A 55,593-nucleotide genomic window follows, 5' to 3' on the forward strand; every position below is an offset into this window, starting at 1 on the left:
TTTTATAATCCCCCCCCCCCCCCGGGGGGTGTTTGCGGCCCCCCCCCCCCCCCCCCCCCCCCCCCCCGGGGGGGGCGCGGCCCCCCCCCCCCCCCCCCCCCGCTCCTACGAAAGGCCGTAGGTCTTCACGATAGGAATCCCTCCCAATAAAAAACCCCGCCGAAGCGGGGTTTTTTGTTGCCTGTCGACCTTAGCCGGCGATGGCTACCAGGCCGCTGTGCTGGAGGAGGTCCAGCAGCGGTTGCGGGTAGACGCCGAGGAAGAAGGCGAGCAGGGCGATGGCTACCAGCATGATGCCGCCGGCGCGCTGGGCCCAGTCCAGGGGGGCGTCGTGACGCTTCATGTTCGGCTCGACCAGGAACATGGTCACCATGACGCGCAGGTAGTAGAACAGGCCGATGGCGCTGCCCAGTACCAGGGCGCCGACCAGCCACCAGTGCTGGGATTCGACGCCGGTGGCGACGATGTAGAACTTGCCGATGAAGCCGGCGGTCAGCGGGATGCCGGCCAGGGACAGCATCATCACGGTCATCACGGCGGTCAGCACCGGACGGCGCCAGAACAGGCCGCGGTACTCGAACAGTGCGTCGGCGTCGCGGCCGCTGTAGGGGGTGGACATCAGGGTGACCACGCCGAAGGCGCCCAGGGTGGTGACGACGTAGGTGGTCAGGTACACGCCGACCGCTTCCACGGCCAGACCCTTGCTCGCCACCAGGGCGATCAGCAGGTAGCCGAAGTGGGCGATGGACGAGTAGCCCAGCAGGCGCTTGATGTTGCTCTGGGTCAGCGCCAGCAGGTTACCGATCAGGATCGAGGCGATGGCGATAACCGCGATGGCGTCATGCAGCAGGCCGTTGTTCAGGGCCGCCGGAGCGATCTGGAACAGACGCAGCAGCACGGCGAACACGGCGACCTTGGCGGTGGTGGCCAGGAAGGTGGCGACTGGGGCCGGGGCGCCTTCGTAGACGTCCGGGGTCCACAGGTGGAACGGCGCCAGGGACAGCTTGAAGCCCAGGCCGACGACCATCATGCCGACGCCGATGGCCAGCAGCGGGCCGTGGCTGGTGCCTTCGGCCAGGGACGCGCCGATGGCGGCGAAGCCCAGGTTGCCGGACTCGGCGTAGAGCAGGGCCATGCCGAACAGCAGGAACGCGGAGCCGGCGGCGGACAGTACGGTGTACTTGATGCCCGCTTCCAGGGTGCGCTTGTTGAAGAAGGCGTAGGCCACCATGCCGTAGACCGGCACCGACAGCAGTTCCAGGCCGATGAACAGGCCGGCCAGGTTCTGCGCGCTGACCAGCACCAGGCCGCCCGCGGTGGACAGCAGCAGGAGCAGGTACAGCTCCTCGCGGTTGCCCGGGAAGCTTTCCAGGTAGGCATGGGCGAGGGTGGTGCAGGCCAGGGCGCCGATCAGGACCAGCGCCATGTAGAAGCAGGCGAAGTTGTCGATCACCAGCAGCGGGGTGACTTCGATCGGGGTGACTTTCAGCACCGGGATGATCGACAGCAGGGCCAGGTTCAGACCGATCACCGAGAGGGTGGCGGCCATCGAGTGGTTACGCTTCCAGGCTACCGCGAGCATCACCACCACCAGGGTGGCGCTGGTGATGAGCAGTGGCAGGAGCGCGATGAAGTGTTGAATCGTGAAGGTCATGTCGCGCTTACCGTGCTGCCAGGGTGGAGAGGGCGGAGCCCAGCCATTGCTGGACGCCGTGCATGGTTGCCGCGGAGGTATCGAGGACCGGCTGCGGGTAGACGCCGAGCACGATCAGCAGCACCGCCAGGCCGAGCACCATGAGCAGTTCGCGGGCGTTCAGGCCGGCGATCGCGGTGTCGGACTTGGCCGGGCCGAAGTACGCGCGGTGGATCATGATCAGCGAGTAGACCGAGCCGAACACCAGGCCGAAGGTGGCGATCACGGTGATCACCGGGACGACCTTGAAGCTGCCCAGCAGGATCAGGAATTCGCCGACGAAGTTGCCGGTGCCCGGCAGGCCCAGCGATGCGGTGGCGAAGAACAGCGCCACGGCCGGCAGGTACGGAATGCGCGACCACAGGCCGCCCATCTTGCGCATGTCACGGGTATGCAGGCGCTCGTACAGCTGGCCACAGAGGATGAACAGCGCGGCGGCGGAGAGGCCGTGGGCGATCATCTGCACGACCACGCCCTGCAGCGCCTGAGGGCTGCCGGAGTAGATGCCGATCATCACGAAGCCCATGTGCGACACGGAGGAGTAGGCCACCAGGCGCTTGATGTCGGTCTGCGCGAACGACAGGAAGGCGCCGTAGAAGATGCCGATCAGACCCAGGGTCATGGCAATCGGGGCGAACTCGGCCGAGGCGTTGGGGAACAGCGGCAGGGCGAAGCGGATCAGGCCGTAGGCGGCGGTCTTCAGCAGGATGCCGGCCAGGTCCACGGAACCGGCGGTCGGCGCCTGGGCGTGGGCGTCCGGCAGCCAGGAGTGCACCGGCACGACCGGCATCTTCACCGCGAAGGCGACGAAGAAGCCGAGCATCAGCAGCCATTCGGTGTGCGGCGGCAGCTGGGTCTTCAGCAGGTCGGCGTAGTTGAAGGTGAGCACGCCGGTGCTGTTGTAGTGCACGAACACCAGGCCCAGGATCGCCACCAGCATCACCAGGCCGCTGGCCTGGGTGAAGATGAAGAACTTGGTGGCGGCATAGATGCGGGTCTTCTTCCCGTCGTCCGAGCTATGACCCCAGAGCGCGATGAGGAAGTACATCGGCACCAGCATCATTTCCCAGAAGAAGAAGAACAGGAACAGGTCGACGGCGAGGAACACGCCGATCACACCGCCCAGGATCCACAGCAGGTTCAGGTGGAAGAAACCGATGCGACGCTGGATCTCGTTCCACGAGCAGAGAACGGACAGTACGCCGAGCAGGCCGGTCAGCGCGACCATCAGCAGGGACAGACCGTCCATCGCCAGGTGCACGCTGATGCCGAAGCGCGAGATCCAGGGTACCTGGAACTGCAGGGTCCACTGCGGCTCGCCACCCGGCGCCGGGGCCAGCTGGAAGTCACCGGTGTGCCACACCCACAGGCTCAGGGCCAGGGTGAGGACCATCGATCCCAGGGCGACCCAGCGGGGCAGGGTCTTGCTGGTGTACTCGGCGATCCAGCAAAGGAAACCGCCGATGAAGGGGATCAGGATTAGCCAGGGCAGAATCATGTCGGGCTCAATCTCTTTCGTGAATTCATTAAGCCAGCAGCAGCGCGCCGAGGAGCAGCGCGGCGCCGCCCACCAGGGAAGCGGCGTACCAACGCAGGCGGCCGTTCTCGGTGAGGCTGAGGAGTTTGTGACCACCGCGGGCGGTGAGCGGGACCAGGACCAGGGTCTTGTCGATCGGGTCCGCGGCCAGCAGGCGGCAGATCAGCAGGTAGGGTTTCACGAACAGCTTGTCGTACAGCCAGTCGAAGCCCCAGGCGTGGTACCACCAGGTGCCGAAGAAGCGGCCCGGCGCGCTCTGGGCGACGGCGCTGACGAAGCGGCGCTTGCCGAGGAACAGCAGGCCCGCCAGCAGGATACCGGCGATGGCGATGGCGCCCGAGGCGATCTCCAGGCTGTGCTTGGCTTCACCACCGGCGTGACCGGCGCTTTCCGGCAGGACGCCGGCCAGCGGCGGAGTGATCAGCGCGCCGATGAAGGTGGAGAGCACGATCAGCACGCCCAGCGGCAGCCAGTGGCTGATGCCATGGCCGGCGTGGGCTTCGGTCTTCGCTTCGCCGTGGAAGGCGATGAAGATCAGGCGGAAGGTGTACAGCGAGGTCATGAACGCACCGACGAGCCCTGCAATCAGCAGGTTCGGGTGACCGCTGGCGAAGGCTTCCCAGAGGATCTCGTCCTTGGAGTAGAAGCCGGCCGTCAGGAAGGGCAGGGCGGACAGCGCTGCACCACCGACCACGAAGCTTGCGTAGGCCAGCGGCAGTTTCTTCCACAGGCCGCCCATCTTGAAGATGTTCTGCTCATGGTGGCAGGCGACGATCACCGCACCCGAAGCAAGGAACAGCAGGGCCTTGAAGAAGGCGTGGGTCATCAGGTGGAAGATCGCCCCACCCCAGGCGCCGACGCCCAGGGCCAGGAACATGTAGCCGATCTGGCTCATGGTCGAGTAGGCGAGGATGCGCTTGATGTCGGTCTGTACCAGCGCGGCGAAGCCGGCCAGCACCAGGGTCACGGCGCCGATGATGCCGACCAGCTCGAGGACGTTCGGAGCCAGCTCGAACAGGCCGTGGCAGCGGGCGATCAGGTAGACGCCCGCGGTCACCATGGTGGCGGCGTGGATCAGCGCAGAGACCGGAGTCGGGCCGGCCATCGCGTCGGCCAGCCAGGTCTGCAGCGGCAGCTGGGCGGACTTGCCCACGGCGCCGCCGAGCAACATCAGGGTCGCCAGGTTGATCCACAGGTCGCCCTTGGCGAAGTGCTGCGGAGCCAGGACCAGCAGTTCCTGGATGTTCAGCGTGCCCAGGTGCTGGAACAGGATGAACATGCCGATGGCGAAGAACACGTCACCCACGCGGGTCACGATGAAGGCCTTGAGCGCCGCGTTGCCGTTCGGTACGTGGTTGTAATAGAAACCGATCAGCAGGTAGGAGCACAGGCCCACACCTTCCCAGCCGAAGTACATGAACAGCAGGTTATCGCCCAGCACCAGGAACAGCATGCTGGCGATGAACAGGTTGGTGTACGCGAAGAAACGCGAGTAGCCGGTTTCACCGCGCATGTACCAGGAGGCGAACAGGTGGATCAGGAAGCCGACGCCGGTGACCACGCCGAGCATGGTGACCGACAGGCCGTCCAGGTACAGGGTGAAGTTGGTCTTGAAGTCGCCAACGCTCATCCATTGCCACAGCACCAGGTTGTAGGCACCACCTTCGGGCGGGTTGCTGTGGAAGCTCCAGATCGCCCAGAAGGCGGAGAGGGCCGCCAGGCCCACGGAGCCGACACCTACCAGTGCCGAGAGATTTTCCGACCACTTGCCGCGGGAGAACGAGAGCAGCAGGAAGCCGACCAGGGGGAACAGGAAAGTAAGGGGCAGCAGGTTCATCCGCGCATCTCGCTGGCAGCGTCGATATCGAGGGTATGGAAGCGGCGATACAGCTGGAGCAGGATCGCCAGGCCGATGCTGGCCTCGGCCGCAGCCAGGCTGAGCACCAGGATGAACATCACCTGGCCGTCAGGCTGGCCCCAGCGGGCGCCACCGACCACGAAGGCCAGCGCGGCGGCGTTCATCATCACTTCCAGGCTCATCAGTACGAACAGGATGTTGCGTCGTACCATCAGGCCCACCAGGCCGAAGCAGAACAGCACACCGGCGAGCGCCAGTCCGTGTTCGAGAGGGATTGCATTCATGGTGTTAGTCCTTCGCTTCGTGGCGGCCGAGGTGGTAGGCGGCGACCAGGGCCGCCAGCAGCAGCATCGAGGCCAGTTCGACGACCAGCAGGTACGGGCCGAACAGGCTGATGCCCACGGCCTTGGCGTCCACGGTGGTGTGGCCGATGCCGATGCCGCTCGGCGTGCGCGAGAGCATCCACAGCAGTTCGACCAGCAGCACGGCAGCCAGCGCGCCGGGGCCGATCCAGACGCCGGGCTTGAGCCACTTGCGCTCCTGCTCGGCAATCGCCGGGCCGAGGTTGAGCATCATCACCACGAAGACGAACAGCACCATGATCGCGCCGGCATAGACGATGATTTCCAGGGCACCGGCGAACGGAGCGCCGAGGCTGAAGAAGGTCATCGATACCGCGAGCAGCGAAATGATGAGGTAGAGCAGGGCATGCACCGGGTTGCTGTTGGTGATGACCCGGAAGGTTGCCAGCACGGCGACGCCGGCGGCGAAGTAGAAAGCGAATTCCACGCGACGTCTCCTTACGGCAGCAGGCTCTTGACGTTGATCGGTTCGGCCTCGTTCTGCGCGGCGCCCTTCGGCTTGCCGGCGATGGCCATGCCGGCAACGCGGTAGAAGTTGTAGTCCGGGTTCTTGCCGGGGCCGGAGATCAGCAGGTCTTCCTTCTCGTAGACCAGGTCCTGGCGCTTGAACTCGCCCATCTCGAAATCCGGGGTCAGCTGGATCGCGGTGGTCGGGCAGGCTTCTTCGCACAGGCCGCAGAAGATGCAGCGGGAGAAGTTGATGCGGAAGAATTCCGGATACCAGCGACCGTCGTCGGTCTCGGCCTTCTGCAGGGAAATGCAGCCGACCGGGCAGGCCACGGCGCACAGGTTGCACGCTACGCAGCGCTCCTCGCCGTCGGGATCGCGGGTGAGCACGATGCGGCCGCGGTAGCGCGGCGGCAGGTACACGGCCTCTTCCGGGTATTGCAGAGTGTCACGCTTGCGGAAGGCGTGACCGAAGATCATCACCAGGCTGCGCAGCTGGGTGTAGGTGCCGTGCACCACGTCGAAAATGTACTTGATCATGGTCCTACTCCTTACTGGCTGGCCAGCACGACAGCGCCGGTCACCAGCAGGTTGATCAGGGTCAGCGGGAGGCAGAACTTCCAGCTGAAGGCCATCACCTGGTCATAGCGCGGGCGTGGGATGGAGGCCCGCAGCAAAATGAACATCATGATGAAGAAGCCGGTTTTCAGGGCGAACCAGATGAACGGGATCTGCGGCAGGATGCCGAAGGGACCGTGCCAGCCGCCGAAGAACAGGGTCGCCAGCAGCGCGGACACCAGCACGATGCCGATGTACTCGCCGACGAAGAACATGCCCCATTTCATGCCGGCGTACTCGATGTGGTAACCATCGGCCAGTTCCTGCTCGGCCTCGGGCTGGTCGAACGGGTGACGGTGGGTCACGGCGACGCCGGCGACGAAGAAGGTCATGAAACCGAAGAACTGCGGGATGATGAACCACACGTGCTCGGCCTGGTAATCGACGATGTCGCGCAGGCTGAACGAGCCGACCTGGGCCACGATGCCCATCAGCGACAGGGCCAGGAACACCTCGTAGGAGATGGTCTGGGCCGAGGCGCGCAGGCTGCCGAGGAGGGCGAACTTGTTGTTGCTCGACCAGCCGGCGAACAGCACCGCGTACACGGTCAGGCCGGCCATGGCGAAGAAGAACAGGATGCCGATGTTCAGGTCCGCCACGCCCCAGGTCGGGGTGATCGGGATGACAGCGAAGGCCACCAGCAGCGCACCCATGGCGATCATGGGGGCGAGGGTGAAGATCATCTTGTCGGCGAAAGGCGGGGTCCAGTCTTCCTTGAAGAACATCTTCAGCATGTCGGCGCCGAGCTGGAAGGCACCGAAGGGGCCGACCCGGTTCGGACCGTAGCGGTCCTGCCAGAGGCCGAGCAGACGACGCTCGACCCAGCTGAGCAGCGCGCCGCAGACGACCACGGCGAGCAGGATGACGATGGCCTTGATGACCTCGATCAGGATGTCGACGATGGCAGGTGTCAGCCAACTCATTGCGCAGCCTCCTGCAGACCTTCAGCGACAGCGCCGATGACGCCGGCGGGGATGCCTTGCAGACCGACCGGCAGTGCGACCAGGCCGGCGCCGAGCTCTTCGCTCACGCGCAGCGGCAGGCGCAGTTCATGGCCCTTGACGGTCAGGCGGATGATCGCGCCTTCGTTGACGCCCAGACGGTCCGCCTCGGCTTTTGCCAGGGTGACGTAGGTCTGCGGGATGCGCTCCTGCACCGGGGCGGCTTTCGAGGAATTCTCCTCGCTGCCGAACAGGTGATAGAAGGGCACCACCTTGAACTGGCTGGCGGCGGTGTGGAACGGCGCGGGAATTTCGCTGAACCACAGGGCTTCGCCCTTGGCCTCGATCAGGCGAACGCCCGGATCGCCAGCGCGCAGGTGGCCGCCGACTTCGTCCTGGAACTTGTTCCAGGCCTGCGGCGAGTTCCAGCCCGGGGACCAGGCGAACGGAATCTGCTGACGCGGTTCGGCGCTGCCGGCGTAGCCTTCCATGGAGAAGGCGAACGCCGAGTCGATATCCTGCGGCTGACGCGGCTCGCTGACATTGATGTTGGCGCGCATGGCGGTACGGCCGGAATAGCGGTGCGGCTCGCGCGCCAGCTTCAGGCCCTTGATGCGGAACGCAGCGTTCGGCGCGGCTTCGCGGATGCCGGCCAGTTGCGGCTTGGCGGCGATGACGGCGTCGATCACGTGGTCCAGCTGGGTCCAGTCGACACGCTTGCCTTCGAGGGTGCTGTGCAGGGCGTGCAGCCAGCGCCAGCCTTCGCGGACGAGATTGTCGGCGTTGTAGTAGGTCGGATCGAAGACCTGGAAGAAGCGCTGGGCGCGGCCTTCCTGGCTGACCAGGGTGCCATCGCCTTCGGCGAAGCTCGCGGCCGGCAGTAGCACGGTGGCCTTGGCGGTGGTGGCGGTCTGCTGGTGATCGGCGACTACGACGATCTTCGCGGCGGCCAGGGCAGCATCGACAGCGGCAGCGTCGGCGCGGCGGTACAGGTCGTTCTCCAGGATCACCACGGCATCGGCGGCGCCGGAGGTCAGTTGCTCCAGCGCTTTCTCGACGGACTCACCGCCGAAGAGGGCCAGGCCCAGGCTGTTGGCTTCCGGAACCACCAGGCTCAGGGAGCCGTTCTTCTCGCGGTTCTTCAGCGCGCTGGCGATGTTGGCGGCGGCTTCGATCAGGGCGTTGCTGCCCAGCGAGGTGCCGGAGATGACCAGCGGACGCTTGGCGGCGACCAGGGCATCGGCGATGCGCTGGGCCAGGGCGGCTGCGTCGGCGTCGAGGCCGGCCACGGCCGGGGCGCTCGAATCGATGGCGTGGGCCACGGCGAAGCCCAGGCGCGCCAGGTCTTCGGTAGCGGCGTGCACGCACTCGGCGGCAACGTCGTCCAGGCGGGTCTCATCGAGGCTGGCGATGAACAGCGGGTTCATCTCGTGCTGGGCGATGGTCTTCACCGCGGCATCGAGCCACGGCTGGATCTTCATCGCGGCGGCCATGTCCTCGCCCTTGCCTTTCACCGACTGGCGCAGGGCCAGGGCGATACGGGCAGCGGTCTGGGTCAGGTCTTCGCCGAGCACGAATACGGCGTCGTGGTCTTCGATGTCACGGATGGTCGGCACCGGCAGCGGGCCGTCCTGCATGACTTTCAGAACCAGCTGCAGGCGCTGCAGTTCGTCAGCGGAGATGCCGCTGTAGAAGTTCTGCGCGCCGACCAGTGCAGAGAGCGCGTAGTTGCTTTCCAGGCTGGCGCGCGGCGAACCGATGCCGATGACCTTGCGGCCCTTGAGCAGGGCGGCGGTCTGGTCCAGCGCGCCGTCCAGCGAAAGCTTCTGCTTGCTCAGCACAAGTTGCGGCTGGCGCGGGCGGTCTTCGCGGTTGACGTAGCCGTAGCCAAAGCGGCCGCGGTCGCACAGGAAGTAGTGGTTCACCGAGCCGTTGTAGCGGTTCTCGATGCGGCGGATTTCACCGTAACGCTCGCCGGGGCTGATGTTGCAGCCGCTGGAGCAGCCATGGCAGATGCTCGGGGCGAACTGCATGTCCCACTTGCGGTTGTAGCGCTCGGAGTGGGTCTTGTCGGTGAACACGCCGGTCGGGCAGACCTCGGTCAGGTTGCCGGAGAATTCGCTCTCCAGCACACCGTCCTCGATCCGGCCGAAGTAGACGTTGTCGTGCGCGCCATAGACGCCCAGGTCGGTGCCGCCGGCATAGTCCTTGTAGTAACGGACGCAGCGGTAGCAGGCGATGCAGCGGTTCATCTCGTGGGCGATGAACGGGCCGAGCTCCTGGTTCTGGTGGGTGCGCTTGGTGAAGCGGTACCGGCGCTGGTTGTGGCCGGTCATCACCGTCATGTCCTGCAGGTGGCAATGACCGCCTTCCTCGCAGACCGGGCAGTCGTGCGGGTGGTTGGTCATCAGCCATTCGACGACGCTGGCGCGGAACTGCTTGGCCTCTTCGTCCTCGATGGAAATCCAGGTGTTGTCGGTGGCAGGAGTCATGCAGGACATGACGAGGCGACCGCGTTTGTCGTTCTCGTCGGTGTACTGCTTGACCGCGCACTGGCGGCAGGCGCCGACGCTACCGAGCGCCGGGTGCCAGCAGAAGTAGGGGATGTCGAGACCGAGGGAGAGGCAGGCCTGCAACAGGTTGTCCGCTCCGTCGACTTCTAACGTCTTGCCGTCTACGTGGATCGTGGCCATGGGTCTAAGTCTTCGTTGGCCCGTTGTCAGCGGGCGTGGCTAATAGAAATCACGGTTTCATCGGGCCGGCGGCACGCCGCGGCACTGCAACGAAACAACGCCGGGCGCCTACGCCCGGCGATCAAAGCATCAAGCGCCGACGGTCTGCGGTGCTTGTACGGCCTGAGCCTGGCGGGAAATGCCCGCTTCGAACTCGGGACGGAAATACTTCAGTGCGCTGCCCAGCGGCTCGACGGCACCCGGTGCGTGGGCACAGAAGGTCTTGCCGGGGCCGAGGAAGTTGACCAGCTGCTCGAGGGTTTCCAGGTCGCCCTGGGCGCCTTCGCCTTTCTCCAGCGCGCGCAGGACCTTCACGCTCCACGGCAGGCCGTCGCGGCACGGAGTGCACCAGCCGCAGGATTCGCGGGCGAAGAACTCTTCCATGTTGCGCAGCAGGGAAACCATGTTGACGCTGTCGTCCACCGCCATGGCCAGACCGGTACCCATACGGGTGCCGACCTTGGCGACGCCGCCGGCGTAGAACAGCGCATCCAGGTGTTCCGGCAGGAGGAAGCCGGTACCGGCGCCGCCGGGCTGCCAGGCCTTGAGCTTGTAGCCGTCGCGCATGCCGCCGGCGTAGTCCTCGAACAGCTCGCGGGCCGGAAGGCCGAAGGGCAGTTCCCAGATGCCGGGGTTCTTCACCTTGCCGGAGAAGCCCATGAGCTTGGTGCCCATGTCTTCGCTGCCCGGACGGGCGAGGCCCTTGTACCAGTCGACGCCGTGCTCGACGATCGCCGGCACGTTGCACAGGGTCTCGACGTTGTTCACGCACGTAGGCTTGCCCCAGACGCCGACTGCGGCGGGGAAGGGCGGCTTGGAGCGCGGGTTGGCGCGGCGGCCTTCCAGCGAGTTGATCAGCGCGGTCTCTTCGCCACAGATGTAGCGGCCGGCGCCGGTGTGCACGAACAGCTCGAAATCGAAGCCGCTGCCGAGGATGTTCTTGCCCAGCAGGCCGGCTGCCTTGGCTTCCTCGATGGCGCGGTTGAGGTTGCGGGCGGCATCGACGTACTCGCCGCGCAGGAAGATGTAGCCGCGATAAGCCTTGAGGGCGCGCGCGGAGATCAGCATGCCTTCCACCAGCAGGTGCGGCAGCTGCTCCATGAGCATGCGGTCCTTCCAGGTGTTGGGCTCCATCTCGTCCGCGTTGCACAGCAGGTAGCGGATGTTGAGGGATTCGTCCTTGGGCATCAGGCCCCACTTCACGCCGGTGGGGAAGCCTGCACCGCCGCGGCCCTTGAGGCCGGAGTCCTTGACGGTCTGGACGATGTCGTCGCTGGCCATCTGCGCCAGCGCCTTGCGCGCGGCAGCGTAGCCATTCTTCGACTGGTACTCCTCCAGCCAGACCGGGGCGCCGTCGTCACGCAGGCGCCAGGTCAGCGGATGGGTTTCGGCAGCACGCGCGGTGCGGTTGGGCGTGCCGTAGGAGGTGAGGCGACTCATGCGTAGGCCTCCAGCAGTTTGGCGACGCCGTCGGGACGCAGGTCGCCGAAGGTGTCGTCGTCGATCATCATCGCCGGGGCCTTGTCGCAGTTGCCCAGGCAACACACCGGCAGCAGGGTGAAGCGGCCGTCGGCGGTGGTCTGGCCCAGACCAATGCCCAGCTGCTTCTGGATCTCGCCAACCACGGATTCGTGGCCGCCGATGTAGCAGACCATGCTGTCGCAGACGCGGATGATGTGGCGGCCCACCGGCTGGCGGAAGATCTGGCTATAGAAGGTAGCAACACCTTCGACGTCGCTGTCCGGAATGCCGAGGATCTCGGCGATGGCCGGAATGGCGCCGTCCGGCACCCAGCCGCGCTGCTTCTGGACGATCTTCAGGGCTTCGATGGACGCCGCGCGGGAGTCCTCGTAGTGATGCATCTCGTGCTCGATGGCCGAGCGCTCGGTTTCGCTGAGTTCGAAACGATCAGTCTGGATAAGGGTACTCATGATCAGCGGTCCACGTCGGCCATAACGAAGTCGATACTGCCCAGATAGGCGATCAGGTCAGCGATCATGCTGCCGTTGATCACCGACGGAATCTGCTGCAGGTGCGCGAAGCTGGGCGTCCGGATGCGGGTCCGGTAGCTCATGGTGCTGCCATCGCTCGTCAGGTAGTAGCTGTTGATGCCCTTGGTCGCTTCCACCATCTGGAAGGCTTCGTTGGCCGGCATGACCGGGCCCCAGGAAACCTGCAGGAAGTGGGTGATCAGGGTTTCGATGTGCTGCAGCGTGCGCTCTTTGGGCGGCGGCGTGGTCAGCGGGTGGTCGGCCTTGTACGGGCCTTCGGGCATGTTCTTCAGGCACTGCTCGATGATGCGCAGGCTCTGGCGCATCTCACCCATCTTGACCATGCAGCGGTCGTAGGCGTCGCCGTTGGCCGCCAGCGGTACTTCGAACTCGAAGTTCTCGTAGCCGGAGTAGGGGCGCGCTTTACGCAGGTCGAAATCACAGCCGGTGGCGCGCAGGCCGGCGCCGGTGGTGCCCCATTCCAGCGCTTCCTTGGTGTTGTACGCGGCAACGCCAATGGTACGACCACGCAGGATGCTGTTCTTCAGGGCTGCGGTTTCGTACTCGTCCAGGCGCTTGGGCATCCAGTCGAGGAACTCGCGGACCAGCTTGTCCCAGCCTCGCGGCAGGTCGTGGGCGACGCCGCCGATGCGGTACCAGGCCGGGTGCAGGCGGAAGCCGGTGATGGCTTCGACGACCTTGTAGGCGCGCTGGCGGTCGGTGAAGGTGAAGAACACCGGCGTCATCGCACCCACGTCCTGGATGTAGGTACCCAGGTAGAGGAGGTGGTTCAGGATGCGGAAGAACTCCGACATCATGATGCGGATGACGTCGACGCGCTGGGGCACCTTGATGCCGGCGAGCTTCTCGACCGAGAGCACGTACGGCAGGTTGTTCATCACGCCGCCGAGGTAGTCGATACGGTCGGTGTATGGAATGAAGCTGTGCCAGGACTGACGCTCGGCCATCTTCTCGGCGCCACGGTGGTGGTAGCCGATCTCCGGAACGCAATCGAGGATCTCTTCGCCGTCCAGCTGCAGGATGATGCGGAACGCACCGTGGGCGGACGGGTGGTTCGGGCCGAGGTTGAGGAACATGAAGTCCTCGTTCTCGCCGTGGCGCTTCATGCCCCAGTCTTCGGGCTTGAAGCGAAGGGCTTCCTGCTCAAGGTCCTGCTTGGCGGCGGACAGTGCGTAGGGATCGAACTCGGTGGCGCGCGCCGGGTAGTCCTTGCGCAGCGGGTGACCTTCCCAGGTCGGCGGCATCAGCATGCGGGTCAGGTGCGGGTGACCATTGAAGGTGATCCCGTACATGTCCCAGACCTCACGCTCGTACCAGTTGGCGTTCGGCCAGATACGGGTGGCGGTGGGCAGGTTGAGGTCGCCTTCGGACAGGGCCACCTTGATCATCACGTCACTGTTACGCTCGAGCGACATCAGGTGGTAGAACACGCTGAAATCTGCACCCGGCAGGCCGCGACGGTGAGTGCGCAGGCGCTCGTCGACACCGTGCAGGTCATAGAGCATGACGTACGGCTTGGGCACATTGCGCAGGAAGGTGAGAACGTCGATCAGGCGCTCACGGGCAACCCAGAGCACCGGCATGCCGGTGCGGGTGGCCTGGACGGTGAAGGTCTCGGCGCCAAAGCGGGAATTCAGTTCGACGACGATATCTTGGTCGTCTGCCTTGTAAGGCGGGATGTACAGAGCGGAGTCTGCATTCATAGTCTTTAAGTCACTCGGTCAACGGTGGAGTGAAAACGGGCCTCTCGTGGAGGGCCGGATCACACTTCGTCGGGGCTGCGCAGGTTGGTGACCGCAATGCGCTGTTCGCGCTTGAGATCCTTCTGGGCAGGCATGTCGGCGCGATAGACGCCTTGGTCGCCTACGACCCAGGACAACGGACGACGCTCCTGGCCGATGGATTCCTGCAGCAGCATGAGGCCTTGCAGGAACGCCTCCGGACGGGGCGGGCAGCCGGGAATGTACACGTCCACGGGGAGGAACTTGTCGACCCCCTGAACGACCGAGTAGATGTCGTACATGCCGCCGGAGTTGGCGCACGACCCCATCGAGATCACCCACTTGGGCTCCAGCATCTGCTCGTACAGGCGCTGGATGACCGGGGCCATCTTGATGAAGCAGGTGCCGGCGATGACCATGAAGTCAGCCTGGCGCGGCGATGCACGGATCACTTCGGCGCCGAAACGGGCGATGTCGTGCGGCGCGGTGAACGCCGTGGTCATCTCCACGTAGCAGCAGGACAGCCCGAAGTTGTACGGCCACAGGGAGTTCTTGCGACCCCAGTTCACCGCACCGTTGAGAACATCCTCGAGCTTGCCCATGAAGATGTTCTTGTGGACCTGCCCTTCGATGAGCGGGTCTTCTACCGTTTCGCGTTCGCCGATCGGGTATTGATCATTGGGCGCATCCGGATCGATCCGGGTAAGTTTGTATTGCATCGCCAAAGCCTCATTGTTTTAGCTTCGCCTGCCGTGCGCGACGTGCCGCCGGCGCCCAATCGAGCGCGCCGATACGCCACAGGTAGACAAGACCTGCCAACAGAATTGCTATGAAAATGGTTGCCTCGATCAGACCGGCCCAGCCGCTTTCACGGACGGACACTGACCAGGCGAAAAGGAAGAGGGCTTCGACGTCGAAGATCACGAAGAGCATCGCGACCAGATAGAATTTTGCCGACAGGCGCAGGCGGGCGCTGCCGGTGGGAACGATCCCGGATTCGAACGGTTCGTTCTTGCTGCGACCAAATGCCTTACTGCCAAGCAGGCTGGAAACCCCTAGCATGAAGGCGAGCAGGCCCAGCACTCCTAAAAGGAAGGCGGCGAGTCCCCAGTGTTGAGCTGCAAGTTCAGCTGGATTGGGCATGCCGATACTCCTTCCTACAAATAACGATTGTCTTGGGTTGCGGGCGCAAGGCCCGACTACTGCGAACCCGACAACTCAAGGATAGCGAGCTAAGGGTTCAGGTCATCTTTCCAATTTTATGCCCAAAGCCTTCAGCAAGTAAATTTTTCCAACACAAACAGATGCTTCTATTTCGGGCAAAAGGCTTTTGCATTTTCCGTAGCGCCCTGTTTGCGCGGCTCCGGACGCCTAGTGTGACGGTGCTTCGGCTTTGGTCGAATAGTACTTTCGAGGTATTTGGCCGCAATAAATCGGCAGCCAGCTAATGATAAGTATTATCATTTGCAGTGTCGTATATCCGTAACTTTACTACATATAAGCGGCGCGGCTTTTATTCCTCGCAAATACGCCAGCGAATTATCCGTGCGCCAACTCTGCTTGGTCGCCCCTCGAATGGAGGGGTTCAATTTCTCTTTGCGACCCAGGCCCAGTGCATTTCGCAGCGCACCGGCTCGCCGCCGCTATCGTCCAGCAGGGTCACCTGGATCAGCGCATCGCCTCTGTCCTGCTCCAGCATCGCGCGCCGTTGCTCGGGCTGCAGGGTGGCGATGGCGCGCAGGCCGCCAGTGGCCCGGCGCAGGTAATCCACCTTGAGGCTCCTGATCAGCGGAAGCTTGTGATCCGGCAGGTTCATGCCGACCATGCAGCCGCTGGCGGATTCGGCCAGCAACGCCATGGCTGCAGCGTGGACGCCGCCGATGTGATTGCGGGTGCGGCGATGATTGGCCAGGCTCATGCGCACCTCGTTTTCGCAGAGCTTCTGTATGCGCACGCCGGCGGTTCCGGCGAAGCGTACCCGGGAGCAGAACAGGTAGCTGAGCAGCGGTTCGTGGAGTCTGCGCGGCAGGCGCTGGATGAGTTGGGCGGCGAGGGCGAGGCGGTTGCGGTTGGGCATGGGCTTTCCCATTCATGTCAAAGGAAGCCCGAGGCTGGCATGGCGTAGTGTTTCTGCCCTTGGCGGGAGCTGAAAGGGCGGCTGACGTTTGGGCCAAGCGCAAAAAGCAAGACCCCGGCCGGGGCCGGGGTCTTGCGGTGCCTGCCGGCCCCGAGGGGCCGGTGAGCCAGTTCTTAGTGGAACTGGTTCATGGTGTTGTCTTTACCCGAGGCTTTCAGAGCGGCTTCGCCAGCGAAGTACTCTTTGTGGTTGTCGCCGATGTCCGAGCCAGCCATGTTCTGGTGCTTGACGCAGGCGATGCCCTGACGCAGTTCCTGACGCTGTACGCCCTTCACGTAGGCCAGCATGCCCTGGTCGGCGAAGTAGCCCTTGGCCAGGTTGTCGGTGGACAGCGCGGCGGTGTGGTAGGTCGGCAGGGTGATCAGGTGGTGGAAGATGCCGGCGTGGGCGGAACCGTCACGCTGGAAGGTACGGATCTTCTCGTCGGCAACCTGGGCCAGTTCGGTCTCGTCGTACTCGACGCTCATCAGCTTGGCGCGGTCGTAGGCGGAAACGTCCTTGCCTTCGGCGACGAACGCATCGAACACCTGCTGGCGGAAGTTCAGGGTCCAGTTGAACGACGGGCTGTTGTTGTAAACCAGCTTGGCGTTCGGGATGACCTGACGGATGCGGTCAACCATGCCCTTGATCTGGCCAACGTGCGGCTTCTCGGTTTCGATCCACAGCAGGTCGGCGCCGTTCTGCAGCGAGGTGATGCAGTCCAGGACGCAGCGGTCTTCGCCGGTGCCCTTGCGGAACTGGAACAGGTTGGAAGCCAGGCGCTTGGGACGCAGCAGCTTGCCGCCGCGGTTGATCACCACGTCGCCGTTCTGCAGTTCGGCAGCGGATACTTCTTCGCAGTCCAGGAAGGAGTTGTACTGGTCGCCCAGGTCGCCTGGTTCCTTGGTCACGGCGATCTGCTTGGTCAGGCCGGCGCCCAGGGAGTCGGTACGAGCGACGATCACGCCGTCGTCGACACCCAGTTCGAGGAACGCGTAGCGAACGGCGTTGATCTTGGCGAGGAAGTCTTCGTGCGGAACGGTCACTTTGCCGTCCTGGTGGCCGCACTGCTTCTCATCGGAGACTTGGTTCTCGATCTGGATGCAGCAGGCACCGGCTTCGATCATTTTCTTGGCCAGCAGGTAGGTGGCTTCCGGGTTGCCGAAGCCGGCGTCGATGTCGGCGATGATCGGTACTACGTGGGTTTCGTAGCCATCGATCTGGGCCTGTACTTCGGCTTCCTTGGCTTTGTCGCCAGCGGCGCGGGCGGAGTCCAGAGCAGTGAACAGCAGGTCCAGTTCACGGGCGTCAGCCTGGCGCAGGAAGGTGTACAGCTCTTCGATCAGGCCGGAAACAGCAGTCTTCTCGTGCATGGACTGGTCGGGCAGCGGGCCGAAGTCGGAGCGCAGGGCGGCGACCATCCAGCCGGAGAGGTAGAGGTAGCGCTTGTTGGTGGTCTTCAGGTGCTTCTTGATGGAGATCAGCTTCTGCTGACCGATGAAGCCGTGCCAGCAGCCCAGCGACTGGGTGTAGACGGAGTTGTCCGCATCGTACTCAGCCATGTCCTTGCGCATGATGGCTGCGGTGTACTTGGCGATATCCAGACCGGTCTTGAAGCGGTTCTGGACGCGCATGCGGGCAGCGTACTCGGGGTTGATCGCGCTCCAGCTGTTGCCGTTCTTCTCTTTGAGCGCGGCGACTGCTTTGATCTCGTTCTGATATGCGGACATGGCCAATCCTTCAAAAGAATGTATTTGGTTAAGCACCGACTACCCGCGCAAACCACACCTGAATGGTAATGACTGCGGGTTGCTCGCCGCGGGATGGCGAAGGGGCGACCGAAAAGAAGGAGTGACGCTGGAGGAGTGGGGTGGCGCGGTGCAAAGACGGGTGACTGCAGCAGTGGCATCCAGAATCGCTTGCCGGCTCGTGGCAGCCGTTGGGCGATGGTGGACGGCTGAATCCGTCACTTCGTGCTGTTGCTTAGGCTTGCTTCCCCGTCCCTCAGGACAACCTCTTGCCAGTCGCAACCTCGTCGATCCGCCTTGTGGGCTTAACAACACGAACCGGCGCGACTGGTGTGCCGCTGGCGCGGTCCGGAGGGCTTCGAAACCCTCTGGTTAGCGGGAGCGAGGCCATCATGCACTTTCAAACGAGCGTTCGTCAAACGTTTTGTAGTGTTTTTTTTGGACTACTACACGAAGGTCTAACGAGGACTGGCAGGTCACCTACGGAAGGATTAGTCGAGCACTTCGACCTTCACCCGCAGGCTGCTGTCATTGCGACCCTGGGTGCTGTACTGGCGGGTGTACCCGCCCTGGGTGCTCTGGTTGCTTTCGCTGACGCCGCCGATCTCGATCCACTGGCCGAGCTGCCCGCTGACACGGGTTTCGGTGGCGCTGGTGTTCATCGAGCCCTGGTAGTGGTTGTCGAAGCGGTCGTTGCGCGTGCTGAGGGTGATGTGCACCAGGTTGCCGGAGAGGCTGGCGGTCACGTACATGCCCTGGTTGGCGTCGCGGTACTCGGTCTGGCTGTAGACCTGGCCGTAGGGGCCGATGCCGGCATTGGTCACCGGCTGGCTCTGGCCGACCTGGATGAAGGCAGGCGAGCCTTCGGTGGCGCGCACCTGTTGGGTGCCGCCGCCTCGGCTGCTGGTGGAGCGGTTGATGATGCGCACCTGGTCGCGGCCGTTCACTTCGCCGCGGCCGGACTGGATTTCGACGTTTCCGGCGCTGACCGAGCCGTTCACCGAGTAGCCGCTCTGGCTGCTCTGGCTGCCATCGACGGTATCGACACTGATGAGCAGCTGGTGGGGGCGGGTGTCCAGCTGTTCGAGCACCTGCTGCAGCTCGCGTATCTTCGCCAGCTCGGCATTCACCACCAACTGGTTGCCGTAGGCGGTGACCCGGCCTTCGTTGCCCAGTACCTGCTGCGCCACAGGCAGCACGTCTTCGGCGGTGCGGTAGTTGAGCGGGATGATCTCGGTGCGCGGCGCTGCGATGGCGGTGGAGCTGATGGCGCAGGCGAGGAGCAGGGCGAGGGGAAGTCGGCTCAAATCAGGAAGCTCCGCAGGTTCGGGTCGAGGACGCTGGTGTTCCACGTCTGTTCGAATTGCGCGATCAGCTGACGGACGCGGCCAGCGTTGTTGTAGTGCGCATAGCCTGCATACTCGCCCGGCTCCGGGCGCAGCAGCAGGCCGCAATCGTCGGCGAGCAGGAAGGCGTGCTCCTCGCTCGGGTAGTCGGGGTTGATGCGGCGGATCTGGCAGTAGCTGGGCAGCCGGCGACTGAGATTGAGCAGGCGATGGCCTTCCTTCACGGCGCGGGTGCTGTCGCGCACCAGGATCATCAGGCGATTGCGTGGATTGCCCAGCAGCAGCTGGGTGCAGGCTTCCTGGATGCTGCTGTGGTGATACAGCCACGGCTCAAGGTCGGGTGTGTAGAGATAGAGCGTGCGGCGTGCCTGCTGGATCAGCGCCAGGGCGTGGGCGCGGGCATCGTCCGGCTTGTTGAAGCGGTGCAGCAGGTCGCCTTCGCCGAGGCGGAAGGGCGCAGGCTCCAGGGCTTCGGGCGGCAGCGCTTCGCTGGGCGGGTTGTGAACGGCAAAACGCCCCGGTGACTGGAACTCGATATCCGGCAGTTCTGCCGGGAGGTCGTCTTGGTCCGGGGCGTTTTCCATGGCGTTCCTTCCAGTGGGGGCTTGGGTGGCCGGTGCTCAGGCGCTCTCGCGCACCATGTCCACGTGGGGCAGGCCGGCGTCGAGGAATTCCCCGCTGGCCACCTGGAAGCCTAGCCGTTCGTAGAAGGGAATGGCGTAGACCTGGGCCGTCAGCAACTGACGCTGCAGCCCCTGGCTTTCCGCCTGCTCGATGGCGGCGCGCATCAGCAGGTCGCCGACCTTCAGGCCGCGCCAATCCTTGAGGACCGACACCCGGCCGATGTGTCCGTCCGGCAGGAGGCGGGCGGTGCCGATGGCATAGTCGCCTTCGAAGGCCAGGAAGTGCACGGCTTCGACATCCTCGGCGTCCCATTCGAGTTCCGGCGGGACCGATTGCTCGGCGATGAACACCGCCTCGCGAATGCGCCGCAGATCGGCATTATCCTTCTGCCAGTCCGCGACGCGAACCCTGATCTTGCTACTCATCGGCAAACTCCAGACTGCCCTGTTTGATCAGTTCTCCGATGAGCTTACGCCCATCGTCGTCGGCCAGCCATTGGCCGAGATTCCCTTCGTGCAGCGACTGGGCCGAGCAAACCAGCTTCAGGAGGTCGCGCAGTTTTTCCGGCAGGACCACGGTCTGGCCGCTGGCGAACAGCAGCAGGCCGACGTCCACTTCGCTCCAGGCCATGCGGGCGCTGGGGTTGCGGATCAGTACTTCGCCATCCTTGATGGCGGTGGTCAGGTCGTCTTCCTCGATCTCCTCGCCAGCCACCAGTTCCGGGTAACGCGGCTCGGTCATGAACTGGCCGAACCAGGTGAGCAGCAGGCGTTCGTCGCTCATGTGCTCCTGCAGCAGGTTCTTCAGGCGGTCGAGGGCGTCGCGCTGTATCTGGTGCTGGTCGAAGTCGCCTTTCATCGCTGCCATGCCGGCGTCGCTGTAGCGCTCCTCGTCGGAGAGGAACTGGGCGAGGAAGTCGGTGAAGTGGGTCAGCACTTCGGCCGCGCTGGGTGCGCGGAAGCCGACCGAGTAGGTCATGCAGTCGTCTTCGGCAATGCCGTAGTGGGCCACGCGCGGGGGCAGGTAGAGCATGTCGCCGGGCTCCAGCACCCAGTCGGCGCTCTCTTCGAATTGGGCGAGGATGCGCAGGTCGGCGTGCGGCAACATCGGGCTGCTGGCATCGCAGGTCTGGCCGATTTTCCAGCGGCGGCGGCCATGGCCCTGCAGCAGGAACACGTCGTAGTTGTCGAAGTGCGGGCCGACGCCGCCGCCGGGTGCGGCGTAGCTGATCATGACGTCGTCGATACGCCAGCTGGGCAGGAACTTGAAGTGTTCCAGCAGCTCGGCGACTTCCGGGATGAACTGGTCGACGGCCTGCACCAGCAGGGTCCAGTCGCGCTCGGGCATCTGGCTGAAGGTGTCTTCCTGGAACGGGCCGCGGCGCAGTTCCCAGGGGCTGTCGCCGTGTTCGAGGACGATGCGCGACTCGATCATCTCTTCCAGCGCGAGGCCGGCCAGTTCGTCCGGGTCCAGCGGGCTCTTGAAGTCGGGGATGGCCTGGCGTACCAGCAGCGGCTTTTTCTGCCAGTAATCGCGGAGGAATTCGTCGGCGCTGATGCCGCCCAGAAGCTGAAGAGGAATAGCAGGATTCATGGTTAAGTCCTTGAAACAAAAACGCCCGGCACAGCCGGGCGTGCAAAGTCGGGGCGAATCTCAGATGCGCTTGGCCTGGGCGGCAGCGTTACCGATGTAGTTCGCGGGAGTCAGTTTCTTCAGCTCGGCCTTGGCTTCTGCCGGCATGTCGAGGCCTTCGATGAACACCTGCAGGGCTTCGGCGCTGATGCCTTTGCCGCGGGTCAGCTCCTTGAGCTTCTCGTAGGGGTTCTCGATGCCATAGCGGCGCATGACGGTCTGAACCGGCTCGGCCAGGACTTCCCAGCAGGCGTCCAGGTCGTCGGCGATGCGCGCAGCGTTCAGCTCCAGCTTGCCGATGCCCTTGAGGCTGGCTTCGTAGGCGATGACGCTGTGGGCGAAGCCCACACCCAGGTTACGCAGCACGGTGGAGTCGGTCAGGTCGCGCTGCCAGCGGGAAATCGGCAGCTTGCTGGCCAGGTGCTGGAGCAGTGCGTTGGCGATGCCCAGGTTGCCTTCGGAGTTTTCGAAGTCGATCGGGTTGACCTTGTGCGGCATGGTCGAGGAGCCGATCTCGCCAGCGACGGTCTTCTGCTTGAAGTAGCCCAGGGAGATGTAGCCCCAGACGTCGCGGTCGAAGTCGATGAGGATGGTGTTGAAGCGCGCGACGGCGTCGAACAGCTCGGCGATGTAGTCGTGTGGCTCGATCTGGGTGGTGTAGGGGTTCCAGTTCAGGCCGAGGTCGCCCTCGATGAATTCGCGGGCGTTGGCTTCCCAATCCACTTGCGGGTAAGCCGACAGGTGGGCGTTGTAGTTGCCCACGGCGCCGTTGATCTTGCCCAGCAGTTCGACCGAAGCGACTTGCTTGATCTGGCGCTCCAGGCGGTAAACGACGTTGGCCAGTTCCTTGCCCAGGGTGGTCGGGGAGGCCGGCTGGCCGTGGGTGCGCGAGAGCATCGGCACATCGGCGAACTTCACCGCAAGCTCGCGGATGGCGTCGGCGATCTGGCGCATCAGCGGCAGCAGCACGGTGTCACGGCCTTCGCGCAGCATCAGGGCGTGGGACAGGTTGTTGATGTCCTCGGAGGTGCAGGCGAAGTGGATGAACTCGCTGACCTTGGCCAGTTCCGGCAGCTTGGCGGCTTGTTCCTTGAGCAGGTATTCCACGGCCTTGACGTCGTGGTTGGTGGTGCGCTCGATGTCCTTGATGCGCTGCGCGTGCTCCAGCTGGAAGTCCTCGGCCAGCTGGTTCAGCAGGGCGTTGGCTTCGGCGGAGAGGGGCGCGACTTCAGGGATGCCGGCGTGGGCGGCGAGACGCTGGAGCCAGCGGACCTCCACCAGGACGCGGAAACGGATCAGGCCGTATTCGCTGAAAATCGGACGCAGGGCGCTGGTCTTGCTGCCGTAACGGCCGTCAACGGGGGATACCGCGGTAAGGGAGGAAAGCTGCATGGGGCGTTCTCGTAGCTGTCGGTCAACGAAAAGGGCGCACATCATACACGAATGGCGCGAACCGGTCGCCCTTGCGGCGACCGGAAGGGCATGCTTCAGCTGCGCAGCAGGGGGCGCAGCTCGTTGAGCATCTTCCTGCGGCTGAACAGCATCTGCCAGCGGTTGCCGCCGAGCTGTCGCCAAAGCCGCGCGGAGCGGATGCCGGCCAGCAGCAGGGCGCGGATCCGCGCGGCGTTGGCGTTGATCTGCAGGTGGCGCATGTCGCCGTGCACCTGGATACGCTGGCGGAAGGTGCTCAGGGTGTCCTGGTAGAGGCCGGCGCAGGAGGCGATGACGTTTTCGTGGACCAGGCCGAAGTGCTGCACCTGCTGCTGGATCTGGTCCAGGCGGGTGCCCATGATGTCGAGCATGTCGTCGCGCTTGTTCAGCTGGCGTTCCAGGCCGATCAGTGACAGCGCATAGCGCAGGGGCTCGCGCTGCAGGCTGTTGGGGTCGCGCTCAAGGGCGCTGACCAGGGCGCGGAAGCCCTCGCGCAGATTGGCGGTGTCGCCGCCATAGACATCGAGGGTGGTCTTCGGATCGCGCACCAGCAGGCTGCCGAGCATGCAGCCCAGCGGCGCCTCGGGGATCTGTCCGGTGCGGGCGAGGCGGTCTACCAGCGCGGCGGCTTCGAAGACGCCGGAAAGGGCGATGATCTGGTCGTGCAGATCGCTCATGCGGTTTCCTTAGCGAACGCGGGTTCTGCGGATTCGATGACGCCGCCGCCGAGGCAGATCTCGCCGTCATAGAAGACAACGGACTGGCCGGGGGTAACGGCGCGCTGCGGCTCGTCGAAGACGGCGCGGTAGCCGTTGGCTGTGCGCTCCAGTACGCAGTCCTGGTCGGCCTGGCGGTAGCGCACCTTGGCGCGCAGGGCCCTGGGCTGGTCCAGATCGATGGGGTTGACCCAGTAGATGTGCGAGGCGTGCAGGGCGCGGGAGAACAGCCACGGGTGGTCGTTGCCCTGGCCGACGATCAGGACGTTGCGCACCAGGTCCTTCTCCAGCACATACCAGGGGCTGTCGTCGGCATTCTTCAGGCCGCCGATGCCCAGGCCCTGGCGCTGGCCGATGGTGTGGTACATCAGGCCGACGTGCTTGCCGATGACCTTGCCATCGGTGGTCTCGATGTCGCCCGGCTGGGCCGGCAGGTACTGCTTGAGGAAGTCGCTGAAGCGGCGCTCGCCGATGAAGCAGATGCCGGTGGAGTCCTTCTTCTTCGCAGTGGCCAGCCCGTATTTCTCGGCGATGGCGCGAACCTCCGGCTTCTCCAGTTCGCCGACCGGGAACAGAGTCTTGCCGATCTGCTCGCCACCCACGGCGTGGAGGAAATAGCTCTGGTCCTTGTTCGGGTCCAGGCCCTTGAGCAGTTCGCTGCGGCCGTCGATGTCGCGGCGGCGCACGTAGTGGCCGGTGGCGATCAGGTCGGCGCCCAGGGCGACGGCATAGTCGAGGAAGGCTTTGAACTTGATCTCGCGGTTGCAGAGGATGTCCGGGTTCGGCGTGCGGCCGGCCTTGTATTCCTCGAGGAAGTGCTCGAAGACGTTATCCCAGTATTCCGCGGCAAAGTTGGCGGTGTGCAGCTTGATGCCGATGCGGTCGCAGACGGCCTGGGCGTCCGCGAGGTCGGTCATGGCGGTGCAGTACTCGGTACCGTCGTCCTCTTCCCAGTTCTTCATGAACAGGCCTTCCACCTGGTAGCCCTGTTCCTTGAGGAGGAGGGCGGAGACGGAAGAGTCCACGCCGCCGGACATGCCGACGATGACGCGGGTGTTCTGCGGGGCTTTCAGGGAATCAGACATGGCGGTGCATCACGGGTGCAGGTAAAGGCGGGGATTCTACCAGAGCCGAGCGGCTCAGGTGCGGCTTGGCTCAGTCGCGGATCAGGGCCAGCGGGAAGCGCTCGCCTTGCAGGTAGTCGTCGATGCAGCGCAGGACCAGGTGGCTGCGCCAGCGCTCGGGCTGGGCGGCGAGTTCGTCGCGGGTCATCCAGCGGGCGCCGAGGATGCCATCGTCCAGCGGGCGTTCGGGATGATGGCGCAGCGGGCGGGCGGCGAAGCAGACACGCTGGTAGGTCACGCCGTTGCTCGGCGCGGTATACAGGTAGATGCCGGTGACGGCGGTCAGCTCGACGTCCCAGCCGGTTTCCTCGAGGGTTTCGCGCACGGCGGCCTCAAGCAGGGTCTCGTTGGCTTCCAGGTGACCGGCGGGCTGGTTGAAGACCTGCTTGCTGTCAGCGGACATTTCTTCCACCAGCAGGAAGCGGCCCTGGTCTTCGACGATGGTGGCGACGGTAACGTGTGCTAGCCAGCGCATGGTTCTGCTCTCCTGGTTCGAAAGGCGCGAGTTTAACGCTGCAGGCTGCAGAAAGCAGAACCCCCGGGAAGGCCCGGGGGTTCTGGTGTCACACGAAGCGGCTTACGCCAGTGCGTCGATCGCGGCGTTGAAGGTCGCGCTCGGGCGCATGACCTGGCTGGTCAGCTCCGGGTTGGAACGGTAGTAGCCACCGATGTCCGCCGGCTTGCCCTGTACGCCGTTCAGTTCGGCGACGATGGCCGCTTCCTTCTCGGTCAGGGTCTTGGCCAGGCCGCTGAAGTGGGCCTTCAGCTCGGCATCGTCGTTCTGCTCGGCCAGCGCCTGGGCCCAGTACATGGCCAGGTAGAAGTGGCTGCCGCGGTTGTCGATCTCACCGATCTTGCGCGACGGCGACTTGTTGTTGTCGAGCAGCTTGCCGGTGGCGATGTCCAGGGTCTTGCCCAGGATCTTGGCCTTGGCGTTGTCGGTCTTGATGCCTTCTTCCTCGAAGGAGACGGCCAGGGCCAGGAACTCGCCCAGGGAATCCCAGCGCAGGTAGTTCTCTTCCACCAGCTGCTGTACGTGTTTCGGGGCCGAGCCGCCGGCGCCGGTTTCGTACATGCCGCCGCCCGCCATCAGCGGAACGATGGAGAGCATCTTGGCCGAGGTGCCCAGTTCCATGATCGGGAACAGGTCGGTCAGGTAGTCGCGCAGCACGTTGCCGGTCACCGAGATGGTGTCCAGGCCGCGCAGCTGGCGCTCCATGCTGGTGCGGATGGCTTCGTTGTAGCCCTTGATGCTGATGTCCAGGCCGGTCAGGTCGTGGTCCTTCAGGTACAGCTCGACCTTCTTGCGCAGCTCGTTGTCGTGGGCGCGTTCCGGGTCCAGCCAGAAGATGGCCGGGGTGTTGGAGGCGCGGGCACGGGTAACGGCCAGCTTGACCCAGTCGCGGATCGGGGCGTCCTTGGTCTGGCAGGCGCGCCAGATGTCGCCGGCTTGTACTTCGTGCTGCATCAGGACCTTGCCGTCGGCGTCGACAACGCGCATCACGCCGTCAGCTTCCAGTTCGAAGGTCTTGTCGTGGGAGCCGTATTCCTCGGCCTTCTGCGCCATCAGGCCGACGTTCGGTACGCTGCCCATGGTGGTCGGGTCGAACGCGCCGTTGGTTTTGCAGAAGTTGATCATTTCCTGGTAGATGCGGGCGTAGGTGCTTTCCGGCATTACCGCTTTGGTGTCTTTCTGCTTGCCGTCCTTGCCCCACATCTGACCCGAGTTGCGGATCATCGCCGGCATGGAGGCGTCGACGATCACGTCGCTGGGGATGTGCAGGTTGGTGATGCCCTTGACCGAGTCGACCATCGCCATTTCCGGACGGTGGCTGTACACCTCGTGGATGTCGTGGAGGATCTCTTCCTGCTGGGAGGCTGGCAGCGACTTGATCTTGTCGTAGACGCTGGAGATGCCGTTGTTCGGGTTCACGCCCAGCTCTTCGAAGAGCTGGCCGTACTTCTCGAACACGTCCTTGTAGTAGACGGTGACGGCGTGGCCGAAGACGATCGGGTGGGAGATCTTCATCATGGTGGCCTTAACGTGCAGGGACCACATGACGCCGGTTTCCTTGCAGTCCTGCAGGGTCTTCTCGAAGAAGGCGCGCAGCTTGCTGCAGCTCATGAACATGCTGTCGAGGACTTCGCCGTCCTGCATCTTCAGGGTCTTCTTGGTCTCGACCTTGCCGTCCTTGCCGACGAACTCGATGCGGACTTCACCGGCCTTGGGGATGGTGACCGATTGCTCGCTGGAGAAGAAGTCGCCGCCACGCATGTAGTCGGCGTGGGAGCGCGAAGCCATGCTCCACTTGCCCATGCTGTGCGGGTGCTTGCGGGCGTAGGCTTTCACGGCGGCCGGAGCGCGGCGGTCGGAGTTGCCTTCGCGCAGGACCGGGTTCACGGCGCTGCCCAGGACCTTGGCGTAGCGGGCGCGGGTGTCTTTCTCTTCGTCGGTCTGCGGGTCTTCCGGGAAGTCCGGAACGGCGTAGCCCAGCTTCTGCAGCTCGGCGATGGCGCCCTTGAGCTGCGGTACCGAGGCGGAGATGTTCGGCAGCTTGATGATGTTGGCTTTGGCGTCGGTGGCCAGTTGAGCCAGGTAGGCCAGATCGTCTTCGATCGCCTTGTCGCCGAGCTTGTCAGCGAAGGAGGCCAGGATACGGCCCGAAAGAGAGATGTCGCGGGTCTCGACGTCGATGCCGGCGGAGGCGGCAAAGGCTTTTACGATGGGGAGAAGCGAATAGGTTGCGAGGGCGGGTGCTTCGTCGGTGAAGGTGTAGGTGATCTTCGAGCGGATGGACATCTCGTTCTAACTCTCTTCTTTGCTGGGCGCGCACAGAGTCTCGAATCGCGTTGGTACACGCTTGCGTTCAACGAAGTGGTTGACCGACCTTCGAGATTTGCCGCGGGGATATTGGGGCGCCAGTAGAGCGTTGTACGGCGGGATCCTGGTGGGGACGTGCGCCGCTGCGAGGAGAGAGTCTGGTCCCAGACTGCTCGGACCTCGATGACCATTAAGTCATGCCGGCCAGTATACCACCCTAAAGGCAGGGTGAAGCGCGTCCCTTTTTTAGACTAAGGAATGATGTGGTTCGATCATCGACTTGTGAGCTACCCTCAGTGGCTGCAAGAGGGTTTCAACCAAAAAGCGGAGTTCAGCATGGGATACCAAAAGATCCAGGTGCCGGCCGGTGACAAAATCACCGTCAACGCCGATATGTCCTTGAATGTACCGAAGAACCCGATCATCCCTTTCATCGAGGGTGATGGCATTGGCGTGGATATCAGCCCGGTCATGATCAAGGTCGTCGACGCTGCCGTCGAGAAAGCCTACAAGGGCGACCGCAAGATTGCATGGATGGAAGTCTACGCTGGCGAGAAGGCCACTCAGGTCTACGACCAGGACACCTGGCTGCCCCAGGAAACCCTGGACGCCGTCCGTGATTACGTCGTGTCTATCAAGGGGCCGCTGACGACCCCGGTGGGCGGTGGCATCCGCTCCCTCAACGTGGCCTTGCGCCAGCAGCTCGACCTGTATGTCTGCCTGCGCCCGGTACGCTGGTTCGAAGGTGTCCCCAGCCCGGTGAAGAAGCCCGGCGACGTGGACATGGTGATCTTCCGCGAGAACTCCGAAGACATCTACGCCGGTGTCGAGTGGAAGGCGGGTTCCCCCGAGGCGCAGAAGGTCATCAAGTTCCTCACCGAGGAAATGGGCGTCAAGAAGATCCGTTTCACCAATGATTGCGGCATCGGCATCAAGCCGGTTTCCCAGGAGGGCACCAAGCGCCTGGTGCGCAAGGCCCTGCAATATGCCGTGGACAATGACCGCAGCTCGGTCACCATCGTCCACAAGGGCAATATCATGAAATTCACCGAGGGTGCGTTCAAGGACTGGGGCTACGAAGTGGCTCGCGACGAGTTCGGCGCCCAGCTGCTCGACGGCGGTCCGTGGATGCAGTTCAAGAATCCGACTACCGGCAGGAATATCGTGGTAAAGGACGTGATCGCCGACGCCATGCTGCAGCAGATCCTGCTGCGTCCGGCCGAGTACGATGTGATCGCCACCCTCAACCTGAACGGCGACTACCTGTCCGACGCCCTGGCGGCGGAGGTGGGCGGCATTGGCATCGCGCCGGGCGCCAACCTGTCCGACTCGGTGGCCATGTTCGAGGCGACCCACGGCACCGCGCCCAAGTACGCCGGCCTGGACAAGGTCAACCCGGGTTCGGTGATCCTTTCGGCCGAGATGATGCTGCGTCACATGGGCTGGCCGGAAGCGGCGGACCTGATCATCGATGGCGTCAACGGCGCCATCGCGGCCAAGACCGTGACCTACGACTTCGAGCGACTGATGGACGGCGCCAAGCTGCTGTCGTGCTCCGAGTTCGGCGACGCGATCATCGCCAAGATGTAACCGGGTGATGCTTCGCCCATGAAAAAGGCCGGCTTGCTGCCGGCCTTTTTCGTTTCGTCTGATCCGTGACGAATCAGGCTTCCGCCGTGAGGTTCTCTACCTCGCTGCTCGGGGCAGCTTGTGCGGACGGGGTGGATGCATTGGCGTTGACGGGCTGGATGTTCACCGCGTGCAACCCCTTCGGACCTTGCAGGATCTCGAAACTGACGGGTTGGCCGGCCTTGAGAGTCTTGTAGCCATCCATCTGGATTGCCGAGTAGTGAGCAAACAGGTCCTCATCTCGGCCATCAGCCAGGATGAAACCGTAGCCCTTGGCGTTGTTGAACCACTTGACCTTACCGCTGAGCATGCTGATATCCCTCTGCAAAGGACTCCATCGCTGGAGTATCATCCACTACTATTCCGCTATGCCTTTTCCTGAAGACTGGCGTCCGGAACTCCTGATACCCTCCGGGGGGTATCCTTTGGTTGTAACACCCTTTTGCCGTTAGTCAAGGCGGCGTCGTCTGGGCCTGGGAGGCGTTTCAAACTCCGGTCGGCCCACTCATTCACCCACTCGCAAAGCTTTTATTCCAGCATGCATGCAAGTAGCCAGATTCGACTAACATTCAATCAGGACCGCCCGGATCCATTGGAAGACGACGGGGCGGGGCTGGCGGTTGAAGAAGCCAAGCCTGCCCTGAAGGCGCCATCGATGTATCGGGTCATCATGTTCAACGATGATTACACCCCGATGGATTTCGTGGTTGAGGTGCTCGAGTTGTACTTCAACATGAACCGCGAGCAGGCAACCAAGGTCATGTTGACCGTGCATACCCAGGGCAAGGCGCACTGCGGGACCTTTACCCGAGATGTTGCGGAAACCAAAGCCATGCAGGTCAATCAATATGCGAGGGAGAGCCAACATCCACTGTTGTGCGAAATTGAGATAGAAGGTTGATGCGGATGTTTGGGAGCGAGGTGAAGTCATGTTGAATCGAGAGCTCGAAGTCACCCTCAATCTCGCCTTCAAGGAGGCGCGGGCGAAGCGGCATGAGTTCATGACCGTTGAGCACTTGCTGTTGGCGCTTCTGGATAATGAAGCCGCCGCGACGGTTCTGAAGGCGTGCGGTGCGAATCTGGACAAGCTGCGGCGAGACCTGCAGGAGTTCATCGATTCCACCACCCCGCTGATCCCCCAGCACGACGAGGATCGTGAAACCCAGCCGACCCTGGGCTTCCAGCGTGTCCTGCAGCGTGCCGTGTTCCACGTGCAGAGCTCCGGCAAGCGCGAGGTCACCGGAGCCAACGTGCTGGTCGCCATCTTCAGCGAGCAGGAGAGCCAGGCGGTATTCCTGCTCAAGCAGCAGAGCGTCGCGCGGATCGACGTGGTCAACTACATCGCCCACGGTATCTCCAAGGTGCCGGGTCATGCCGAGCATTCCGACAGCGAACAGGAGATGCAGGACGAGGAGGGCGGCGAGTCTTCCACTTCCAGCCATCCGCTGGACGCCTATGCCAGCAACCTGAACGACCTGGCGCGCCAGGGCCGAATCGACCCGCTGGTCGGTCGTGAGTCGGAAGTCGAGCGCGTCGCGCAGATCCTTGCCCGTCGCCGCAAGAACAACCCGCTGCTGGTCGGTGAGGCCGGCGTCGGCAAGACCGCCATTGCCGAAGGGCTGGCCAAGCGGATCGTCGACGGCCAGGTGCCCGACCTGCTGTCCGACAGCGTCGTCTATTCCCTGGACCTGGGCGCGCTGTTGGCGGGCACCAAATACCGCGGCGACTTCGAGAAGCGCTTCAAGGCGCTGCTCAACGAGCTGCGCAAGCGCCCGCATGCGGTGCTGTTCATCGACGAAATCCACACCATCATCGGCGCCGGTGCGGCGTCGGGCGGGGTGATGGATGCGTCCAACCTGCTGAAGCCGCTGCTGTCGTCCGGTGAGATCCGCTGCATCGGCTCGACTACCTTCCAGGAATTCCGTGGCATCTTCGAGAAGGACCGTGCGCTGGCTCGTCGCTTCCAGAAGGTCGACGTCACCGAGCCGTCCGTCGAGGATACCTTCGGCATCCTGAAGGGCCTGAAGCCTCGCTTCGAGCAGCACCACCACATCGAGTACAGCGATGAAGCGCTGCGTGCCGCCGCCGAGCTGGCCGCCCGCTACATCAACGACCGGCACATGCCGGACAAGGCCATCGACGTGATCGACGAGGCGGGTGCCTACCAACGCCTGCAGCCGGAAGAGAAGCGTGTCAAACGCATCGAAGTGCCGCAGGTCGAGGATATCGTTGCGAAGATCGCGCGGATTCCGCCCAAGCACGTCTCCAGCTCTGACAAGGAGCTGCTGCGCAACCTCGAACGCGACCTGAAGCTGACCGTGTTCGGCCAGGCGGCGGCCATCGAGTCGCTGTCCACTGCCATCAAGCTGTCACGCGCCGGTCTCAAGTCGCCGGACAAGCCCGTTGGTTCCTTCCTGTTCTCCGGCCCGACCGGGGTGGGCAAGACCGAGGTGGCTCGCCAGCTGGCCAAGGCGCTGGGTGTGGAACTGGTGCGCTTCGACATGTCCGAGTACATGGAGCGGCATACCGTGTCCCGTCTGATCGGCGCGCCTCCGGGCTACGTCGGTTTCGACCAGGGTGGCCTGCTGACCGAAGCTATCACCAAGACGCCGCACTGCGTGCTGCTGCTGGACGAGATCGAGAAGGCGCATCCGGAGGTCTTCAACCTGCTGCTACAGGTGATGGACCACGGCACCCTGACCGACAACAACGGACGCAAGGCGGATTTCCGCAACGTCATCCTGATCATGACCACCAACGCTGGCGCAGAAACCGCGGCGCGGGCCTCCATCGGCTTCACGCAGCAGGACCACTCCACCGATGCCATGGACGTGATCAAGAAGAGCTTTACGCCGGAGTTTCGCAACCGTCTGGACACCATCATCCAGTTTGGCCGCCTGAGTCACGAAACCATCAAGAGCATCGTCGACAAGTTCCTCACCGAACTGCAGGCGCAGTTGGAGGACAAGCACGTGCAGATCGAGGTCAGCGATGCGGCGCGCGGCTGGCTGGCGGACAAGGGCTACGATCCGCAGATGGGTGCTCGCCCGATGGCGCGGCTGATCCAGGACAAGATCAAGCGGCCCCTGGCCGAGGAGATCCTGTTCGGCGAACTGGCCGAGCACGGCGGTGTGGCCCACGTGGATCTGAAGGATGGCGAGCTGGCCTTCGAGTTCGAAGTGATTGCCGCGGAACCGGCCTGACGCTGCTCATACCTGAGGTGCAAACGAAAACGCCCGGCAATGCCGGGCGTTTTTCTGTGTGCCGGACTTTACCGGCACCTACCGTCTGTCAGCGAGCGCGGTAGGTGATGCGACCCTTGGACAGGTCGTAGGGCGTCAGTTCAACGCGAACTTTGTCGCCAGTCAGGATGCGGATGTAATTCTTGCGCATCTTCCCGGAGATGTGCGCGGTAACGACGTGCCCGTTCTCCAACTCCACGCGGAACATGGTGTTGGGCAGGGTGTCGACGACAGTGCCTTCCATTTCGAAGCTGTCTTCTTTCGACATGCAGTAGAACCCTCGGTATCTATGGTTGCCTGAAGTTTCAGGGCATTAAAAAAGGCACACATTGTGCCTGAAATCGCCCCACAACGCCAATGGGTGTTTTCGCTTCAGTTCAGCGCCACCCAGCGCTGGTTCACGAAAAGCTCGATGGGGCGGTACTGGGTCTTGTAGTTCATCTTCCGGCAATTCTTGATCCAGTAGCCCAGGTAGACGGCGTGCAGGCCGAGACGCTCGGTCTCGCCAACCTGCCAGAGGATGGCGAAGCGGCCCAGGCTGCGGCGCTCCTCATCCGGGTCGTAGAAGGTATAGACGGCGGAAAGGCCGTTGGGCAGGACGTCGGTGACCGCCACAGCGAGCAGGCGGCCCTGCAGGCGGAACTCGAAGAAGCAGCTGAATGGCAGGTCGCGCACCAGGAAGGTGGCGAACTGATCGCGGCTGGGCGGATACATGTCCCCGTCGGCATGGCGCTGCTCGATGTAGCGCATGTACAGGGCGTAGTACTCCTCGGTGAAGGCGGGCCGCTTGCGAATCACTTCCAGGTCGCCGTTGCGCTTGATGATGCGCTTCTGCTGGCGGTTCGGCTGGAAGCCGGCGGCGGGAATTCGCGCCGGGATGCAGGCTGTGCAGTGCTGGCAATGCGGCCGGTAGAGGTGTTCGCCGCTGCGCCGGAAGCCCACCTCTGACAGCGAGGCATACAACTGCGCGTCCATGGGCTGGCTGGGGTCGAGGAACAGGGTGGTGGCCTGCTCTTCGGGCAGATAGCTGCATGGATGCGGTTGCGTGGCGTAAAACTTCAGGCGGGCGAGCTCGGTCATCATCAACCCCTGCGAGTTCCCTCAGGCAAGTTTAAGACAGGCTGAGCGGGTATGCCTGCGAAGTCCAGTCCTGCGATGGTGTTTCGTCGAGATGCCGGCGCAGGTAGCTGGCGAATTCGCTGCGGGAAATGGCGCGGGCGCCGAAGCTGTGCAGGTGTTCGGTCGGCATCTGGCAGTCGATCATCACGAACCCTGCGGCCTTCAGGCGCTGCACGAGGGTAACGAAGGCGACCTTGGAGGCATTGTCGGCGCGGCTGAACATGGATTCGCCGAAGAACAGGCGACCGATGGCCAGCCCGTAAAGCCCGCCCACCAGTTCATCGCCTTGCCAGGCTTCCGCCGAATGGGCGACGCCCAGGCGGTGCAGCTGGCAATAGGCGTCCTGCATCGGCGTGGTGATCCAGGTGCCATCGGCATAGTCGCGCGGGCCGGCGCAGCCGTGGATGACCTGCTCGAAGGCCTGGTCGACGGTGACCTGGTAGCGCTGCTGGCGGATGAGCTTGGCTAGGCTGCGGGAGACGTGCAGCTCGGCGGGGAAGAGCACGGTGCGTGGATCCGGCGACCACCAGAGGATCGGCTGGCCGTCCTGGTACCAGGGGAAGCAGCCGTGGCGGTAGGCCTGGATCAGGCGCTGCGGATTGAGATCCCCTCCAGCCGCAAGCAGGCCGTTGGGCTCGTGCAGGGCCTTGTCGAGGGGCGGGAAGTCGAAATTGCTGCGGGAAAGCCACTTGAGCATAGGGAGGAGGGGAGGGCGGGCCTCCCCTTGCGCCGATCAGTTGTCGTCGAGGAACTTTTCGGCGTCCAGCGCGGCCATGCAGCCGGCGCCGGCGGAGGTGATCGCCTGGCGATAGACGTGGTCGGCCACGTCGCCGGCGGCGAAGACGCCGTCGATGCTGGTCAGGGTCGCATTGCCTTCGGCGCCGCCCTTGATCTTCAGGTAGCCGTCATGCATCTCCAGCTGGCCCTTGAACAGGTCGGTGTTGGGCTTGTGACCGATGGCGATGAACACGCCGGCCAGGTCCAGCTGGCGGGTTTCGCCGCTGTCGACGTCCTTCAGGCGAACGCCGACAACGCCCATGTTGTCGCCCAGGACTTCATCCAGGGTGGTGTTCCAGTGCAGGCGCACGTTGCCGTTCCTGGCCTTCTCGAACAACTTGTCCTGGAGAATCTTCTCCGAGCGCAGCTTGTCGCGGCGGTGGATGAGGTGGACTTCCTTGGCGATGTTGGACAGGTAAAGCGCCTCTTCCACGGCGGTGTTGCCGCCGCCGACCACGCAGACCACCTGATTGCGGTAGAAGAAACCGTCACAGGTGGCGCAGGCGGAAACGCCCTTGCCCATGAAGGCCTCTTCGGAGGACATGCCCAGATACTGGGCCGAGGCGCCGGTGGCGATGATCAGCGCGTCGCAGGTGTAGGTGCCGCTGTCGCCCTTGAGGGTGAATGGCTTCTGCTGCAACTCGGCGGTGTGGATGTGGTCGTAGACGATCTCGGTATCGAAACGCTTGGCGTGCTGCTCCATGCGCTGCATCAGGGCGGGGCCGGTCAGGCCCTCGACGTCGCCGGGCCAGTTATCGACCTCGGTGGTGGTGGTCAGCTGGCCGCCGGGCTGGATGCCGGTGATGACAACAGGCTTGAGGTTGGCGCGCGCGGCGTACACGGCCGCGGTGTAACCCGCAGGACCGGAGCCCAGGATGATCAGGCGCGAATGCTTGACTTCACTCATAAAAAGACTCCATAAGCCTTTGTCACGTAAGAGAATGCATGCTCCAATTGAGCAGCCGCAAAGCGGTGTTGGGCTATGCTACACCGAACCCCGGAAAGCCGGCAAAAGCGCAGTCGGGCACACCCGGGCTCGTGGCATCGGCCGGCCAAAGCCGTACAATAGGCCCGTTTCGCGGCCCAACGACTCTCGGACGCGCGTATAGCGCAGGAATAGAAGCGTTTTGAAGGACACCACAGCAAGCCATGCCGCCGCCTGGCGCCAGCAACTGCATTACCGTCTGAAGGAAGGGGCCCTGATCGCGCTCGGCGCGCTCTGCCTTTACCTGTGGATGGCACTGCTCACCTACGATTCCTCCGATCCGGGCTGGAGCCACTCCAGCCACGTCGAGCAGGTGCAGAACGCGGCCGGCCGCCTGGGCGCGCTGAGCGCCGACATCCTGTTCATGGTGCTGGGCTACTTCGCCTACCTGTTCCCGCTGCTGCTGGCGGTGAAGACCTATCAGGTCTTCCGCAAGCGCCACATGCCCTGGGAGTGGAGCGGCTGGCTGTTCTCCTGGCGGCTGATCGGCCTGGTGTTCCTGGTCCTGTCCGGCTCCGCGCTGGCCTATATCCATTTCCACACCAGCGGGGCCCACATGCCGGCCACGGCTGGCGGCGCGCTGGGTGAAAGCCTGGGCCAACTGGGCATCAATGCGCTGAACGTGCAGGGCAGCACCCTGCTGTTCCTGGCGCTGTTCCTGTTCGGCATGACGGTGTTCGCCGACCTGTCGTGGTTCAAGGTGATGGACGTCACCGGCAAGATCACCCTCGACCTCTTCGAGCTGATCCACAACGCCACCAATCGCTGGTGGAGCGCTCGCAGCGAGCACAAGCAGTTGGTCGCCCAGTTGCGCGAAGTCGACGAGCGCGTGGCCGAAGTCGCCGCGCCCATCGTTGCCGACCGCCGCGAGCAGGCCAAGGTCAAGGAGCGCCTGATCGAGCGCGAGGAAGCGCTGGTCAAGAGCGTGCAGGAGCGCGAGAAGCGCGTGGCGCCGAAGATCGACGTCCCGCCGCCGCCCACCAAGCCGGCGGAGCCGAGCAAGCGCGTGCTGAAAGAAAAGCAGGCGCCGCTGTTCGTCGATACCGCCGTGGAAGGCACGCTGCCGCCGCTGTCGATCCTCGATCCGGCGTCGGAAAAGAAGCAGAGCTACTCGCCGGAATCCCTGGAGGCCATGTCGCGCCTGTTGGAGATCAAGCTCAAGGAGTTCGGCGTCGAAGTCATAGTCGAGTCCGTGCATCCGGGCCCGGTGATCACCCGTTTCGAAATCCAGCCGGCCGCCGGCGTGAAGGTCAGCCGCATCTCCAACCTGGCCAAGGACCTGGCGCGCTCGCTGGCGGTGATCAGCGTGCGCGTGGTGGAAGTCATCCCCGGCAAGACCACCGTCGGCATCGAGATTCCCAACGAAGACCGGCAGATGGTGCGCTTCTCCGAAGTGCTGATGACGCCGGAATACGACGAGCACAAGTCCACCGTGCCGCTGGCCCTGGGCCATGACATCGGTGGCAACCCGATCATCACTGACCTGGCGAAGATGCCGCACCTGCTGGTGGCCGGTACCACCGGTTCCGGTAAGTCGGTGGGCGTGAACGCCATGCTGCTGTCGATCCTGTTCAAGTCCACGCCCGAGGAGGCGCGGCTGATCATGATCGACCCGAAGATGCTGGAGCTGTCGATCTACGAAGGCATTCCGCACCTGCTCTGCCCGGTGGTCACCGACATGAAGGAGGCCGCCAACGCGCTGCGCTGGAGCGTCGCCGAGATGGAGCGCCGCTACAAGCTGATGGCGGCCATGGGCGTGCGTAACCTCGCGGGCTTCAATCGCAAGGTGAAGGACGCCGAGGAGGCCGGCACGCCGCTGACCGACCCGCTGTACCGCCGCGAGAGCATGGAAGACGAAGCGCCGTTGCTGCAGACCCTGCCGACCATCGTGGTGGTGGTCGACGAATTCGCCGACATGATGATGATCGTCGGCAAGAAGGTGGAAGAGCTGATCGCCCGTATCGCCCAGAAGGCACGTGCGGCGGGCATCCACCTGATCCTGGCGACCCAGCGCCCGTCGGTGGACGTGATCACCGGCCTGATCAAGGCGAACATTCCGACCCGTATCGCCTTCCAGGTCTCCAGCAAGATCGACTCGCGCACCATCCTCGACCAGGGCGGCGCCGAGCAATTGCTCGGCCACGGCGACATGCTCTACCTGCCGCCGGGTACCGGCCTGCCGATCCGCGTACATGGCGCGTTCGTCTCCGACGACGAGGTGCACCGGGTCGTCGAGGCATGGAAGCTGCGCGGCGCGCCGAACTACATCGAGGACATCCTCGCCGGCGCCGAGGAAGGCGGTGGCGGTTCGTTCGAAGGTGGCGGTGGCGGCGAAGGCGGCGAGGGCAGCGAGGACGATCCGCTCTACGACGAGGCCGTGCGCTTCGTGACCGAAAGTCGCCGGGCTTCGATCTCCGCCGTGCAGCGCAAGCTGAAGATCGGCTACAACCGCGCCGCGCGGATGATCGAGGCGATGGAAATGGCCGGCGTGGTCACCCCGATGAATACCAACGGCTCGCGCGAAGTCATCGCGCCGGCCCCGATCCGTGATTGATTCGACTTCGAGGATTTCGATGCGTCTGATCCGCCTGTTGTTCGTTGCTGCGCTGGCTGTCGCCGGCGTCCAGGCCCATGCCGACGAAGCTGCCGCGCAGCGCCTGAGCGGGATGCTCACCAAAGCCCAGACCATGACCGCGCGCTTCTCCCAACTGACCCTGGACGGCAGCGGCACCCGCCTGCAGGAGACCGCCGGCAACCTGGGCCTCAAACGCCCGGGCCTGTTCCGCTGGCACACCGATGCGCCGAACGAGCAGTTGCTGATTTCCAACGGCGAGAAGATCTGGCTGTACGACCCGGACCTGGAGCAGGTGACCATCCAGAAGCTCGACCAGCGCCTGACCCAGACCCCGGCGCTGCTGCTCTCCGGCGATGTGTCGAAGATCGGCCAGAGCTTCGACATCACCGCCAAGGACGGGGGCAATGTGGTCGACTTCACCTTGAAGCCCAAATCCAAGGACACCCTCTTCGACAGCCTGCGGATTTCCTTCCGCAGCGGCGTGGTGAACGACATGCAGCTGATCGACAGTGTCGGCCAGCGCACCAATATCCTGTTCTTCGACGTGAAGATGAATGAGGCGATGGACGCCAAGCAGTTCGTCTTCGAGGTGCCCAAGGGCGTCGACGTCATCCAGGAATGATCGGCGCCCCGGCGCCATGCTTGTAAGTCATAGGTAAGACCTTGGATCTGTTCCGCTCCGCCCCCGTTTCCCAGCCCCTGGCCGCGCGCCTGCGCGCGACCAGCCTGGACGAGTACGTCGGCCAGGAGCACCTGCTCGCCCGCGGCAAGCCGCTGCGCGAGGCGCTGGAGCAGGGCGCGCTGCACTCGATGATCTTCTGGGGCCCGCCCGGGGTCGGCAAGACCACCCTGGCGAAGCTGCTGGCCCAGGTCACCGACGCGCACTTCGAGACCATCTCGGCGGTGCTTTCGGGGGTGAAGGAAATCCGCCAGTCGGTGGAAGTGGCCAAGCAGCATGCTGCGCAGTACGGCCGCCGCACCATCCTCTTCGTCGACGAAGTGCACCGCTTCAACAAGAGCCAGCAGGACGCCTTCCTGCCCTATGTGGAAGATGGCACGCTGATTTTCATCGGCGCGACCACCGAAAACCCGTCCTTCGAACTGAATAACGCGCTGCTCTCGCGTGCCCGCGTCTACGTGTTGAAAAGCCTGGACGAAGCGGCCCTGCGCCGGCTGGTCGAGCGTGCGCTGACCGAAGAGAAGGGCCTGGGCAAGCGCAACCTGAGCCTGCCCGACGACAGCTTCGCCATCCTCTTGGCCGCCGCCGATGGCGATGGCCGGCGCCTGCTCAACCTGCTTGAGAACGCCTCCGACCTCGCCGAGGACAACGGCGAGATCAGCGCCGAGCTGCTGCAGAACCTGCTGGGCGATACACGTCGTCGCTTCGACAAGGGCGGCGAGGCCTTCTACGACCAGATCAGCGCGCTGCACAAGTCGGTGCGTGGCTCCAGTCCGGACGGCGCGCTGTATTGGTATTCGCGCATGCTCGATGGCGGCTGCGATCCGCTGTACATCGCCCGTCGCGTGGTGCGCATGGCCAGCGAGGACATCGGCAACGCCGATCCGCGCGCCCTGACCCTGTGCCTTCACGCCTGGGATGTGCAGGAGCGGCTCGGCAGCCCGGAGGGTGAGCTGGCGATTGCGCAGGCTATCGTGTACCTGGCCTGCGCGCCGAAGAGCAATGCCGTCTACAACGCCTACAACACGGCGCGCCGTGACGTGGCGGAGAGCGGTTCGCTGGAAGTGCCGCTGCATCTGCGCAACGCACCGACCAAGCTGATGAAGAACCTGGGCTATGGCGACGAATACCGCTATGCCCATGACGAGCCGGATGCCTATGCGGCCGGAGAAGACTACTTCCCCGAGTCCATGGAACCGCGCCAGTATTACCAACCCGTACCGCGCGGGCTGGAACTGAAGATCGGCGAAAAGCTGCGCCACCTGGCCAGCCTCGACAAGGCCAGTTCCCGCCGTCGCAGAAAATCCTGAAGTGGCGCCCGCGAGCGCCGCCTGACACTAGACACGAGAAGACACCATGCTCGATTCCAAACTGGTTCGTACCCAGCCGCAGGAAGTGGCCGAACGCCTGGCCACCCGTGGCTTCACCCTGGACGTGGCGCGCATCGAAGCGCTGGAGAGCCAGCGCAAATCCGTGCAGACCCGCACCGAAACCCTGCAGGCCGAGCGCAACGCGCGTTCCAAGGCCATCGGCCTGGCGATGAAGAATGGCGAGGACGTTGCGCCGCTGAAGGCCGAGGTCAACCGCATGGCCGAGGAGCTGGAATCCGGCAAGCGCGAGTTGGACGCCATCCAGGCAGAGCTGGACAGCCTGCTGCTGAACATCCCGAACCTGCCCCACGAGTCCGTGCCGGTGGGCGCAGATGAAGACGACAACGTCGAAGTCCGCCGCTGGGGCACCCCGCGCACCTTCGATTTCGAGATCAAGGACCACGTCGCACTCGGCGAGAAACACGGCTGGTTGGACTTCGAGACCGCCGCCCGCCTGTCCGGCGCGCGCTTCGCCCTGATGCGCGGCCCGATCGCCCGCCTGCACCGCGCCCTGGCGCAGTTCATGATCGACCTGCACACCCGCGAGCACGGTTACGAGGAGGCCTACACCCCTTACCTGGTGCAGGCTCCGGCGCTGCAAGGCACCGGCCAGCTGCCGAAGTTCGAGGAAGACCTGTTCAAGATCCAGCGCGAAGACGAAGCGGACCTGTACCTGATCCCGACCGCCGAAGTCTCGCTGACCAACATCGTTGCCGGGCAGATCCTCGATGCGAAGGAGCTGCCGCTGAAGTTCGTCGCCCACACCCCCTGCTTCCGCAGCGAAGCCGGTGCTTCGGGCCGCGACACCCGCGGCATGATTCGCCAACACCAGTTCGACAAGGTCGAGATGGTGCAGATCGTCGAGCCGTCCAAGTCCTGGGAAGCCCTGGAAAGCCTGGTCGGCAATGCCGAGAAGGTCCTCCAGGCCCTGGAGCTGCCGTACCGCGCCCTGGCTCTGTGCACCGGCGACATGGGCTTCGGCGCTGCCAAGACCTACGATCTGGAAGTTTGGGTGCCGAGCCAGGACAAGTACCGCGAGATTTCCTCCTGCTCCAACTGCGGCGACTTCCAGGCCCGCCGCATGCAGGCGCGCTACCGCAACCCGGAAACCGGCAAGCCGGAGCTGGTCCACACCCTCAACGGCTCGGGCCTGGCCGTAGGCCGTACCCTGGTCGCCGTGCTGGAGAACTACCAGCAGGCCGACGGCTCGATCCGCGTGCCGGAAGTGCTCAAGCCGTACATGGCGGGCATCGAGGTAATCGGCTGAGATGGACTTCCTGCCGCTGTTCCACATCCTGCGCGGACGTCGCGCGCTACTGGTCGGCGGCGGTGATGTCGCACTGCGCAAGGCGCGCCTTTTGAGCGATGCCGGCGCGGTGCTGCGAGTCGTGGCTCCGGAGGTGCATTCCGAGCTGCGCGAATTGGTCGAGGAGGGCGCGGGGGAATTGATCCTGCGTCCCTACGCCCAGGGCGATCTGCAGGACTGTGTGTTGGTCATCGCCGCCACGGACGACGAACCGCTCAACGCCCAGGTTTCCCGCGACGCCAATGAGCGCGGCGTACCGGTCAACGTGGTCGACGCTCCAGCCCTGTGCAGCGTGATCTTCCCGGCCATCGTCGATCGTTCGCCGCTGGTGGTAGCGGTCTCCAGCGGCGGCGACGCTCCCGTGTTGGCGCGCCTGTTGCGTGCCAAGCTGGAAACCTGGATACCCGCGACCTACGGCCAGCTGGCTGGCCTGGCCAGCCGCTTCCGCGAGCGGGTGAAGCAACGCCTGCCGGACCTGCAGCAGCGTCGCAAATTCTGGGAAGAGGTGTTCCAGGGCCCGGTCGCCGAGCGCATGCTCGCCGGCCAGCCGGGCGAAGCCGAGCGCCTGCTGGCGGACAAGCTGGAGTCGCCGCAGGCCGAGTCCCGTGGCGAGGTCTATCTGGTCGGCGCGGGTCCAGGTGATCCCGATCTGCTGACCTTCCGCGCCCTGCGCCTGATGCAGCAGGCCGACGTGGTGCTGTATGACCGTCTCGTTGCGCCGGCCATCCTCGAACTGTGTCGCCGTGACGCCGACCGACTCTACGTCGGCAAGCGCCGCGCGGACCACGCCGTGCCCCAGGACGAAATCAATCGCAAACTGGTCGAGCTGGCCCAGCAGGGCAAGCGCGTGCTGCGCCTGAAGGGTGGCGATCCGTTCATCTTCGGTCGTGGTGGCGAGGAGATCGACGAACTGGCGGCCAATGGCATCCCGTTCCAGGTCGTGCCGGGTATTACCGCGGCCAGCGGCTGTGCGGCCTACGCCGGCATCCCGCTGACCCATCGCGATTACGCGCAGTCCGTGCGTTTCGTCACTGGGCACCTGAAGGATGGCAGTACCGATCTTCCCTGGAACGATCTGGTTGCCCCCGGGCAGACCCTGGTTTTCTACATGGGTCTGGTGGGCCTGCCGGTCATCTGCGAGCAACTGGTGCGTCACGGCCGCTCGGCCGACACCCCGGCGGCGCTTGTCCAGCAAGGCACAACGGTGCATCAGAGAGTGTTTACCGGCACGCTGGGCAATCTGCCGGCGTTGGTCGCCGAGCATGAAGTGCATGCGCCGACCCTGGTGATAGTCGGGGAAGTGGTGCAACTGCGCGAGAAGCTCGCGTGGTTCGAGGGGCAGCAGTGAGAGCCCTGCGCGTCGCCATCCTGGGCACCGCGTGTGCCCTGGCTTGCTTCGCCTTGCCGGCCTCTGCGGCCAGCTTCGACTGCAAGAAGGCCAAGCAGGCCGACGAGAAAGCCATCTGCGCGGATCGCCAGCTTTCGGAGATGGATGTGCAGGTGGCGACGACCTACCGCCTGCTGCGCGGCCTGTTCGCCATGGGCATGCGCGGTAACCTGGGTGACTCTCAACTCGCCTGGCTGGAGCAGCGCCGCGCCTGCGGCGCCAACAAGGCCTGCCTCAAGCAGCGCTACCAGGAGCGCCTGGACGCGCTGCAGAAGGTCTACGACGGCATCGACAAACCCATCTGATCTGCTCTTGCTCCAGTAGGAGCGAGCTTGCTCGCGAACCCGGCGCAAACGATCGGCGCCAAGCGTTTGCGAGCAAGCTCGCTCCTACAGGACTGGTGACGAAATCGGCACCTACGGCCGACTCAGCCTTTACGGAAAATACCCTTGCCCGGCAGATGTTCACGCCCGTGCGGGCCGGTGAAATCCTGCTGCGGCCCCAGCGGCACTATGCCGGTCGGGTTGATGGTGCGGTGGCTGGCGTAGTAGTGGTTCTTGATGTGCTGGAAATCGACCGTTCCCGCCACGCCCTCAAGCTGATACAGCTCTCGCAGCCAGCCGGACAGGTTGGGATAGTCCGCCAGGCGCCGCAGGTTGCACTTGAAGTGGCCGTGGTAGACCGCGTCGAAGCGGATCAGCGTGGTGAAAAGGCGCACATCGGCTTCGCTCAGGTACTCGCCGGCGAGGTAGCGCTGCTTGCCCAGGCGCTCCTCCAGCCAGTCCAGTTCGCTGAACAGGGCCTTGAAGGCCTCTTCATAGGCTTCCTGCGTCGTAGCGAAGCCGGCGCGGTACACGCCGTTGTTCACGGCCGGGTAGATGCGTTCGTTCAGTTCATCGATCTGCGCGCGCAGCGGTTCCGGATAGAGGTCCAGCGGGTTGCCGGTGATCCCGTCGAAGGCCGAGTTGAACATGCGGATGATCTCCGCCGATTCGTTGCTGACGATGCGCTGCTCATGCTTGTCCCACAGCACCGGTACGGTGACGCGGCCGGTGTAGTTCGCATCGTCCCTGGTGTAGCGCTGATGGAGGAAGTCCAGGCCGTCGAGCTTGTCGCCGGTAGAGCCGAGCGCCTTGTCGAAGGTCCAGCCATTCTCCAGCATCAGCCAACTGACCACCGAGACGTCGATCAGCGACTCCAGGCCCTTGAGCTGGCGGTAGATCAGCGTGCGATGAGCCCAGGGGCAGGCCAGGGAAACGTAGAGGTGATAGCGGCCGGCTTCGGCGCGGAAGCCGCCTTCGCCGGTGGGGCCGGGCTGGCCATCGGCGGTGATCCAGTTGCGGCGCTGCGCGTTCTCGCGCTGGAAGCTGCCGTCCTTGCTGGTGTCATACCACTGGTCATGCCAGCGGCCATCGATCAACTGTCCCATCTCATTGCTCCAGAAAACGGGGGAGATGGGACCAGTCTATCGGCTATGGCTCGATTGTTTGGTGCAAAAACAGGATTCCAAACATCGATTAAATCGATCTATCCCGTGCGGCCCAGCGCCTATCGGCTTCGGCGAAGGCTTCGTCGCGCTGCAATCCCAGGGCGCGCAGGGCGAGTGCCATGGTTGCGCGGACTGCCAGTTCACCGTACTCGTCCTCGGCTTCGCCGCGCCAGAAGGCGGCCAGTTGAGCCGGGTCCAGCGTTTCCGGCTTCACATGGCGCAGCGGCGACAGCGCCGGCCATTCCTCGTCCCAGGCTTCACCGTCGCGGCAGCCGTAAAGGTGCGAGGTGGCATCGGGGTTCATCTCGATCTCGCCGCCTTCGCCCTTGATGACGATGGCGTAGTCGCCGAGCAGGCGGCTGCCCTCGCGATGCACTTCCTGATAGCCGGGGTGGAAGATGCTCTGCAGGACGCAAGTAGCACCCAGCGGGTTGAGCAGGCGCACGGCCGAGTGCATGGGGGAGCGCAGGCCCAGGGTGTTGCGCAGGTCGATCATGCGCTGCAGGCGCGGCATCCAGTCGACCAGCGGGGCAAAGGCTATGCCTTGGGTATCCAGCGCTTCACGGACCGAATTCCAGTCGCGACACAACGGCAGGCCCAACTGCTCCAACAGCTGTTCGGTGAAGACGCGGCCCGCAGTATGTGCGCCGCCGCCGTGCAGCAGGATGCGGGTGCCGCTGCCGCCAAGACACTTGGCCGCGAGCAGGTACCAGGGCAGGTGGCGCTTCTTGCCGGCATAACTGGGCCAGTCGAGATCCACGGCAATTTTCGGTGCCTGCAGGCGCTGGCGTACGGCCTCGGTGAAGCCGGCCAGCTCCTCGGCGCTTTCCTCCTTGTGTCGCAGCAGCATCAGGAAAGCGCCCAGCTGGGCTTCCTCGACCTTGTCGTCGAGGATCATGCCGAGGGCTTCGCGGGCTTCCTCGCGGGTCAGGCCGCGGGCGCCGCGCTTGCCTTTGCCCAGGATGCGGACGAACTGGGCGAAGGGGTGTTCGGCGGGAGTCTGCAGGACGAGTGGGGAGGCGGTCATAGGCAATTGGTCGGCTTCGGCAGGCCGGCGAGCTTGGCGGCAAGCTTGGCCGGTGTGCCCTTGAACAGGAGGTTGAGGTGCAGGCTGCTGCCCTTTTCCGCGCCCAGCTTCTGGGCGACGTACTTGATCAGTGGGCGGTTGGCCGGCGAGAGCTGAAATTCGCCGTAGAACTCGCGCAGCAACAGGAGGATTTCCCAGTGCTCGGGCGTCAGGTGAATACCCTCATTGTGCGCCAGGGACTCGGCCGCGGCATCGCTCCAGTCTTCGAGGTTGAGGAGATAGCCGTCCTTGTCCAGCGCCAAGGCTTGGCCGTTGACCAGTAGGGTGCTCATAGCCAGGCGTTCACCTTGTCGAAACGGGTGCAGAGTTCGACGAAGCCAGGGTAGTCCACGGCAACCACGCGCGCCGGCACATCGTCCAGGCCGCGGGCCTGCAGGTCTTCGAGCAGGGCGAAGAGCGGGTTGGCTGCGGGCATCAGCTCCAGGGCCTGGCAGGGGGCGGTGCCGTCGCGCAGTGCATAGACGGCGTCGCCGGTCAGCAGCAGGCCGTCGTCGGGGCCGAGCAGGTGCAGGCAGCTGGCGAGCCGGCCGTCATTGAAGGGGGAGTGCGAGAGCAGGTGGAGAGTAGTCATCAGATCGTGATCACCTGATCGTGGTTTTGCAGCAGGTCGCGTAGTGCGGCATCGTCCAGCGCTTGGGCGGGCAGGGTCAGGCTGGTGCCGTCCAGCCCGCGTTCGGCAAGGCTGCGGCTGCTGGTATAGAGCGCTTCCACGCCGAACAGTGGCAATGCTTGCAGATTGGCCTGCAGGTCCTTCTGTTCGACCGTGCCGGGGCGTTGGTCCGGCGCCAACTGGAAAACGCCGTCATCGAGGAAAAGCATCGAGACCGGCAGATCGAAGGCACCGCCCGCCAGGGCGATATCCAGGGCCTCACGGGCGCCGGGGCCGGCCCAGGGCGCCTGGCGGCTGATGATCAACAGGGACTTGGCCATCAGTTGCCTCCGAAGCAGACCAAACGGTCCGCCAGTTGCGCTGCTTCATGCAGCTGGCCCAGGCCGGAAAGGTCCCAGGGTGCCTGCAGGTTTGCGGCGGGGCGCGAATAACGGTTGGCTTCCTCGCTGTTCAGCACGCCACGGCGCAGCGCGGCGGCGATGCAGACCACGCCGTCCAACCGGTGATCGGCGACAAAGCGTGTCCAGGCAGCGGCGACATCCAGTTCGTCCTGGCTGGCGACGGCGTTCGCCGAAGCGCTGTGCACGCCATCCTGGTAGAAGAACAGCCGGCTGATTTCATGCCCACCGGCCAGCGCAGCTTCGGCAAAGCGCAGTGCGCGTCGGGCTGCCGGCGAGTGCGGCGGGGAGAAGAGGGCGATGACGAACTTCATGGAGCGGGTCCGATCGGAGAATTTTCGCTGGATGATACGGCGCAATACAGATATTTGCCGCGCCGAAAATGAAAAAAGCCCGTCGAGACGGGCTTTTTCCTGAGGGCGAGGGTCAGTCGTCGCTGCCCATGATGCCGAAGAGCTGCAGCAGGCTGATGAACAGGTTGTAGATCGAGACGTACAGGCTGATGGTGGCCATGATGTAGTTGCGCTCGCCACCGTGGATGATCGCGCTGGTCTGGAACAGGATCATCGCCGAGGAGAACAGCACGAAGCCCGCGCTGACAGCCAGTTGCAGGCCGCTGATCTGGAAGAACATCGACACCAGCACGGCGCCCAGCAGCACGAAGAAGCCCGCGGTGATGAAGCCGGACAGGAAGCTCATGTCCTTGCGGGTGGTCAGCACGTAGGCGGACAGGCCGAAGAACACCAGGGCAGTCATGAAGAAGGCCGAGGAAATCACGCTCGCGCCGTTGGTCATGCCCAGGTACATGTTGAGGATCGGGCCAAGGGTGTAGCCCATGAAGCCAGTGAGGGCGAAGGTGCTGACCAGGCCCCAGCCGCTGTTGCGCAGCTTCACGGTGAGGAAGAACAGGCCGTAGAAGCCCAGCAGGGTAACGATCGGCCCTAGGTAGGGCAGGCGCAGCTGCTGCGAGGCGAAGGCCACCAGGCCGCTGAAGGCCAGGGTCAGGGCCAGCAGGCCGTAGGTATTGCGCAGGACGCCGCTGACCTCTTTCTGCTCCACGGCTGTGGAGTCGAGATATTGCCGTTCTTGCATGTCGAGACACTCCTGTTAAGCGGGATACGGATCCATGACCGTAGTGGCGATCATCATAACAGAGGGAAAAGCGCGCTGAATCATCAGAGTTTGACAGTGTGTTGCGATCCGGTAATATTGCCGCCCGCTCATGTGGAAGCGTGGCCGAGTGGTTTAAGGCAACGGTCTTGAAAACCGTCGACGGGCAACTGTCCTAGAGTTCGAATCTCTACGCTTCCGCCACTATTACAACGCTGAAAGCCCCGCACTGCGGGGCTTTCGCGTTTCTGGCGATGAAAGTCGCTTGTTCGGTTTACTTCCAATAACGCATCGCGTTCACGACGATTGCGTTCCACAAGTTGAACAACGTCAGAAAACCCCGTCATCCCGATAGATGATTCTGTAGGACGTCGGTCCGCTCAGTTAAACTTCAAGTACCACCCTCCGGAAAATCCTGAATGAACCAAGTCGAAGATCTCGAACGGCAGATGCGCGAAGCGCTGGGCGTTGCGCCGAAAAAGGCGAAAACCACTCGGGAAGCCAGTAATCCCATGCGGGGCTATCTGATAGTGCTTAGCGTGCGCGGCGAGAGCGGACCTGCCTTTCGCTTCGAGCATCGATCGCGTTCGCTGAGCCGCACCGAGGCAATACTGGAAGCGGAGAAGGCCGCGCGCACCGCGGGCTACAAGCCGTGGGCCCTGCTGGATGCCGTCGAAGCCTGAGGTCCATTGACAAGGAGTCAGGCTGTGGCGGGGGTATTGGCTATCTGTGGCGTTCTGCTGAGCGGTATTGCCTGGCTGGCCTTGCGCAAGGCGCGCCGCGCCGATAGCACCCAGCAGAACGACAATTCCCACTACGATTCGGCCGGCTTGTTCGGCTCGGTCGCCAGTAATGATTCGCTCCGAGTGGGTGACTACGGCAGCGATTGCGGCAGTGCCGATACCGACGCCGGGGGTGGATGCGACTCTGGCGGAGGAGACTGAGCGCGCCGGGCACATCGATCGCCTTGCATGCCGTCTCCTCATTGACGTCGGTCCCAGTGGCATGGAATTCCCGGTACGGCCGTCCTAGACGGGCTGGCAGCCATCTGTCAGCATTTGACGCGCCTGCGCTGCGTTTCTCTGGCGCTTGCATTTTGGCGAGCCGCTTCCAAGCTAGGTCGTAAGGGCGCTTTCTGTTAAGGTTCGGCAATTGTTCGGAGTCTCTTTTCGGGGCTCGCCATTCCATTCTGTTCGAGGGGTGCTGCGTGATTAAGGTGCTGGTGGTCGACGATCACGATCTGGTGCGCACCGGAATTACCCGCATGCTGGCTGATATCGACGGCCTGCAGGTCGTCGGGCAGGCTGACTCCGGCGAGCGAGGCCTGCAGCTGGCGCGCGAGCTGAAGCCCGATGTCGTGCTCATGGACGTGAAGATGCCCGGTATCGGTGGCCTCGAAGCGACCCGCAAGCTCCTGCGCAGCCAACCTGACGTACGTGTCGTGGTGGTGACGGTTTGCGAGGAGGACCCGTTCCCGACCCGCCTGATGCAGGCCGGCGCGGCTGGTTATCTGACCAAGGGCGCGGCCCTGGACGAGATGGTCCAGGCGATTCGTCAGGTGTTTGCCGGCCAGCGTTATATCAGCCCGCAGATCGCCCAGAACCTCGCGCTGAAATCCTTCGAGCCGGAGCGCAATGCGTCGCCCTTCGATACCCTGTCCGAGCGCGAAATCCAGATCGCGCTGATGATTGCCAACTGCCACAAGGTGCAGAGCATCTCGGACAAGCTGTGCCTCTCGCCCAAGACCGTGAATACCTACCGCTACCGTATCTTCGAGAAACTCTCGATCACCAGTGACGTCGAGCTGGCGTTGCTGGCTGTCCGGCACGGCATGGTCGACGCCAGCAACTGATCATGGTGCAGCAGTTCGATTCGGCGGCTTTCCTGGCCACCTGCAGCGGGCGGCCGGGCGTTTATCGGATGTTCGACGCCGAGGCCAAGCTGCTTTATGTCGGCAAGGCGAAGGACCTCAAGAAGCGCCTTTCCAGCTACTTCCGCAAATCTGGCCTCGCGCCCAAGACTGCCGCGCTGGTAGCGAAGATCGCCCAGGTCGAAACCACCATTACCGCCAACGAGACCGAGGCGCTGTTGCTCGAGCAGACGCTGATCAAGGAATGGCGGCCGCCTTACAACATCCTGCTGCGCGACGATAAGTCCTATCCCTACGTGTTCCTGTCGAGCGAGGACTCGTTCCCGCGCCTGACCATCCACCGGGGCGCAAAGAAGGCGAAAGGGCGTTATTTCGGCCCCTACCCGAGCGCCGGCGCCATTCGCGAAAGCCTCGCCCTGCTGCAGAAGGCCTTCTTCGTGCGCCAGTGCGAGGACAGCTACTACCGAAACCGCATGCGCCCCTGCCTGCAATACCAGATCAAACGCTGCAAGGCTCCTTGTGTCGGGCTGGTGAGCGAGGAGGAGTACGCCGAAGACGTGCGCCACTCGATCATGTTCCTCGAAGGGCGCAGCAATGTGCTGGCGGAGGAGTTGTCCACCAGCATGGAGCAGGCGGCGATGCGCCTGGACTTCGAGAAGGCAGCGGAGCTGCGCGACCAGGTGCAGATCCTGCGGCGCGTTCAGGATCAGCAGAGCATGGAATTCGGTACTGGGAACGTCGACGTGGTGGCGGCTATCGTCACTCCCGGCGGCGCCTGTGTGCACCTGATCAGCGTACGCGGCGGCCGGGTGCTGGGCAGCAAGAACTTCTTCCCGCAGGTGGCGATCGAGGAGGAGGTGGGCGATGTGCTGCTGGCCTTCCTCGGGCAGTACTACCTCAGCCATCACGAGCGCGATCTGCCTAGCGAACTCATCGTCAACGCCGTGCATGAGGACTTCCCGATCCTCGCGTCGGCCATCGAGGAGTCCCGTGGCCGCCTGCTGGAGATCACTCCGCGAGTGCGGGGCACTCGTGCACGCTGGCAGCAGTTGGCAGTGACCAATGCTGAACAGGCGCTCGCAGCCCGGCTTGCGAATCGCCAGCACATGGCGGCACGCTTCGACGCGCTCGGCGAGGCTCTGGACCTGCCCGAGCCGCCGCAGCGGCTCGAGTGCTTCGACATCAGTCATTCCAGCGGCGAGGCGACGGTGGCTTCCTCCGTGGTCTTCGGTCCCGAGGGGGCTTTGAAGTCGGACTATCGCCGCTTCAATATCGAAGGCATCACGGGCGGGGATGATTATGCCGCCATGCACCAGGCGCTGACCCGCCGCTTCAGTCGTTTGAAGGAAGGCGAGGGCAAGATGCCCGACATCCTCCTGGTCGACGGCGGCAAGGGGCAGTTGGCAATGGCGCAGGAGGTGCTTCAGGAGCTGGCGGTCGTCGGGCTGACGCTGCTCGGCGTGGCCAAGGGCGTCACCCGCAAGCCTGGCCTGGAGACGCTCTACCTCAATGACGCCGAGCACGAATTCACCTTGCCCGCCGACTCGCCTGCGCTGCACCTGATCCAGCAGATCCGCGACGAGGCCCACCGCTTCGCGATCACCGGCCACCGTGCACGGCGAGGCAAGGCGCGACGTACCTCGACACTCGAGGACGTTGCCGGTGTGGGACCCAAGCGCCGGCGCGAATTGCTCAAGCATTTCGGTGGGTTGCAGGAACTGGGTCGAGCCAGTATCGATGAAATCGCCAAAGCCCCCGGTATCAGCAAAAAGCTGGCAGAGCAGATTTATGCTGCACTGCACAGCGAGTAGAATGCCGGCTCAACTCGCAGACCTTCCGACCCGATGAATATCCCGAACCTGCTCACACTGCTCCGCGTTCTGCTCATTCCGATCTTCATCCTGCTGTTCTATCTCCCGTTCCCGGCCAGCCACCTGGCCGCCAGTGCGGTATTCGCGCTGGCCGCCGCCACCGATTGGCTGGACGGATATCTCGCGCGCAGGCTCGGGCAGAGCACACCCTTTGGTGCCTTCCTCGATCCGGTGGCGGACAAGTTGATGGTCGCCACCGCCTTGGTGCTGCTGGTGGAGGAGCATGCGAACCTGTGGCTGACCCTGCCGGCCGCCATCATCATCGGACGCGAAATCGTCGTTTCCGCGCTGCGAGAGTGGATGGCGGAAATCGGGGCGAGGGCGCACGTAGCCGTTTCCAGCCTGGGCAAATGGAAGACCGCGGCGCAGATGCTGGCGCTGGTGATTCTTCTGGCCAATCCGCCGCTGATGACCTTCTGGGTGCTGGTCGGTTATGCGCTGCTGATCGTGGCGGCGGTCCTGACCCTGTGGTCGATGCTGCACTATCTAGTGGCCGCCTGGCCGCACCTGAACACTACCCCGAAAGAGAAATAAGTATTTTTGAATCAAGGAGTTGACAGGCATTTCCAAATCGTTAGAATGGCGCCCGTCAACACGACAACGCGGGAATAGCTCAGTTGGTAGAGCACGACCTTGCCAAGGTCGGGGTCGCGAGTTCGAGTCTCGTTTCCCGCTCCAGATTTTGATGATTCTCCTTGAGTCATCCGTGTCATGGCTGAGTAGCAGAGTGGTTATGCACCGGATTGCAAATCCGTGAACGCCGGTTCGATTCCGACCTCAGCCTCCAATAGAAAAGCCCTGTAAATCGAAGATTTACAGGGCTTTTTCTTTAATAGCCCTCTGCTGGGATTGCGAGTTTCAACAACTTGCGCTGAGGGAATAGGGCTGTATATAGTCCACCCCTTTCCGGACTCCAGAGTCCGGCGCCGCTGCAAAGCGCTACCGCCCGAATGGCGAAATCGGTAGACGCAGGAGACTTAAAATCTCTCGCCCTTTGGGTGTGCCGGTTCGAGTCCGGCTTCGGGCACCAACTTCAAGAGCAATGGCTGCCAGCCATTGCGTCCCGTCTCCCTCTGATCCTTATACTCCAAGGCGGACGGAATCTAGTCATCTCCCTCTGCCTCTCCACTGGCGCGAGTCAAACGACTTCAGGTCGCCCTTGGCAAAGCCCGTTGGAGATGCGGAATGCGCGAGCATGATACTGTCTTGATGATTTCTTGCAGGCTGAGGGTATGAGTGCCGCATATTGCATGATCGTGAGGCGCATGCCGTTCCTGCATGGCGAGCGACGTATATTCTTGCCAGCGAACTCTATACAGCCTAAGGTTTCAACCGGTTCTGTATTGCCTTTGATACGAGGCGAACCTCGTGTGCGAAAGGGTGGCTATCCGAAGGCGGATGTTCCGGAATCAATTCGATAGCCTTTATAGAAAAAACTTAGGATTTTCAAAGCGATGCAGTCTTTTTCCTGGGAAGGTGAAGATGTTCTTGCACGAAAAATCCTCATCGATGTATTCGGTATGACGCGCGGCCGATACCTCGATATAGGGGCCCACCACCCATATAACCTCAGTAATACTGCCCTTCTTTACTCTGAAGGCTGGCGAGGCATAAACATAGATGCGATGCCGGGGAGTATGGAGGAGTTCAGGCTTCATAGGCCGGACGATGTCAACATTGAGTCGCCAGTCGCTGCCGCTCCTGGAGTTCTGCGCTTCACGGTTTTCAACGATCCCGGGTTGAATGGATTTGTGGATGACCGACAGGTAGAGGCTCACAAGCTGCGAGGCATTGAGGTCGTTGATCAGTTCGAACTGCAGTGCAAGACGGTGGAGTCGCTGCTTGATGAGCATCGCATCTCAAGCATTGACCTGATGTCCATCGATGTCGAGGGTTTGGACGGGGAGATTCTCGCAACCTTCCCATTTCACAGGGTCAGGCCAAAACTTATAATCACCGAGGTTCTGGCTTGTCATTCTGCGTCAGATGTGAAGCGCACGCCATCGCATAAGGTGCTCCGCCGGAAAGGCTATATGCTTTTTTCTCGGCTTCACATGTCCTGCATATATATCGATCGTACGGCGTATTGCTCGCGCATCGCCTCGCGGGAGCGTCCTGTCTACGCCGCATCCTGGCTGAGTTGGATGTGGGTGAAACTGAAGATAAAGATGGGCTTTATAGCAAGCTATTAATGCGGAATTTTTGCGAGTCTGGTGGTTCGTGTATCCGCTGATACAAAAAGCCTATCTGCCTATGCCCGTTGCTCCTGACAGTAAGTGCATTCGACCTGCTCGAGATCGCATGGGTTACAAATAGCCAGGTCTGCGTGGAGGCGGCAAGAAATAAAAACCCGGCCATCGCCGGGTTTTTTATTGCTCGTCTTCAGGCCTGGATATTGGCCATCGAGCGCAATTTGGCGCCGGCCTTGACGATTCGGCGCTGACGCAGCGGCCCGGCGGCTTCATAGAAGTTCTGCAGCGGCACTTCTTCCTTGAAGTGATCGGCATCGCGCTCCTGCAGCGGGCCATATTCGGTTGCCAGATCACGTCGGATGCGGCTCACGAGGCTCGTCAGCAATTCCTCACTGCGTTGCTCTTCCAGGCGCACCACGCGACAGGCGATATGCTCGTCCGCATTCTTGCTCAGCGTCATGATCAGATTGCCGTCGGGGCGAGCGGTAAAGCTCACGTCAAAATCAGCAAAGACCTGGCAGAGATATTGGGCGGCAGGCAGACGGTCGATTGGCATGGTGTCGTCCTCGGCAGTGAAAGGGGGATTCCTTCCCGTTCATTGCAGAGTGCATGCCAGTTCGATAAAAAATATTATTTATTTAAAATCAAGTACTTGCAGACGCATGCCGCTGCGCTTGCATTGCTTCTTGCATGATCCTCGCCAGAGGGCATGGCAATTTGCACGAGTGCCTTCAGCGCGGGAGAGGATGGTGCCGTGAGGCGGATGACTTTTCTTTTGCACGCGGATTCTGCAGACGGGCCCGCCGCATCGGTACACGGAGGATGGCCCAAAGCGTAACCACCGCCAGCAGGACCCAGCCAAGAATCATGAGCGTGACGAACGTGCCTGGATTCATATCGATATCCTCACCCCTCCTTCAGGGTAGTCCACCGCCACGGGGACGATGTCCTATCGGTTGAGCGGTATTTGCCTGCGGAGGTTCCGTTGAATGTCTTGCCGACCTGGCGGGCTTCTGCTATCTGTATGCATATACAGTATATGGAGGCCGGCCATGCAACAAGCCAGCAGTGACACCCCGGGCGCTGGTCGTTTCAGCTTGAAGAACGCTGACACGCCGCTACATACCTACATAGTCCGCGCACATGGCGAAGGCATGACGGCGGCTGGCATCCATGATCGCGATCTGTTGCTGGTCGATCGCTCGGAGCTCGCCGCGCCTGGGGAAATCGTGGTGGCGGCGCTCAACGGAGAAACCCTCATCCGCCGACTGGCTATCGTCGATGGCTCATTTGCGCTGCAGGCGGCCAGCGAGGGCTTCCCGCTACTGAAAGTGGAGGAGGGTGACGAGCTCTCGATCTGGGGTGTCGTGCGTCAACGCCTGTCAGGTGCCGAGGTCGTTTCGCCCGCTGGCGCATAGGCTTCAAGGTCGTCATCAGCTGACGCCTGCAAGTTTTCGAACTTAACCTGGCTCGTGCCGGTCACATGGGGTTGCCACCGGTTTGGCAGCGCTTTTCGCAGAATCGTGCAGCTTGCAATCCGGGGCATTGTAAGGCGGGCGCAGCCTGATTAGACTGCGCGCAACTCGCACCCCTGTCCCTCTCGAAGGACTCCCATGATCAAGAAATGTCTGTTCCCTGCCGCCGGCTACGGCACCCGCTTCCTCCCGGCCACCAAGGCCATGCCCAAGGAAATGCTGCCGGTGGTGAACAAGCCGCTGATCCAGTATGCCGTTGAAGAGGCGCTGGAGGCCGGTCTCGGCGAAATCGGTATCGTCACTGGCCGTGGCAAGCGCTCCCTCGAAGACCACTTCGATATCAGCTATGAGCTCGAGCACCAGATTCGCAACACCGACAAGGAAAAGTACCTGGTCGGTATTCGTCGCCTGATCGACGAGTGCACCTTCTCCTATACCCGCCAGGTCGAAATGAAAGGCCTGGGCCATGCCATCCTGACCGGCCGCCCGCTGATCGGCGACGAGCCCTTTGCCGTCGTGCTGGCGGACGACCTGTGCCTGAACCTCGAAGGCGACAGCGTCCTGAAGCAGATGGTCAAGCTGTACAACCAGTTCCGCTGCTCCATCGTGGCGATCCAGGAAGTGCCGCCGGAAGAGACCAACAAGTACGGCGTGATCGCTGGCGAGATGATCCGCGACGACATCTACCGCGTGAACACCATGGTCGAGAAGCCTAAGCCCGAAGATGCTCCGTCGAATCTGGCGATCATCGGCCGCTACATCCTGACTCCGGATATCTTCGACCTGATCGAGCAGACCGAGCCGGGCAAGGGGGGTGAGATCCAGATCACCGACGCCCTGATGAAGCAGGCCCAGGACGGTTGCGTGCTGGCGTACAAGTTCAAGGGCAAGCGTTTCGACTGCGGTAGCGCCGAGGGTTACATCGAGGCGACCAACTTCTGCT

53 protein-coding genes and 4 tRNA genes (1 of these 57 only partly in view) are annotated in these 55,593 nt (G+C 63.4%); 20 read left to right on the forward strand and 37 right to left on the reverse strand.

Annotated elements, in window-relative coordinates:
* Positions 1-190 precede the first annotated feature (190 nt).
* The 24 genes from nuoN to ACCC94_RS03185 all read right to left on the reverse strand — a co-directional run bounded on the left by nuoN (position 191) and on the right by ACCC94_RS03185 (position 27,458).
* Positions 191-1,654, reverse strand: a complete 1,464-nt coding sequence (gene nuoN, locus ACCC94_RS03070) for an NADH-quinone oxidoreductase subunit NuoN (RefSeq protein ID WP_413347985.1) — start codon at positions 1,652-1,654, stop codon at positions 191-193.
* Between the two features lie 7 nt (positions 1,655-1,661).
* Positions 1,662-3,191 carry an NADH-quinone oxidoreductase subunit M gene (gene nuoM / locus ACCC94_RS03075; protein ID WP_413347986.1) on the reverse strand — a complete coding sequence of 510 codons (1,530 nt, stop codon included), beginning with the start codon at positions 3,189-3,191 and terminating at the stop codon, positions 1,662-1,664.
* 28 nt (positions 3,192-3,219) lie between these two features.
* Complete coding sequence (gene nuoL, locus ACCC94_RS03080) at positions 3,220-5,067, reverse strand: NADH-quinone oxidoreductase subunit L (RefSeq protein ID WP_413347987.1); 1,848 nt, start codon at positions 5,065-5,067, stop codon at positions 3,220-3,222.
* Complete coding sequence (gene nuoK, locus ACCC94_RS03085) at positions 5,064-5,372, reverse strand: NADH-quinone oxidoreductase subunit NuoK (RefSeq protein WP_017517116.1); 309 nt, start codon at positions 5,370-5,372, stop codon at positions 5,064-5,066. Before nuoK ends, nuoL begins: the two co-directional genes overlap by 4 nt.
* Positions 5,373-5,376: 4 nt before the next feature.
* The gene (nuoJ, locus tag ACCC94_RS03090; RefSeq protein ID WP_017517115.1) at positions 5,377-5,877 is read right to left on the reverse strand and encodes an NADH-quinone oxidoreductase subunit J; all 501 of its coding nucleotides are present in this window, start codon (positions 5,875-5,877) and stop codon (positions 5,377-5,379) included.
* 11 nt (positions 5,878-5,888) lie between these two features.
* Entirely contained in the window at positions 5,889-6,437 is a 549-nt protein-coding gene (gene nuoI / locus ACCC94_RS03095) for an NADH-quinone oxidoreductase subunit NuoI (protein WP_413347988.1), read from the reverse strand.
* Between the two features lie 11 nt (positions 6,438-6,448).
* Positions 6,449-7,438: an NADH-quinone oxidoreductase subunit NuoH gene (gene nuoH, locus ACCC94_RS03100; protein ID WP_413347989.1), complete on the reverse strand. Its 990-nt coding sequence runs from the start codon at positions 7,436-7,438 to the stop codon at positions 6,449-6,451.
* A complete protein-coding gene (gene nuoG / locus ACCC94_RS03105; protein WP_413347990.1) occupies positions 7,435-10,149 on the reverse strand; it encodes an NADH-quinone oxidoreductase subunit NuoG in 2,715 nt (904 codons plus the stop codon). The genes nuoH and nuoG overlap by 4 nt, the downstream gene beginning before the upstream one ends.
* A gap of 129 nt (positions 10,150-10,278) precedes the next feature.
* On the reverse strand, positions 10,279-11,628 hold the full coding sequence (gene nuoF, locus ACCC94_RS03110; RefSeq protein ID WP_413347991.1) for an NADH-quinone oxidoreductase subunit NuoF: 1,350 nt from the start codon (positions 11,626-11,628) through the stop codon (positions 10,279-10,281).
* Positions 11,625-12,125 carry an NADH-quinone oxidoreductase subunit NuoE gene (gene nuoE, locus ACCC94_RS03115; protein ID WP_259759663.1) on the reverse strand — a complete coding sequence of 167 codons (501 nt, stop codon included), beginning with the start codon at positions 12,123-12,125 and terminating at the stop codon, positions 11,625-11,627. Before nuoE ends, nuoF begins: the two co-directional genes overlap by 4 nt.
* Positions 12,122-13,903, reverse strand: coding sequence for an NADH-quinone oxidoreductase subunit C/D (gene nuoC, locus ACCC94_RS03120; protein WP_088421493.1), 1,782 nt, complete (start codon positions 13,901-13,903; stop codon positions 12,122-12,124). Before nuoC ends, nuoE begins: the two co-directional genes overlap by 4 nt.
* Positions 13,904-13,962: 59 nt before the next feature.
* Positions 13,963-14,640 (reverse strand): NuoB/complex I 20 kDa subunit family protein, encoded by a 678-nt coding sequence (locus ACCC94_RS03125; protein WP_045214755.1) that lies wholly within the window; start codon positions 14,638-14,640, stop codon positions 13,963-13,965.
* A gap of 10 nt (positions 14,641-14,650) precedes the next feature.
* Positions 14,651-15,064 (reverse strand): NADH-quinone oxidoreductase subunit A, encoded by a 414-nt coding sequence (locus ACCC94_RS03130; protein WP_017517108.1) that lies wholly within the window; start codon positions 15,062-15,064, stop codon positions 14,651-14,653.
* 442 nt (positions 15,065-15,506) lie between these two features.
* Positions 15,507-15,998, reverse strand: coding sequence for a DUF4442 domain-containing protein (locus tag ACCC94_RS03135; protein WP_413347992.1), 492 nt, complete (start codon positions 15,996-15,998; stop codon positions 15,507-15,509).
* 173 nt (positions 15,999-16,171) lie between these two features.
* Entirely contained in the window at positions 16,172-17,767 is a 1,596-nt protein-coding gene (locus ACCC94_RS03140) for an isocitrate lyase (RefSeq protein WP_413347993.1), read from the reverse strand.
* Between the two features lie 509 nt (positions 17,768-18,276).
* Positions 18,277-19,092, reverse strand: coding sequence for a secretin N-terminal domain-containing protein (locus ACCC94_RS03145; protein WP_413347994.1), 816 nt, complete (start codon positions 19,090-19,092; stop codon positions 18,277-18,279).
* Positions 19,089-19,715 carry a histone acetyltransferase HPA2 gene (locus tag ACCC94_RS03150; protein ID WP_413347995.1) on the reverse strand — a complete coding sequence of 209 codons (627 nt, stop codon included), beginning with the start codon at positions 19,713-19,715 and terminating at the stop codon, positions 19,089-19,091. The genes ACCC94_RS03145 and ACCC94_RS03150 overlap by 4 nt, the downstream gene beginning before the upstream one ends.
* A gap of 36 nt (positions 19,716-19,751) precedes the next feature.
* The gene (locus ACCC94_RS03155) at positions 19,752-20,180 is read right to left on the reverse strand and encodes a GNAT family N-acetyltransferase (protein ID WP_017517103.1); all 429 of its coding nucleotides are present in this window, start codon (positions 20,178-20,180) and stop codon (positions 19,752-19,754) included.
* Positions 20,173-21,348 (reverse strand): JmjC domain-containing protein, encoded by a 1,176-nt coding sequence (locus ACCC94_RS03160; protein WP_413347996.1) that lies wholly within the window; start codon positions 21,346-21,348, stop codon positions 20,173-20,175. The genes ACCC94_RS03155 and ACCC94_RS03160 overlap by 8 nt, the downstream gene beginning before the upstream one ends.
* Positions 21,349-21,408: 60 nt before the next feature.
* Complete coding sequence (gene purB, locus ACCC94_RS03165) at positions 21,409-22,779, reverse strand: adenylosuccinate lyase (protein ID WP_413347997.1); 1,371 nt, start codon at positions 22,777-22,779, stop codon at positions 21,409-21,411.
* Positions 22,780-22,874: 95 nt separating this feature from the next.
* Positions 22,875-23,495 carry a high frequency lysogenization protein HflD gene (gene hflD, locus ACCC94_RS03170; RefSeq protein ID WP_413347998.1) on the reverse strand — a complete coding sequence of 207 codons (621 nt, stop codon included), beginning with the start codon at positions 23,493-23,495 and terminating at the stop codon, positions 22,875-22,877.
* On the reverse strand, positions 23,492-24,619 hold the full coding sequence (gene mnmA / locus ACCC94_RS03175; protein WP_413347999.1) for a tRNA 2-thiouridine(34) synthase MnmA: 1,128 nt from the start codon (positions 24,617-24,619) through the stop codon (positions 23,492-23,494). Before mnmA ends, hflD begins: the two co-directional genes overlap by 4 nt.
* A gap of 70 nt (positions 24,620-24,689) precedes the next feature.
* A complete protein-coding gene (locus ACCC94_RS03180) occupies positions 24,690-25,133 on the reverse strand; it encodes an NUDIX hydrolase (RefSeq protein WP_413348000.1) in 444 nt (147 codons plus the stop codon).
* A gap of 102 nt (positions 25,134-25,235) precedes the next feature.
* Entirely contained in the window at positions 25,236-27,458 is a 2,223-nt protein-coding gene (locus ACCC94_RS03185; protein WP_413348001.1) for an NADP-dependent isocitrate dehydrogenase, read from the reverse strand.
* A 357-nt stretch (positions 27,459-27,815) separates the two neighbouring features.
* Between ACCC94_RS03185 and icd the strand changes: the two genes are divergently transcribed.
* Positions 27,816-29,069, forward strand: a complete 1,254-nt coding sequence (gene icd / locus ACCC94_RS03190) for an NADP-dependent isocitrate dehydrogenase (RefSeq protein WP_413348002.1) — start codon at positions 27,816-27,818, stop codon at positions 29,067-29,069.
* 73 nt (positions 29,070-29,142) lie between these two features.
* Here icd and cspD read toward each other — a convergent pair whose 3' ends face one another.
* Positions 29,143-29,418 (reverse strand): cold shock domain-containing protein CspD, encoded by a 276-nt coding sequence (gene cspD, locus ACCC94_RS03195; RefSeq protein WP_192431106.1) that lies wholly within the window; start codon positions 29,416-29,418, stop codon positions 29,143-29,145.
* Between the two features lie 228 nt (positions 29,419-29,646).
* On the opposite strand from cspD, the gene clpS reads away from it, so the two are divergent.
* Positions 29,647-30,009 (forward strand): ATP-dependent Clp protease adapter ClpS, encoded by a 363-nt coding sequence (gene clpS / locus ACCC94_RS03200; protein ID WP_026078807.1) that lies wholly within the window; start codon positions 29,647-29,649, stop codon positions 30,007-30,009.
* Between the two features lie 28 nt (positions 30,010-30,037).
* On the forward strand, positions 30,038-32,311 hold the full coding sequence (clpA, locus tag ACCC94_RS03205; protein ID WP_413348003.1) for an ATP-dependent Clp protease ATP-binding subunit ClpA: 2,274 nt from the start codon (positions 30,038-30,040) through the stop codon (positions 32,309-32,311).
* Positions 32,312-32,399: 88 nt separating this feature from the next.
* Here clpA and infA read toward each other — a convergent pair whose 3' ends face one another.
* From infA to trxB, 4 genes are all read right to left on the reverse strand, one after another.
* A complete protein-coding gene (infA, locus tag ACCC94_RS03210; protein WP_002553999.1) occupies positions 32,400-32,618 on the reverse strand; it encodes a translation initiation factor IF-1 in 219 nt (72 codons plus the stop codon).
* Positions 32,619-32,722: 104 nt separating this feature from the next.
* On the reverse strand, positions 32,723-33,430 hold the full coding sequence (locus ACCC94_RS03215) for an arginyltransferase (RefSeq protein ID WP_413348004.1): 708 nt from the start codon (positions 33,428-33,430) through the stop codon (positions 32,723-32,725).
* A gap of 31 nt (positions 33,431-33,461) precedes the next feature.
* Positions 33,462-34,166 (reverse strand): leucyl/phenylalanyl-tRNA--protein transferase, encoded by a 705-nt coding sequence (aat, locus tag ACCC94_RS03220; RefSeq protein ID WP_413348005.1) that lies wholly within the window; start codon positions 34,164-34,166, stop codon positions 33,462-33,464.
* A gap of 36 nt (positions 34,167-34,202) precedes the next feature.
* Positions 34,203-35,153, reverse strand: a complete 951-nt coding sequence (trxB, locus tag ACCC94_RS03225) for a thioredoxin-disulfide reductase (RefSeq protein ID WP_236173251.1) — start codon at positions 35,151-35,153, stop codon at positions 34,203-34,205.
* A gap of 220 nt (positions 35,154-35,373) precedes the next feature.
* Between trxB and ftsK the strand changes: the two genes are divergently transcribed.
* From ftsK to ACCC94_RS03255, 6 genes are read left to right on the forward strand one after another with little or no spacing between them, the layout of a single operon-like run.
* Positions 35,374-37,785, forward strand: a complete 2,412-nt coding sequence (gene ftsK, locus ACCC94_RS03230; protein ID WP_413348006.1) for a DNA translocase FtsK — start codon at positions 35,374-35,376, stop codon at positions 37,783-37,785.
* Positions 37,786-37,804: 19 nt separating this feature from the next.
* Entirely contained in the window at positions 37,805-38,428 is a 624-nt protein-coding gene (lolA, locus tag ACCC94_RS03235) for an outer membrane lipoprotein chaperone LolA (RefSeq protein WP_413348007.1), read from the forward strand.
* A 41-nt stretch (positions 38,429-38,469) separates the two neighbouring features.
* Positions 38,470-39,795 carry a replication-associated recombination protein A gene (locus ACCC94_RS03240; protein ID WP_413348008.1) on the forward strand — a complete coding sequence of 442 codons (1,326 nt, stop codon included), beginning with the start codon at positions 38,470-38,472 and terminating at the stop codon, positions 39,793-39,795.
* Between the two features lie 46 nt (positions 39,796-39,841).
* Entirely contained in the window at positions 39,842-41,122 is a 1,281-nt protein-coding gene (serS, locus tag ACCC94_RS03245) for a serine--tRNA ligase (protein ID WP_413348009.1), read from the forward strand.
* 1 nt (position 41,123) lies between these two features.
* The gene (cysG, locus tag ACCC94_RS03250; RefSeq protein ID WP_413348010.1) at positions 41,124-42,509 is read left to right on the forward strand and encodes a siroheme synthase CysG; all 1,386 of its coding nucleotides are present in this window, start codon (positions 41,124-41,126) and stop codon (positions 42,507-42,509) included.
* Between the two features lie 5 nt (positions 42,510-42,514).
* Positions 42,515-42,853, forward strand: a complete 339-nt coding sequence (locus ACCC94_RS03255) for a lysozyme inhibitor LprI family protein (protein WP_413348035.1) — start codon at positions 42,515-42,517, stop codon at positions 42,851-42,853.
* A gap of 122 nt (positions 42,854-42,975) precedes the next feature.
* Here ACCC94_RS03255 and ACCC94_RS03260 read toward each other — a convergent pair whose 3' ends face one another.
* From ACCC94_RS03260 to ACCC94_RS03290, 7 genes are all read right to left on the reverse strand, one after another.
* Positions 42,976-43,977 (reverse strand): glutathione S-transferase family protein, encoded by a 1,002-nt coding sequence (locus ACCC94_RS03260; RefSeq protein ID WP_413348011.1) that lies wholly within the window; start codon positions 43,975-43,977, stop codon positions 42,976-42,978.
* An 88-nt stretch (positions 43,978-44,065) separates the two neighbouring features.
* Entirely contained in the window at positions 44,066-45,064 is a 999-nt protein-coding gene (locus ACCC94_RS03265; protein WP_413348012.1) for a glycosyl transferase family protein, read from the reverse strand.
* A complete protein-coding gene (locus ACCC94_RS03270; protein ID WP_413348013.1) occupies positions 45,061-45,396 on the reverse strand; it encodes a TusE/DsrC/DsvC family sulfur relay protein in 336 nt (111 codons plus the stop codon). The genes ACCC94_RS03265 and ACCC94_RS03270 overlap by 4 nt, the downstream gene beginning before the upstream one ends.
* Positions 45,393-45,698: a sulfurtransferase complex subunit TusB gene (gene tusB, locus ACCC94_RS03275; protein ID WP_413348036.1), complete on the reverse strand. Its 306-nt coding sequence runs from the start codon at positions 45,696-45,698 to the stop codon at positions 45,393-45,395. Before tusB ends, ACCC94_RS03270 begins: the two co-directional genes overlap by 4 nt.
* Positions 45,695-46,054, reverse strand: coding sequence for a sulfurtransferase complex subunit TusC (tusC, locus tag ACCC94_RS03280; protein WP_413348014.1), 360 nt, complete (start codon positions 46,052-46,054; stop codon positions 45,695-45,697). Before tusC ends, tusB begins: the two co-directional genes overlap by 4 nt.
* Complete coding sequence (tusD, locus tag ACCC94_RS03285) at positions 46,054-46,446, reverse strand: sulfurtransferase complex subunit TusD (RefSeq protein ID WP_413348015.1); 393 nt, start codon at positions 46,444-46,446, stop codon at positions 46,054-46,056. Before tusD ends, tusC begins: the two co-directional genes overlap by 1 nt.
* A gap of 112 nt (positions 46,447-46,558) precedes the next feature.
* Positions 46,559-47,224: a Bax inhibitor-1/YccA family protein gene (locus ACCC94_RS03290; protein WP_413348016.1), complete on the reverse strand. Its 666-nt coding sequence runs from the start codon at positions 47,222-47,224 to the stop codon at positions 46,559-46,561.
* A gap of 134 nt (positions 47,225-47,358) precedes the next feature.
* Here ACCC94_RS03290 and ACCC94_RS03295 point away from each other — a divergent pair.
* The 9 genes from ACCC94_RS03295 to ACCC94_RS03335 all read left to right on the forward strand — a co-directional run bounded on the left by ACCC94_RS03295 (position 47,359) and on the right by ACCC94_RS03335 (position 53,175).
* Positions 47,359-47,446 (forward strand) — tRNA-Ser (locus tag ACCC94_RS03295).
* Between the two features lie 215 nt (positions 47,447-47,661).
* Entirely contained in the window at positions 47,662-47,925 is a 264-nt protein-coding gene (locus ACCC94_RS03300; RefSeq protein ID WP_413348017.1) for a hypothetical protein, read from the forward strand.
* A gap of 524 nt (positions 47,926-48,449) precedes the next feature.
* Positions 48,450-49,094: a UvrY/SirA/GacA family response regulator transcription factor gene (gene uvrY / locus ACCC94_RS03305; protein WP_017517075.1), complete on the forward strand. Its 645-nt coding sequence runs from the start codon at positions 48,450-48,452 to the stop codon at positions 49,092-49,094.
* A 2-nt stretch (positions 49,095-49,096) separates the two neighbouring features.
* Positions 49,097-50,923, forward strand: a complete 1,827-nt coding sequence (gene uvrC / locus ACCC94_RS03310) for an excinuclease ABC subunit UvrC (RefSeq protein WP_413348018.1) — start codon at positions 49,097-49,099, stop codon at positions 50,921-50,923.
* Positions 50,924-50,956: 33 nt separating this feature from the next.
* Complete coding sequence (gene pgsA / locus ACCC94_RS03315) at positions 50,957-51,517, forward strand: CDP-diacylglycerol--glycerol-3-phosphate 3-phosphatidyltransferase (RefSeq protein ID WP_413348019.1); 561 nt, start codon at positions 50,957-50,959, stop codon at positions 51,515-51,517.
* Between the two features lie 68 nt (positions 51,518-51,585).
* Positions 51,586-51,661: transfer RNA gene (locus ACCC94_RS03320), tRNA-Gly, on the forward strand.
* Positions 51,662-51,696: 35 nt separating this feature from the next.
* Positions 51,697-51,770: transfer RNA gene (locus ACCC94_RS03325), tRNA-Cys, on the forward strand.
* Between the two features lie 157 nt (positions 51,771-51,927).
* Positions 51,928-52,013: transfer RNA gene (locus ACCC94_RS03330), tRNA-Leu, on the forward strand.
* A gap of 490 nt (positions 52,014-52,503) precedes the next feature.
* Positions 52,504-53,175 carry an FkbM family methyltransferase gene (locus ACCC94_RS03335; RefSeq protein ID WP_413348037.1) on the forward strand — a complete coding sequence of 224 codons (672 nt, stop codon included), beginning with the start codon at positions 52,504-52,506 and terminating at the stop codon, positions 53,173-53,175.
* 190 nt (positions 53,176-53,365) lie between these two features.
* Here ACCC94_RS03335 and ACCC94_RS03340 read toward each other — a convergent pair whose 3' ends face one another.
* The gene (locus tag ACCC94_RS03340) at positions 53,366-53,731 is read right to left on the reverse strand and encodes a DUF3509 domain-containing protein (protein WP_413348020.1); all 366 of its coding nucleotides are present in this window, start codon (positions 53,729-53,731) and stop codon (positions 53,366-53,368) included.
* A 496-nt stretch (positions 53,732-54,227) separates the two neighbouring features.
* Between ACCC94_RS03340 and ACCC94_RS03345 the strand changes: the two genes are divergently transcribed.
* Both ACCC94_RS03345 and galU read left to right on the forward strand, forming a co-directional pair.
* The gene (locus ACCC94_RS03345; RefSeq protein WP_413348021.1) at positions 54,228-54,593 is read left to right on the forward strand and encodes a LexA family protein; all 366 of its coding nucleotides are present in this window, start codon (positions 54,228-54,230) and stop codon (positions 54,591-54,593) included.
* A gap of 195 nt (positions 54,594-54,788) precedes the next feature.
* On the forward strand, positions 54,789-55,593 hold the 5' portion of the coding sequence (galU, locus tag ACCC94_RS03350; RefSeq protein WP_138215537.1) for a UTP--glucose-1-phosphate uridylyltransferase GalU. The gene runs 35 nt beyond the window's last position; 805 of the gene's 840 nt are visible here — the first part of the coding sequence; it begins with the start codon at positions 54,789-54,791; its stop codon lies beyond the right edge, outside the window.

This window comes from Pseudomonas sp. Pseusp97, assembly GCF_047304025.1.
Taxonomy (GTDB): Bacteria; Pseudomonadota; Gammaproteobacteria; order Pseudomonadales; family Pseudomonadaceae; genus Pseudomonas.

Excerpts from the sequence above, each read along its gene's own strand:
- ACCC94_RS03180 (WP_413348000.1), bottom strand. The coding sequence starts at position 25,133 with ATGCGCTGGCTAGCACACGTTACCGTCGCCACCATCGTCGAAGACCAG.
- tusD (WP_413348015.1), bottom strand. The coding sequence starts at position 46,446 with ATGAAGTTCGTCATCGCCCTCTTCTCCCCGCCGCACTCGCCGGCAGCC.
- trxB (WP_236173251.1), bottom strand. The coding sequence starts at position 35,153 with ATGAGTGAAGTCAAGCATTCGCGCCTGATCATCCTGGGCTCCGGTCCT.
- nuoK (WP_017517116.1), bottom strand. The coding sequence starts at position 5,372 with ATGAATGCAATCCCTCTCGAACACGGACTGGCGCTCGCCGGTGTGCTG.
- nuoI (WP_413347988.1), bottom strand. The coding sequence starts at position 6,437 with ATGATCAAGTACATTTTCGACGTGGTGCACGGCACCTACACCCAGCTG.
- uvrC (WP_413348018.1), top strand. The coding sequence starts at position 49,097 with ATGGTGCAGCAGTTCGATTCGGCGGCTTTCCTGGCCACCTGCAGCGGG.
- infA (WP_002553999.1), bottom strand. The coding sequence starts at position 32,618 with ATGTCGAAAGAAGACAGCTTCGAAATGGAAGGCACTGTCGTCGACACC.
- hflD (WP_413347998.1), bottom strand. The coding sequence starts at position 23,495 with ATGAGCGATCTGCACGACCAGATCATCGCCCTTTCCGGCGTCTTCGAA.
- tusC (WP_413348014.1), bottom strand. The coding sequence starts at position 46,054 with ATGGCCAAGTCCCTGTTGATCATCAGCCGCCAGGCGCCCTGGGCCGGC.
- ACCC94_RS03340 (WP_413348020.1), bottom strand. The coding sequence starts at position 53,731 with ATGCCAATCGACCGTCTGCCTGCCGCCCAATATCTCTGCCAGGTCTTT.
- serS (WP_413348009.1), top strand. The coding sequence starts at position 39,842 with ATGCTCGATTCCAAACTGGTTCGTACCCAGCCGCAGGAAGTGGCCGAA.
- nuoM (WP_413347986.1), bottom strand. The coding sequence starts at position 3,191 with ATGATTCTGCCCTGGCTAATCCTGATCCCCTTCATCGGCGGTTTCCTT.
- ACCC94_RS03140 (WP_413347993.1), bottom strand. The coding sequence starts at position 17,767 with ATGTCCGCATATCAGAACGAGATCAAAGCAGTCGCCGCGCTCAAAGAG.
- ACCC94_RS03150 (WP_413347995.1), bottom strand. The coding sequence starts at position 19,715 with ATGGAAAACGCCCCGGACCAAGACGACCTCCCGGCAGAACTGCCGGAT.
- icd (WP_413348002.1), top strand. The coding sequence starts at position 27,816 with ATGGGATACCAAAAGATCCAGGTGCCGGCCGGTGACAAAATCACCGTC.
- ACCC94_RS03265 (WP_413348012.1), bottom strand. The coding sequence starts at position 45,064 with ATGACCGCCTCCCCACTCGTCCTGCAGACTCCCGCCGAACACCCCTTC.
- ACCC94_RS03335 (WP_413348037.1), top strand. The coding sequence starts at position 52,504 with ATGACGCGCGGCCGATACCTCGATATAGGGGCCCACCACCCATATAAC.
- ACCC94_RS03185 (WP_413348001.1), bottom strand. The coding sequence starts at position 27,458 with ATGTCCATCCGCTCGAAGATCACCTACACCTTCACCGACGAAGCACCC.
- clpA (WP_413348003.1), top strand. The coding sequence starts at position 30,038 with ATGTTGAATCGAGAGCTCGAAGTCACCCTCAATCTCGCCTTCAAGGAG.
- mnmA (WP_413347999.1), bottom strand. The coding sequence starts at position 24,619 with ATGTCTGATTCCCTGAAAGCCCCGCAGAACACCCGCGTCATCGTCGGC.
- nuoH (WP_413347989.1), bottom strand. The coding sequence starts at position 7,438 with ATGAGTTGGCTGACACCTGCCATCGTCGACATCCTGATCGAGGTCATC.
- clpS (WP_026078807.1), top strand. The coding sequence starts at position 29,647 with ATGCATGCAAGTAGCCAGATTCGACTAACATTCAATCAGGACCGCCCG.
- aat (WP_413348005.1), bottom strand. The coding sequence starts at position 34,166 with ATGCTCAAGTGGCTTTCCCGCAGCAATTTCGACTTCCCGCCCCTCGAC.
- cspD (WP_192431106.1), bottom strand. The coding sequence starts at position 29,418 with ATGCTCAGCGGTAAGGTCAAGTGGTTCAACAACGCCAAGGGCTACGGT.
- ACCC94_RS03345 (WP_413348021.1), top strand. The coding sequence starts at position 54,228 with ATGCAACAAGCCAGCAGTGACACCCCGGGCGCTGGTCGTTTCAGCTTG.
- lolA (WP_413348007.1), top strand. The coding sequence starts at position 37,805 with ATGCGTCTGATCCGCCTGTTGTTCGTTGCTGCGCTGGCTGTCGCCGGC.
- nuoN (WP_413347985.1), bottom strand. The coding sequence starts at position 1,654 with ATGACCTTCACGATTCAACACTTCATCGCGCTCCTGCCACTGCTCATC.
- ACCC94_RS03135 (WP_413347992.1), bottom strand. The coding sequence starts at position 15,998 with ATGCCCAACCGCAACCGCCTCGCCCTCGCCGCCCAACTCATCCAGCGC.
- ACCC94_RS03270 (WP_413348013.1), bottom strand. The coding sequence starts at position 45,396 with ATGAGCACCCTACTGGTCAACGGCCAAGCCTTGGCGCTGGACAAGGAC.
- cysG (WP_413348010.1), top strand. The coding sequence starts at position 41,124 with ATGGACTTCCTGCCGCTGTTCCACATCCTGCGCGGACGTCGCGCGCTA.
- ACCC94_RS03125 (WP_045214755.1), bottom strand. The coding sequence starts at position 14,640 with ATGCAATACAAACTTACCCGGATCGATCCGGATGCGCCCAATGATCAA.
- nuoG (WP_413347990.1), bottom strand. The coding sequence starts at position 10,149 with ATGGCCACGATCCACGTAGACGGCAAGACGTTAGAAGTCGACGGAGCG.
- ACCC94_RS03300 (WP_413348017.1), top strand. The coding sequence starts at position 47,662 with ATGAACCAAGTCGAAGATCTCGAACGGCAGATGCGCGAAGCGCTGGGC.
- pgsA (WP_413348019.1), top strand. The coding sequence starts at position 50,957 with ATGAATATCCCGAACCTGCTCACACTGCTCCGCGTTCTGCTCATTCCG.
- nuoL (WP_413347987.1), bottom strand. The coding sequence starts at position 5,067 with ATGAACCTGCTGCCCCTTACTTTCCTGTTCCCCCTGGTCGGCTTCCTG.
- ACCC94_RS03155 (WP_017517103.1), bottom strand. The coding sequence starts at position 20,180 with ATGAGTAGCAAGATCAGGGTTCGCGTCGCGGACTGGCAGAAGGATAAT.
- ACCC94_RS03260 (WP_413348011.1), bottom strand. The coding sequence starts at position 43,977 with ATGGGACAGTTGATCGATGGCCGCTGGCATGACCAGTGGTATGACACC.
- purB (WP_413347997.1), bottom strand. The coding sequence starts at position 22,779 with ATGCAGCTTTCCTCCCTTACCGCGGTATCCCCCGTTGACGGCCGTTAC.
- nuoF (WP_413347991.1), bottom strand. The coding sequence starts at position 11,628 with ATGAGTCGCCTCACCTCCTACGGCACGCCCAACCGCACCGCGCGTGCT.
- ACCC94_RS03290 (WP_413348016.1), bottom strand. The coding sequence starts at position 47,224 with ATGCAAGAACGGCAATATCTCGACTCCACAGCCGTGGAGCAGAAAGAG.
- ACCC94_RS03130 (WP_017517108.1), bottom strand. The coding sequence starts at position 15,064 with ATGCCCAATCCAGCTGAACTTGCAGCTCAACACTGGGGACTCGCCGCC.
- nuoC (WP_088421493.1), bottom strand. The coding sequence starts at position 13,903 with ATGAATGCAGACTCCGCTCTGTACATCCCGCCTTACAAGGCAGACGAC.
- ACCC94_RS03160 (WP_413347996.1), bottom strand. The coding sequence starts at position 21,348 with ATGAATCCTGCTATTCCTCTTCAGCTTCTGGGCGGCATCAGCGCCGAC.
- ACCC94_RS03215 (WP_413348004.1), bottom strand. The coding sequence starts at position 33,430 with ATGACCGAGCTCGCCCGCCTGAAGTTTTACGCCACGCAACCGCATCCA.